Source organism: Rathayibacter sp. AY1B5 (assembly GCF_002932795.1).
GTDB lineage: Bacteria > Actinomycetota > Actinomycetes > Actinomycetales > Microbacteriaceae > Rathayibacter.
Genome location: NZ_PSWM01000027.1, coordinates 1 through 54,036, shown reverse-complemented (window position 1 = coordinate 54,036; position 54,036 = coordinate 1). Strand labels below are relative to the sequence as shown.

Sequence of the window (54,036 nt, the reverse complement as noted above, 5' to 3'; positions counted from 1 at the left end):
GACGCGGCTCACGGCGCGCGGCTCACGCAACGCGACTCACGGCACGTGGATCACGGGACGCGGCTCACAGGACGCGGCCCCCGCCGACGGCTCCGGCCCTGCCGGCCGCGCCCCGCAGGCGCCCTCCGAGAGCACCGCTCCCGACACCGAGGACGCCCCCACCGGAAGCTAGTTCCCCGCCACCGGCGAGGGAACCCCGGACCGTCGAGGGAACCAGATGCATCTGGCTCCCTCGACGGGTCGGGGTTCCCTCGATGGCGGGACGCGTCAGCGCGTGTCAGCGCGCGTCGCGGCGGCGGCGCGTCACTCCGAGCGCGAGCGCTCCACCGGCGAGCAGGGCGAGGGCCGCCGCGGCGGTCCAGCCCGTCTCGACGCCGGTGCTCGCGAGTCCCGAGCCGGTCCGCGGAGGAACGGCGCCGGCCGGAGCGGGAGCCGGCGTGCGGGTCGGCTCGGCCGAGGGCTGAGCAGTCGGCTGCGCGGTCGGCTGAGCGGTCGGCTGAGCGGTGGGCTCAGCAGTGGGTGCGACCGTGGGTGCGACAGTGGGCTGCGCGGTCGGCGCCACCGTCGGCCCAGCAGTCGGCGCCACCGTCGGCGCAGGAGTCGGCACCGTCCCCGCCCCGAACAGGGACTCCGCGGAGCCGAGCGAGGCGAGCACCGTCTCGCCGTTAGCGTCGTCCACGCCGTCGTTGTCGGTCACCGCGAACACCTCGCCGGAGCCGGTGATCCCGAGGCCCTCGAGCTTCTCCTGGGTCCAGCCGTTCCCGGCCTGCAGTGCGGGCAGCACGTCGACCGCGAGGGTCTTCTCGAGCATCGGCAGCGTCTCGCCGACCGCCGCGCCGGCGCCCGTTGGCAGCGGCACCGTGTAGACGGCCTTGAGCGCGGCGTCCGGCCCGTTGAGCTTGTCGCGCTCGATCACCGCGAGCGTGCCCGCGGGGGTCAGCGTGATCTCCGAGAGCCCGTTCCAGTCGCCGTCCGCACCGGACACGGCCTCCAGCGGGTAGCCGAAGAAGCTCCAGGTCCCGGCGGCGACGTCGTAGCGCCCGATCCGGACCACGCCCTCGGCGTCGATCGAGGCCTCGCGCTGCAGCGCCGTCCAGACGATCTCGCCGTCGGCGCCGTCCTCGACGGCCACTCCCTCGAAGCCCTGCTTGCCCAGTGCGGAGGCGAGCTCCGCGGGGAGGACGATCTGCTCGGTCACCGCGGCGTCCGCGTCGAGTCGCAGGAGCGCGTTGCCGTTGCCGGTCGCGCCCTCCGTCACGGCCCAGAAGCCTCCGTCGGCGCGCGCGGCGATCCCCTCCAGGTCCAGAGCGGCGGGCTCGCCGCCCTCGGTCACCGTGAGCGTCGTGTCGAGCAGCGCCGGCGAGACGGAGGTGTCGATGGAGTGGAGGGTGCTCGGCGCGTACGCGCTGTCGCTCACCGCGTACAGGCGCTCGGAGTCGGCCGGGTCGGTCGAGAGGCCCGAGAGCGCACCCCAGGGCAGCGGCGATCCGTCGACGTCGGCCGACAGCACGGTCGGGAACGCGAGGGCGGAGGCGCCGAGCGCGTAGAGCTGCACGCTCGCGCGGACGGCGGCCTCGGCGTCGTCGGTCTCGCTCGAGACGACCAGCAGATCGCGCTCGGGCAGGGCGAGCAGCCCCTCCGGGCCGGGAGTCGACGGCAGCGCCTGCACGAAGCGCGGGGCGGTCGGATCCGAGACGTCGTAGACGGCCACGAAGTTCGCCCGCTCGGCCCCGACGAACACGTAGGGCACGCCGTCGAAGGTCGCCGAGAGCAGACCCTCGGGCTCGGAGCCCTTGGCGTCGGAGCGCTTGTCCGGGTAGAGCCCGAGGCGCACCGCGAGGTGGTCGAAGGAGTTGCCGGCGTCCCACTGCACGGCCCCGGTCGCGGCGTCGAGGATCGACCAGCCGCGCGTGCCGCCCTTCCAGTCGCCCTCGTTCGCGATCGCGACGTGGTCGTCGCCGACCCAGCCGATCGCGTCGGGCTCGCGCGGGACGTCGGTGATCGAGCCGGTCAGCGAGATCGAGTCGTCGTCGAGCGTGTCGATGCCGCTGACGGAGGCGGTGCCCGCGGTGTAGGAGGCGGTGACGGAGCGCGTGGCCAGGTCGACGATCGCGACGGCGTTGTTCTCCTGCAGCGTCACGGCGACGGCCGTGTCGGCCGGGTTGATCGAGACGTACTCGGGCTCGGGGTCGGACGGGGTGTCGAGGCCGGCGAGACCGGTCAGGTCGACGTGCTCCGGCACCCAGCCGGCGGGATCGCCCGCGAGGTCCATCACCACGAGCTCCCCGGCGGGCGCCTGCGGGAGGTCGCCCTCCTCGCCGCCCTCGGGGGCGAGGTCCTCGTCGCGCTGGTTCTCGATCGCGATCACCGCGGTCGAGCCGTCGGTGGTGACGTCGATGGAGTCGGGCTGGCCGCCGAGCTCGATGCTCGCGACGGGCGCGAGGTCGTCGGCGTGCAGGACGCTGACGTGGCCGGAGGGGTTCGCGAAGTCGCCGTCGCTCGTGTCCACCACCGCGAGCACGTACTCGCCGGTCGCGTAGACCGAGGTCGGCTCGCCGCCTACGCCGACGCCGCCGAGCGGCTCCGGGGAGTCGGGGTCCGAGATGTCGAGGACGTTGATGCGCTGCCCGGCGGAGTCCGTCGAGTAGACCAGGCGACCGTCGGGCGACGCGCTCGAGATCTCGGCGACCGCGGCATCGACGGCAGGGTCGGCCGCGTTCAGGGAGGCCGGCACCGTGGCGATGCGGGTGAAGAAGGAGTCGCCCGCGGCGGAGGCGGGCAGGGCCGCGGCTCCGAGTGTGCAGCCGGCGAGGGTCACGGTGAGAGCGAGGGCGGCGGTGCGGGTGCGGGTACGGCGAGAGGACACGGGTCTCCTGAGCGGCTTCGAAGGAACCCGCTCACGCTGACCGCCTCCGGTGAACGCTCCGCCGACCGCAGGTGTCCGCCCGGCGAACGCGCGGTGGCGGAGCCGCGACGCCGCCGGGCGGCGTCGTCAGCGCGCGAGGCCCGCCGCGGCCGAGCCCCAGGAGGCGAGGGCCGCGCGGACGCGCTCGTCGCGAGCGAGCGTCAGCGCCTCCGCGTACCCCTCCTCCAGCACCTCGTCGAGCCGCACCCGTGAGCCCGTCTCGGAGGAGCGGACCGCCGCCTCCACCATCGCGAGGCTCCGCACGTTCGAGTGCACCTCGCCCGAGGGCACCGCCCCCGAGCCCAGCACCCGCACGAACTCCGCGAGCGAGCCCGCGATCTCCTCGGGCACCGGCTGGAGCGTGGCGGTCCGCACCGCCTCCGACTCGCGCGACTGCCACTCCGGGGCGCCGTCGCCGTCCCAGTGCGCGGTGCCGCCGGCTCCGTTCACGCGCCAGTCGCCGTTCCACGAGGTCTCGAGGCCGTCGGCGCACCAGCTGCCGGTGTAGCTGAAGCGCACTCCGCCGGCGAACTCGAACACGGCGCTCGCCGCGGCTCCGTCGGCGTACCAGCTCCAGCCCGGGTTGTACTCCTCGCAGTAGACCGCGACCGGGTCGCTGTCGAGCAGGTACCGCGCCGCGTCGAAGGCGTGGATCGCCATGTCGACCAGGAGCACGTGGTCCATCTCGTCGCGGAAGCCGCCGAAGCGGGGCGCCTTCGCGAAGTGCACGGAGGCGGTGCCCAGCTGCCCGAGTCCCGCGATCTGCTCGCGGAAGGCGGTGATCGCCGCGTAGTAGCGGCGCGACTGGCTGGTCATCAGGAGTCGGCCGGAGGCCTCGGCCGTCGCCGCGAGCACCAGCGCCTCGGCGATGGTCGGCGCGATCGGCTTCTCCGAGAGCACGGGCAGCCCGGCGAACAGCGCCTCCGAGCTGACGGGCAGGTGGGCCCGCGGCACGGTCACGTTGACCACGGCGTCGGCGCCGGAGCGCGCGGCGACCTCGGCGACGGAGGTGCCGACCGCGACCGGGCCGACCCCCTCCTCCTCCGCCGCCGCCGTGGCGAGGTCGACGTCGAGGTCGACCAGGCCGACGAGCTCGGCGTCCGGGGAGTCGCGGATGGTGCGGATCCAGGCGCGACCCATCGCGCCGGCGCCGACCTGGACGAGGCGGACCGTCATCGGACGAGCGCTCCCTCGTAGTCCTGGCCGTTGTGGAAGTCCTCGGTCTCGTAGCGCTGCAGCACCGGGAGGCGGCGCTCGGGGCGCGAGGAGCGCACCCACTCGACGCCGTTCGCGATCACGCGGCGCACCTCGGCCTGGTGGTAGACGGGGTAGTCCTGGTCGCCGGGGGAGAAGAAGAAGATGCGCCCGTGGCCGCGCTTCCAGGTCATGCCGGAGCGGAAGACCTCACCGCCTGTGAAGGTCGAGAGGAACACGAGCTCGTCGGGCGCCGGCACGTCGAAGAACTCGCCGTACATCTCCTGCTGGGGGATCACGAAGGGGTGCGGGATCCCCTGGGCGATGGGGTGCGTGGGGTCGATGGTCCAGACCAGCTCGCGGTCCTCCTCCGAGCGCCAGCGCAGCGTGCAGGTGGTGCCCATGAGCTTGCCGAAGATCTTCGACCAGTGGCCGGAGTGCAGGACGACGAGGCCCATGCCCGAGAGGACGTGGCGCTGGACGCGCTCGACGATCTCGTCGGAGACGTCGCCGTGGGCCATGTGGCCCCACCAGACCAGCACGTCGGTGGCGTCGAGGACGTCCTCGGTGAGGCCGTGCTCGGGCTCGTCGAGCGTGGTGGTGGAGACGGTGGCGCGCTCGCCGAGGTTCTCGCGGATGCCGTCGGCGATCGTGCTGTGCATGCCGTCGGGGTAGATCGCGCGGACCTTCTCCTCGATCTGCTCATGGCGGTTCTCGCCCCAGACGAGGACGCGGACGGGGGAGGAGGGTGTGGTCACGGTGTTCCTTCTTCGACGGTGGAGACGGTGCGGCAGTGGGGCGGCCCGACACGGGGTTAACCGCTTTACCGGCCGCGTCTCCTAGGATGCGGGAGACGTCCGCCCCGCGTCAACCACGGCCGGGCGGCGCGAGCGGAGGAGGCGCGGTGGCCACGATGAGGGACGTCGCGCGCCTCGCGGGGGTCTCGATCGCGACCGTGTCGTTCGTGGTCAACGACACCAAGCCCGTCTCGCCCGAGACCCGCGAGCGGGTGCGGGCGGCGATGCGCGAGCTCGGCTTCCGGCCGCACGCCCTGGCCCGCGCCCTCGCGCGGCGCCGCTCCGGGATCGTCGCGGTCGTCTATCCGCTCGTGTCGAGCCGGCCGCTCAACACCGCCACCTCGTTCCTGCTCGGAGCGGCCGAGGCCGCGGCGGAGCAGGACCACTCGATCGTCCTCTGGCCGACGGTCGGCGGATCCGACCGCCTCGCCGACCTGCGCGCCGACGGCCTGATCGACGGCGTCGTGCTGATGCAGGTCACCAGCGAGGACGAGCGCGTGCCGATTCTGCGCGACTCCGGCACCCCCTTCGCCCTGATCGGCCGCACCCGCGACCCGTCGGCCCTCGACTGGGTCGACATCGACTTCGAGGGGATGGTCGAGGAGGCGCTCGGCCGGCTCGCCGGTCTCGGGCACGCCCGGGTGGCGCTCGTGCTCGGCCCGGACCGCGACGCCGCGGCCGACTTCGGCCCCTACGCCCGCACGCAGGAGGCGTTCGCGCTCGCCTGCGCCGCCCGCGGCGTCGAGGGCGTGCTGCTGCGCTGCGAGGAGTCGCCCGCCGGCGGCCGCGCGCTCGCCCGCTCGTTCGACCCCGGCTCCGCGACCGCCGCGGTGATCGTCAACGGAGGCGCCGCCGTCGGGTTCGCGCACGAGGTGCGGCACCGCGGCCTGCGGGTGCCCGAGGACGTCTCGATCGTGCTGCTCGCCTCCGACCCCGACGTCGCCGACCTGGCCGACCCCGCGCTCGACCTGCTCGTCGCGCCCGGCCGCGAGCTCGGCCGCCGCGGAGTGGAGGCGCTGCTCGCCCGCCTCGCCGACCCCGCCGCGCCGCTCCTCCAGGAGCGCATCGGCGGCCCGTGGCGCCCCGGCGGCTCGGTCGCCCCTCCGCGCTGACGGCCGACGCCGGGAGACGCACCGGCAGCGGGCGCTACGGCACGATCGAGTCGATGTAGCCGCCGTCGACGCGCACGGCGGCGCCCGTGGTGGCCGAGGCGAGCGGGGAGGCGAGGTACGCCACCATGTGGGCGATCTCCTCCGGCTCGATGAGGCGCTTCAGCAGCGACTGCGGCCGGTGCAGGCGCATGAACTCGCGCTGCGCCTCCTCCCACGGCAGCTCGCGGTCGACCAGCTCGTAGACGAAGTCCTCGACGCCGCCCGTGTGGGTCGGCCCGGCGAGCACGCTGTTCACCGTCACCCCGGTGCCGGCGGCCGCCTTGGCGAAGCCGCGCGAGACGCCCAGCAGCGCCGTCTTCGACACTCCGTAGTGGATCATCTCGGCGGGCGTGACGACGGCGGAGTCGCTGCCGATGTAGAGGACACGGCCCCACGCGCGCTCCATCATCCCGGGGAGGTAGGCGCGGGTGAGGCGCACGCCGGTGAGCACGTTGACCTCGAAGTAGCGGCGCCACTCGTCGTCGTCGATGGAGAGCGCATCGGCGGAGCCGAAGATCCCGAGGTTGTTGACGAGCACGTCCACCTCGGCGGCCGCGCGCAGGAGGGAGGCCGTGCCCTTCTCCGTCGACACGTCGGCCGCGACCCCGCGCACCCTCGCCTCCGGCACCGCCGCGCTGACGGCCTCGATCGCCCGGCGGATCGACCGCTCGGAGCGGGCGTTCACGATCACCTCGGCGCCCGCCTCCGCGAGCGTCGTCGCGATGGCCAGCCCGATGCCCTGCCCCGACCCCGTGACGAGGGCCGTGCGCCCGGTGAGATCCAACCCGATCATGCTGCTCCGCTCCGCTCCGCTCCGCCGCCCGCCGGCCGCGCTCGGGGTCGAGCATGCCACCGAGCCCTGACATCCGGCCCACTCCCGGCTGAGGACGCCCGCGGGACGCCGCGGCGTCGCTCGGAACGGCGGAGACCGTTGCCAACCGGACACTCGTGCGTTACGGTCTAACCAATCGGCAATACGTATTACCCATGGGTAACGGGCCGATGATCCAGACTGTCGACGAGGACGAGGCGGACGCGTGACCCCGATGAAAGCAGATGTCGCCGTGATCGGCGGCGGTCTCGGAGGAGTGGCGGCGGCGATCGCCCTCGCCCGCAACGGCCTCTCGGTCGTGCTGACCGAGCAGTACCCGTGGCTGGGCGGCCAGCTCACCTCGCAGGGCGTCCCGCCGGACGAGCACACCTGGGTCGAGCAGTTCGGAGTCACCGCCGACTACCGGCGCCTCCGCGACGGCATCCGCGGCTACTACCGCCGCAACTACCCCCTCACCGCCGAGGCGATGCGCGACGAGCGCCTGAATCCCGGCCGCGGACTCGTGAGCCGGCTCTGCGCCGAGCCCCGCGTCGCCGTCGCCGTGCTCGACGAGATGCTCGCCCCCTATCGCTCGAGCGGAGCGATCCGCGTCGTCACCGGCGTCGTCCCCTTCGCCGTCGACGGCGGCCCGGGCAGGATCGAGCGCGTCCTGCTGCGCGACGCGGTCTCGGGCGAGGAGCTCGCCGTCTCCGGGCGGTACGTGGTCGACGCGACCGAGACGGGGGAGCTGCTCCCGCTCGCGGAGGTCGACTACGTCACGGGCTCCGAGTCGCGCGACGAGCACGGCGAGCCCAGCGCTCCCGCCGTCGCCGACCCGATGAACGTGCAGGCCGTCACCTGGTGCTTCGGCTTCGACAGCGCGGACGGCGACCACACCGTCGAGCGCCCGGCCGACTACGACTACTGGCACGAGTACGAGGTGCCCTTCTGGGGCGGGAAGCTGCTGTCCTTCACCGCGCCCAACCCGAGGACGCTGCGCCCCGAGACCCGCACGATGCACGTGAACGCCGTGGGCGACACCCGCACCGCGGACCAGCGCGCGCAGGGCGGGGACACCGACCTCTGGATGTTCCGCCGCATCCTCGCGACCGAGACCCTCCGGCCGGGCGCGCTCGACAGCGACATCGTGCTCGCGAACTGGCCGATGCTCGACTACCTCGACAGCTCGATCCTCGACGTGCCGGAGCCGGAGAAGCACCTCGCCGGCGCCCGCGCGCTCTCGCTGTCGTACTTCTACTGGCTCCAGACCGAGGCGCCCCGTCCCGACGGCGGCCGCGGCTGGCCCGGTCTCCGGCTCCGCGGCGACGTGATGGGCACCGCCGACGGCCTCGCGCAGGCCCCCTACATCCGCGAGTCCCGCCGGATCCGCGCGCTCACCACGGTGCGCGAGCAGGACGTCTCCGTCGCCGCCCGCGGGACGGGGAGCCCCGCGCGCTTCGACGACTCCGTGGGCGTGGGCATGTACCGGATCGACCTGCACCCGACCACCGGGGGCGACAACTACCTCGACGTGGAGTGCTCGCCGTTCGAGATCCCGCTCGGCGCCCTCGTCCCGCGCACCCCGACGAACCTGCTGCCCGGGGGCAAGAACATCGGGACGACGCACATCACCAACGGCGCGTACCGCCTCCACCCCGTGGAGTGGAACATCGGCGAGGCCGTCGGCGAGCTGGCGGCCCTCGCCCTCGCCGAGGACCTGTCGCCCCACGAGATCGCCGCCGACCCCGCCCTCGTCGCCCGCCTGCAGGCGAGGCTCGAGTCGCGCGGCGTAGAGACCCACTGGCCCGACGTCGTCGGGTACTGACCGGGAACACCGAGAAAACCATTGGAGAAAGAGAGACGATGAGACCAGCGAAGAAGCTGATGGCCTCGCTCGCCGCAGTCGGAGTGATCGCCGCCCTCTCGGGCTGCGGCGCCGCCGGCGGCGGGGACGACTCAGCACCCGTCGCTCTGAGGATGTCCGTCTGGACCTCCGACGAGAAGCAGCTCGCCCTGTTCGACTCGATGGCCGACGAGTACATCGCCGACCACCCCGAGATCGAGTCCGTGACCTTCGAGTCCCTCCCGTTCGCGGACTACAACTCGACGCTGACCACGCAGGCCGCGGGCGGCAACGCCCCCGACCTCGCCTGGGTGGGCGACATCGCGAAGGACCTGATCGACGCCGGAGCGCTCGCTCCGCTGACCGAGACCTTCGAGGGGACCGAGGGCTACGAGTACGACGACATCCTGCCCAGCGTGGCGCAGTCGTTCAGCCAGGACGGCGAGCTCTACGCGTACCCGTTCTCGAACTCGCCGTTCGCGCTGTACGTGAACCAGGACCTCATCGCGCAGGCCGGGCAGACCGTCGACCCCGCGACCCTCAGCTGGGAGGACGTCGACCGCATCGGCGCGGCCGTCAACGAGTCGACCGGCAAGGCCGGCTACATCATCCGCGACTTCGACTTCTCGGGCTGGCTGAGCCTCGCGAACCTCTGGGCGGGCTGGGGAGCCCAGCCGTGGAGCGACGACGGGACCCAGTGCACGATGGACTCGCCCGAGATGGTGGAGGCGTTCCAGTTCTTCCACGACTCGGTCTACGTCAGCGGCGCGACCCCCGGGCCCGGCGTGACGGCGGACTTCTTCGCCGGCGACGCCGCGTTCACGACCGCGCAGGTCTCGCGCGCGAGCCTGCTCGACGGCTCGTTCCCGTTCGAGATCTACCCGCTGCCCGTCGGCCCCGCCGGCGAGTACGGCAACATCGGCCAGGCAGGCATGGCCGCGCTCGCGGGCGGCGACCACGTGGAGGAGGCGACCGGCTTCCTCTCGTTCATGACCAATCCGGAGAACTCCGCCAAGCTCGCGCAGTTCTTCCCGCCGCCCCGCGAATCGCTGCTGTCCGGCGAGGAGCTGGCCAAGGTCAACACGAAGCTCAGCGCCGAGCAGCTCGACCGCGTCGTGGTCGACGAGCTGGCCGACGTGTCCGCCACCCCTCCGGTGACGAGCCCCGCCGAGATCACCTCGGTCGGCAAGACGGCGCTGGACCGCATGTGGTCGGCCGACGCTGACGTCGCCGAGGTGCTCGGAGGCGTCTGCGACGCCATCGCGCCCGTCCTCCAGGGGAAGTGATCCCGTGACCGCGACCTCGACGGACAGCCGCCGATCCGCTCCCACCGGCGCCTACTGGAACCTCCGGCGCCGCGACGCGCTCGCCGGCTGGCTCTTCATCGCGCCCCAGCTGCTCGGTGTGATCGTGTTCGTGCTGCTGCCCGTCGGGCTCGCGGTCTGGTTCAGCCTCAACGAGTGGAACGTCTTCACCGGCTCCATGACCTTCGTGGGCGGCGAGAACTACGAGCGGGCGATCAACGACCCGAGCATCGGCGCGGTCCTCGGCACGACCGCGGTCTTCTCCGGGGGAGTGGTGATCCTGAACCTCGCCCTCGGGCTGGGCCTGGCCGTGCTGCTCAACCGGAGGATCCCGGGCGGCGCCCTGTTCCGCACGCTCTTCTTCTCGCCCGTCGTCATCTCGGTGGTCGCCTGGACCCTCGTCTGGGGCTTCCTCCTCCAGGACAACGGCGCGATCAACGGCCTGCTCTCGCTGGTCGGCCTCGACGGGCCGAACTGGCTCCAGGAGGGGCCCACCGCGATGGCGAGCGTCATCGTCACGCAGGTCATCCGCAGCGTCGGCGTCAACATGGTGCTCTTCCTCGCCGCGCTGCAGGGAGTGCCGGGCGACCTCTACGAGGCGGCCCGCCTCGACGGCGCGAGCCCCCGCGCGATCTTCTTCCGGATCACGCTCCCGCTCATCTCGCCCACGCTGCTCCTCACCGCCATCCTCACGATCGTCGGCTCGCTGCAGGCGTTCGCGCAGGTCGCCGTCCTGACCGAGGGCGGGCCCGAGCTGTCGACGACAGTGCTCGTCTACTACGTGTTCCAACAGGCCTTCGAGTTCAGCGACATCGGCTACGGCGCGACGCTCTCGCTGATGCTGCTCCTCTTCGTCCTGATCCTCACGGTCGTGCAGTGGCAGCTGCGCAAGAAATGGGTCTTCTATGAGAACTGACGCCGTCGTCGAGCAGGGGACCCCGCTCACGCCACGCCTCGAAGCCGTCCCGGAGCCGCCGGTCAAGCGCCGCCGCGGCCGCAGCCCGCTCATGACCGCTCTGCTCGTCGTGACCCTGATCCTGCTCGTGCTGCCGTTCGCGGTGCCGACGTTCTGGATGATCGCCTCGTCGTTCAAGCCGGTGAACGAGATCTTCTCCAACCCGCCGACCCTGCTGCCGGACTCGCCGAGCCTGGCGGGCTACGCCGAGGCGTTCAGGTTCCAGCCGTTCGCGCTCCAGTACTGGAACAGCCTCTACATCGCGGTCACGGTCACCGTGGTGACGCTGCTGGTGTCGAGCCTGGCCGGCTACGCCTTCGCGCGGATCCCGTTCCCGGGACGCAACGCGGTGTTCCTCGTCGTCCTCACCGGCCTGCTGGTGCCGACGGAGGTGACGATCATCCCGCTGTTCCAGATCTTCCGGCAGCTCGGCTTCATCGACACCCACGTGCCGCTGCTGCTGGTGCCGATGGTCGGAGCGCCGGCGGTGCTGGGCACGTTCATCATGCGGCAGTACTTCATCGCGATGCCCGGCGAGCTGGAGGAGGCCGCGCGCCTGGACGGCCTCGGCCGCTTCGGGATCTGGCGGCGCATCTTCCTGCCGCTGTCCAAGCCCGCGCTGTCGGCCGTCGCCATCCTGACCTTCCTCGGGTCCTGGAACATGTACCTCGAGCCGACGGTCTACCTGACCTCGCCCGAGCTCTTCACCCTGCCCCAGGCGCTCACCCGCTTCACCGACGCCTACGGCGGGGAGATGTGGGACGTCCAGCTCGCCGCGGCGACAATGACGGTCGTGCCCGTGCTGGCCGTGTTCCTCCTCGCTCAGCGGCAGTTCGTGGAAGGGCTCGCGCACTCCGGTCTGAAAGGCTGACGCGGTGTTCACGGATCGCCCCCTCGCCGCTCTCCGCGAGTTCCGGGCGGAGGTCGCGGAGCCCGAGGACTTCGACGCCTTCTGGCGGGGCACCCTCGCGCTCGGGCGGGAGGGCGGCCCCGCCGTCAGCGCCGCTCCGGTGGACGCGGGCCTCCCGCTGGTCCGCGTCCGGGACGTGCGGTTCCCCGGCTTCGCGGGCGAGCCGATCGCCGCCTGGCTCGTGACCCCCGCGGTCGACCAGGGCGCTCCGCTCCCCGTGGTGATCGAGTACCCCGGCTACGGGAGTGGACGGGGCCGGCCGATCGAGCACCTCTGGGTCGCCGCCGCCGGGTTCGCGCACCTGGTCGTCGACGCGCGCGGCCAGGGAGCCGGCCGCCTCGCCCGCTCCGGAGCCACTCCCGACCCCCACGGCAGCGGACCAGCGTACCCCGGGGTCACCACCCGCGGCATCGAGTCGCCCGAGACGTACTACTACCGGCGCCTGATCGCGGACGCGGCGCTCGCCGTCGACGCCGTGGAGGCGCTCCCCGGGCTGGACCCGGATCGCGTGGCGGTCTTCGGCGGCAGCCAGGGCGGAGCGCTCGCGACCGCGGCGGCGGCGCTGCGACCCCGGGTCCGCGCGGCGATCGCCCTGGTGCCGTTCCTCTCCGACGTCCTGCGTGCCACGACCATCACGAACGAGGCGCCGTACGTGGAGATCGCGCGTTATCTGGCGACCCGCCCCGAGGACCTCGCCGCCGTCGAGCGGACCCTCTCCTACGTCGACGGCGTCCACTTCTCGCAGCGGCTGCGCTGCCGGGTGCACCGCTCGGTCGGCCTGATGGACCCGATCTGCCCGCCCTCGACGGTCTTCGCCGCCCACAACGTCTCGGGCGGCGAGATGTCGATCGACGTCTGGCCGTACAGCGGTCACGAGGGCGGCGGGACCGGCGACCGGGAGCGGGCACTGGAGGTGCTGCGCGAGGCACTGGGGTGACCGGTCGGGCGTGACCCCGCGTCTCAGGGCGCCGGCGCCTCCTCCATCCCCAGCCGCATCGCCAGCTCCATCGCGCGCAGGCGGGCCGGCGAGACGTCGTAGGGCAGGCTCCGGATGATCTCGCCGGCGCTCCGGGCGCGGGAGCCCCGTGCGGGATCGGGGGCCGGCGCGGGGTCCTCGGGCGGGTGCGCCTCGTCCCACGCGTCGAAGATCGCCTCGTCCTCCTCGAGCTGACCGGACTCCTCGACGACGCGCATCAGCCGGGCTTCGAAGGCGTGCCGCTCCTGCGCCACCTGCTCCACCCGGGGGTCGTCCTCGGCGACCGTGTCGTCGAGGGCCTCCTCGGCGGCGTCGACGCGGTCGGCCTCCGCCCGCAGCGCCGGATCGGCGGCGAGGACGACGAAGCGGCCGGCCTGGGAGACGGCGCCCAGCGGGCCGAACATCCGCTCGGTGACCAGCAGGGTGTCGAGGTCGGCCTGGCGCAGCGAGCCCTCGGGTGCGCCCTCGAGGCGGCGCGAGACGATGTCGTCGAGCAGCCCCAGCCGGCCGCCGAGGGTCCGCATGCGCCGGACCGAGGCCCGCTTCCGCTGCAGCTCCTCCTCCTGCGCGGCGAGCGCGTCGTCCAGCCGGGCGAGGACGCCCGCGACCTCGTCCTCGCGGTCGGCGCGCTTCTCGGCGCTGCCCGGGGCGCCGACGGCGAAGGCGTCCCGGATGTCCTCGAGCGCGACCCCGGCATCGGCCAGGCGGCGGATCCAGAGCAGCCGGATGATGTCGTCGTACCCGTAGCGCCGGCGGCCGTCGCCGCCCCGCTCGCGCTCGGCGAGCAGGCCGAGCCGGTGGTAGTGGCGGATCGCCCGCGGAGTGACGCCGGCGAACGCGGCGGCGTCGCCGATCTGCACTTCGCGGGGCGGGGCGGGGAACGGGTGCATGAGGGACCTCTCGGATCGGGACGGTGTGCCTCGAGCAGACCACATGACGCAGGGGCAGGAGCAAGCCGACCCGGCCTGCTCCCACCCCTGCGTCCGCCCCTGCGTCCGCGCTCAGCGCGCCAGGCGCACCGTCGCGATCTCGAACGGACGCAGCTCGAGCCGCACGTCGGCCGACTCCGCCTCGACGGAGCTCTCGATGCGGACCTGCTCGGTCGGGCGCTCCATCAGGTCGGTGCGGGTGACCGCGCGGACGGCGAAGGCGGCGCGGAGGGTCGCCGTGGCGCGTCGGCCGAGCGACTCGTAGATCCGCACGATCACATCGCCGCTGCCGTCGTCCGCCGCCTTCACGGCCTCGACGATCACCGAGGGGTCGTCGATCGACACCAGGGGAGCGACGGGCGAGGCGCCGGTGAGCCTGCGGACCGGGGTGTTCAGCGCGTAGCCGGCCTCGACGGCGTCGGGCAGCTCGGCGCCGACGACGAGCGAGACGGCGAGGCGGTGGCGGCCCTGGTCGGCGTCCGGGTCCGGGAACAGCGGCGCGCGCAGGAGCGAGAGCCGGACCGTGGTCGTCGGGGTGCCGGCCGCGGCGCGGTCGCGGGTGATGTCGTGCCCGTAGGTGGAGTCGTTGACGACGGCGACGCCGAAGCCCGGCTCGCCGACGTGCACCCAGCGGTGCGCGACGGTCTCGAAGCGGGCGGCGTCCCACGTCGTGTTCACGTGGGTCGGGCGGTGCACGTGGCCGAACTGGATCTCGGACGTCGCCCGGTCCGAGAGCAGGTCGAGCGGGAAGGCGAGCTTGAGCAGCTTGCGACGCTCGTGCCAGTCGATGTCGAGGTCGAGGTCGACGGCCGCCCGGCCGATCTGCAGCGAGACGGTCTGCGCGACCGTGGAGCCGCCGAACGAGCGCGTGATCACGACCGCCGGGACCTCGCGGCCGAGCGGGTCGCTCACGGTGCCGGCGCGGACCGAGTCGACGCCGACGAGGTCCTCCACCGTGCGGCGGTAGTTGTCGTCGAGGTCCCAGGCGTCCCACTTGTTCGGGGTGTCGCGGTGGAGCTGGAGGAGCCCCGCGGCGGCGCCGGCGGGCACGACCTCCCGGCCGCTCGCGAGGTCCACGACCGACTCGAGGAGCCCGGAGGCGCCGATCCGCACGCGGACGAGCCCGTTGTCGAGGACGTGCGCGTCACCGTCGGCGGAGAGCGTCGGAACGGCGGCCGACTCGGAGTCTCCGGCCGGTGCCGCACCGAGCGCGGGCGCGCCCCCGACGGCGAAGGGGGAGGAGTTCACCAGCAGCTCCGCGGAGCCCTCGCCGGCGACAGCCCGGACGGCCTCGGCGATCATCTCCTCGATCCGCTGCGCGATGCGGGCGTAGTTCTCCTCCGCCTCGCGGTGCACCCAGGCGATGGAGGTGCCGGGCAGGATGTCGTGGAACTGCTGCAGGAGGACCGTCCGCCACATCTCGCGCAACTCGTCGGCCGGGTACGGCACACCGGCGCGGACGAGGGCCGTGGTCGCCCACAGCTCGATCTCGCGGAGCAGGTGCTCGCTGCGCCGGTTGCCCTGCTTGGTGCGCGCCTGCGACGTGTAGGTGCCGCGGTGGAACTCGAGGTAGAGCTCGCCCGACCAGGTGGGCGCGTCCGGGTACTCGGCCTGCGCCTCCTCGAAGAAGCGGCGGGGCGTGGAGAGCTCGACGGTCGGCGAGCCCTCGAGGCTGCGCGTGCGGCGGGCGGCCGCGATCATCTCGCGGTTGGGGCCTCCTCCGCCGTCGCCGTAGCCGAAGGGCACGAGCGACATGGTGCCGCTGCCCTTCTCGGCGTACTGGCGCTCGGCGCGGGCGAGGTCCTCGCCGGAGAGGTCGGAGTTGTAGAGGTCGACGGGCGGGAAGTGCGTGAACACGCGGGTGCCGTCGATGCCCTCCCACCAGAAGGTGTGGTGGGGCATCGTGTTGGTCTCGTTCCACGAGATCTTCTGCGTGAGGAACCAGCGCCCGCCCGCCCCGGCGATGATCTGCGGCAGCGCGGCGGAGTAGCCGAAGGAGTCCGGGAGCCAGACCTCCTCCGTGTCGATCCCGAACTCGTCGAGGAAGAAGCGCTTGCCCTCGAGCAGCTGGCGCACGAGCGCCTCGCCGCCGGGCATGTTCGTGTCCGACTCGACCCACATCCCGCCGACCGGCACGAAGCGGCCCGCGAGCACATGGCCGCGGACGCGCTCGAACAGCTCCGGGTGGTCGCGCTTCAGCCACGCGTACTGCTGCGCGGAGGAGGCGGCGAAGACGAAGCCCTCCTCGCGCTCGATCAGGTCGCAGACGTTCGAGAACGTGCGGGCCACCTTGCGGGCGGTCTCGCGGGCGGGCCAGAGCCAGGCGGAGTCGATGTGGGCGTGGCCGACGGCGTGCAGGTGGTGCGCGCTGGCCGAGGCGGGGCGCTCGAGGACCGTCCGCAGCGCCTCCCGGCCGGCGGCGGCGGTGCCGGAGACGTCGTCCGGATCGAGGACGTCGACGGCGCGGTCGAGGGCGCGCACGATCTCGGCGCGGCGCTGGGAGGACTCGGACAGCTGCCCGATCAGCCCGACGAGCACGGCCATGTCCTGCTCCAGCTCCCAGACCTCCCGGTCGAGCAGACCGAGCTCGAGGCGGCGGAGGCGGTAGAGCGGGTCGGACGGCAGGGCGCCGTCGGCGGGGCGGCCGCCGAGCGCCGTGGGGGTGAAGGACCAGTCTCCGGTGATGTTCGGGTTGGCGGCGGCCTCGATGTAGAGCTCGACCGTGCGGTCACCCGCCTCGCGGCCGGGAAGCCGGTCGAGCGGGACCGACTGGTTGAACGGCTCGACCGCCTTCACGACCGTGCCGGTCGCGGAGAAGACGAGCCCCTCCGCCTCGAAGCCGGACTGGGCGCCGGTGTAGCCGAGGTCGACGACGAGCTCGGGCTCGCAGCCCTCGACGCCGACCCACGAGGCGGGGATCTCGCCGCGCACGTGGAACCAGACGGTGCCCCACGGGGCGCCCCACGGCTCCCCGATGCGGACGGGCGCGTAGGACGCGCCCCGCGCCTGGTCGAAGGGGACCGGCTCGCCCGGAGCGGTCCACGACTCGATCCCGAGCGGCTCGACCGCCCGGTGGACCGCCGGCCGGAGGCTCTCGGCGCGGAAGCGGGCGATGCGGGCTTCGATGCGGGTGCTGTCGTCATGCATGCGTTCTAGTGCTCGTTCCGTGTGCGGTGGGGGGAGGCGGCGGCGCGGAGGGCGCCGCCGCCTCGGGGTCAGGAGGCGATGACGACGCGGTGCCCGTCGGGGAAGACGGCCACCTTCCGCCAGGTGTCGCCGGAGCGCTCCCAGCCCTCGTTGACCTGTCCGGCCGGAGGGGTCGGGATGGTCTCGGGGGCGCGGGCGACCGTGGTGTAGCCGGCCGCGCGCTCCACCCGGCCGCGGCCGAGCTCGAACGAGGTCAGGCGCCCGTCGTCGACGATCAGCGAGCCCTCGTCCACTCCCGCGGCGCCGCGCTCGATGAACGGGTTCACGAGGCGCGTCTGCGAGGAGTCGCTGCCCAGCACGATGGCCTTCTGCTGCGGGAAGCGGCCGAGGCTGAGCCCGTAGAAGCCGCCGAGGACGGTGAGATTGCGCACCTCGAAGTCCGCTCCGCCGTTCGTCAGGCCGACGCCGAGGCAGTTCGCGCCCGAGGTCGGGAAGAAGTTCGGGTTCACGATCATGTGGCTCGTGCCCGCCTCGATCAGCACCTCCCAGCCGTCGCGGGAGCCCTCCGAGCGGAAGTTGATCAGGGTCAGGCCGGAGTTGACCGAGCGCCGGTTCTCGTTGCGGATCGACCGGAGGCCGACCGTGCCGCCGATGGCCTGGCAGTCGAGCAGCGTCATGTTCGTCGGCGCGAGGAGGAAGCCGCCGAGGCCGGGGCTGATCGCCTCGACGTTGGTCATCGAGCCGCCGATGGAGGCCTTGCCCGAGTCCTCCACGCCCCAGCGCGCGGGGGCGACGATCTTGATCTTGTTCCAGGAGTTGGCGTAGGAGTACTCGTCGTCGACGCCCGAGACGAAGGTGGCGCGCTCGCGGAAGACGCCCGACTTGCCGGTCTTCTGGATCCACAGGTTGCGGAACTCGCAGTTGACCAGCGAGCGCAGCGACATGCCGTGGCCGCCGGAGGGCGTGCCCGTCATCTCGAAGTCGGCGAGGACGACGCCGGTGGCCTTGTTGTTGTTGGCGGGACCGGCCGCGTCGCCGGTCTGGCCGGAGACGGTGAAGATGTCGCGGGTCGAGCCCTCGATCTGGACGATCCTCGTCTGGCGCATGCCGGCACCGACGATCTTCGGCCCGGCGTAGCCGTAGGGCGGCCCGTTCTCGGGCTGCACCGGGTAGCCGCGGTAGTCGACCGCGAGGCCGGTCACCCGGATCTCGCCGGCGGGCAGCGACACCTCGCCGCCCGGAGCGGTCATGGCCTTGTCGATGGCCGCCTGCACAGCACGGGTGTTGTCGGCGCCGGCGCGGTCGTCCCAGCGGAACTCCTTGTCGAGCGGCGAGATCGGCCCCTCGGTGACGCTCAGGCGCTTCTTCTGCCCGGGAGCGTCGGCCGGGGGCGCGGCGGCGGCCGGAGTGGCGGCGCCGACGGCCCCCGCTGCGCCGGCGAGGGCGGCGGCGCCCCCGGCGAGGAAGAGCCGGCGGGAGTTGTCGGGCCTGCGCTGCTGATCGGGGCTGTGCTGCTGATCGGAACGGTGCGGCTGATCGGGCCCCTGGGGGTCCGTGGTCTGGTTGTCTGGGTCTGCGGGATTCATCATCGTCGACGTTCCGCCCTCTCTCGCCCCGGATGGGCGTACGGCGATCCTTCGTCATGGTTAGCCTGAGGTCAAGACGTAATACCTATTACCAGGATGAAGCGGGGGTGTCCGGGTGCCGCGGATCACGCAGAAGGACATCGCGCGTCTCGCGGGAGTCAGCCAGACGACGGTGTCGTTCGTGCTCAACGACAAGGGTGAGCAGCTCGCGCGGGTCCCGGAGGCGACGCGCGCGCGGATCCTCAAGGCGATCCAGGAGACGGGGTACGTCGCCGACCCCATCGCGCGCCGCCTCAAGCAGGTCGGCACCGGCATGATCGGCGTCTACACCTACGAGAGCCTGTTCCCGCTCGACCGCGAGGACTTCTTCCACCCGTTCCTCGCCGGCATCGAGGAGGAGGCGCAGAACCGCGACATCGACCTCCTCCTGCTGACCAGCGGTCGCGTCGGCGGCCGCCGCGGCGGCCTCAGCGGCGGCACCACACGGCTGCGCCTGGCCGACTCCTGCATCCTCCTCGGGCAGCACATGCCCCGCGAGGAGCTCGAGTTCCTCAACGCCAGCGGCTTCTCCTTCGTCAGCATCGGCCGCCGCGACGACGCCGGCGGACCCGTGCCCTACGTGGCCGCCGACTACGCGTCGATCGTCCGCGAGCTGATCTCCTGCGCGCGCGCCCTCGGCCACACCCGCTTCGCCTACGCCGGTCACGGTGAGGGCGTCGAGTCGTACACCGACCGCATGGCCGGCGCGCGGGCCGAGCTCGGCGACGGCTTCCTCCACCTCGTCCCGGGGCCGGAGGCGTCGCCGCGGGAGTGGATCCGCCGGATCGCCGCCGAGGGCGTCACGGTCGTGCTCGCCGAGCAGGAGGAGCAGTTCGTCCTCCTGCAGGCGGCCGCCGAGGCCGAGGGGGTGGCGGTGCCGGTCGACCTGTCGCTGGTGTCGCTCTCGGGATCGGCCGACCGCACCGGCTGGCAGGCCGGCTTCGAGCTGCCCCGGCGCGACATGGGGCGCCGCGCGGTGCAGATCCTCATCGAGGGCGACCCCGCGAGGCGGGAGCAGCAGCTCCTCCGCTGCACGCTCGTCGACGGCGCCTCCCTGGCCGCGGCGCCGGCCTGACCGGCCGGGCTCAGCCCTGACCGCTCGGGATCAGCCGCGACCGGCCGGGCTCAGCCCGAGTGGTGGCGCCCGATCGGCAGCACCAGCGGAGTCCGCGAGACCGGGTCCTCGATCACGCGCGACTCCATCCCGAACACCGCGCGCACCGTCTCCGGCGTCACCACCTCGGCGGGCGTGCCCGAGGCGTACAAGGCGCCGTCGCGCACGGCGACGAGGTGGTCGGCGTAGCGGGCGGCCAGATTGAGGTCGTGCAGCACGATCACGATCGTCGTCCCGCGCGAGCGGTTGAGGTCGGTGAGCAGGTCGAGCACCTCGACCTGGTGCGACACGTCGAGGTAGGTCGTCGGCTCGTCCAGGAGGAGCACGTCGGTCCGCTGGGCGAGGGCCATCGCGATCCACACCCGCTGGCGCTGCCCGCCCGAGAGCTCGTCCACGGGGCGGTCGGCGAGCTCGAGCGTGCCGGTGTCGCGCAGCGCCTCCTCGACGATCGCGTCGTCGTCCGATCCGGAGCCGCGGCCGAACAGGCCCCGGTGCGGGTAGCGGCCGCGGGCGACCAGGTCCGAGACGGCGATCCCCTCCGGAGCGATCGGGGTCTGCGGGAGCAGCCCCACCTGCTGCGCGACCTCGCGCGTCGGGAGCCGGTGGATCGCGCGCCCGTCGAGCAGGACGCTCCCGGAGCGCGGGGTGATCAGCCGCGCCATGGCGCGCAGGAGCGTCGACTTGCCGCAGGCGTTCGCGCCGACGATCACCGTGATCTCTCCGGGCGGCACGGCGAGCGAGAGCCCGTCGACCACGACGCGCTCGTCGTAGGCGAGAGTGACCGCGTCGGCGACGAGGGTGGGCGGGGCGTCGGTCACAGGGAGCCTCCGGAGCGGTTGCGGCGGGCGAGGAGCCAGAGCAGGAAAGGGGCGCCGAGGGCGCCGGTGACGACGCCGACCGGGAAGCGCGCGCCCGAGAACAGCGCGCCGACGACGTACTGGGCGAGCAGGTCGGCGGCGAGCACCACGACCGCGCCGACCAGGGCGGAGGGGATCAGCAGCGTGCGTGCGCTCGGCAGGATCCGCCGCGCGATCGGCCCCGAGACGAAGGCGACGAACGCGATCGGGCCGGTGGCGGCGGTCGCGACGGCCACGAGGCCGACTCCGACCGCGAGCAGGGCCAGCCGGCTGCGCCGCACGTCGAGCCCGAGCGCGGTCGCCGTCTCGTCGCCGAGCTGGAGCACTCCGAGCCGGCCCGACAGCAGCAGCGCCAGCGGCACCAGCACGAGCATCGTCAGGGCGAGCGGCGGGACGGAGGGCCAGGCGGCCGAGTTGAGGCTGCCGGTCAGCCAGCGCAGCGACTCCTGGACGTCCTCGAAGTCGGCGCGGGTCTGCACGTAGGCGATCACGCTCTGGAACATCGCCGCGACGCCGATGCCGATGAGGATCAGCCGCGCCCCGATCACTCCGCCGCCTTCGGCCAGACCGGCGATGATCAGGGCCGTCGCGAGCCCGGCCGCGACCGCGATCACCGAGACCGCGCCTCCCGAGAGGCCGAAGAACGCGATCGCGACGACGGCCGCCGCGCTCGCCCCCGAGGTGATGCCGATGATGTCGGGGCTGGCGAGGGCGTTGCGCAGCATCGTCTGGAAGATCACGCCGCCCATCCCGAAGCCCACGCCCACCAGGACGGCGGTGATCGTGCGCGGCAGCCGCAGCGTGCCCACGGTGAAGGAGGCGCCCGGGACGGTCTCGCCGAGGATCACGCGGACGACCTCCGGCACCGAGTAGACCGTGCTGCCGACCGTGAGCGAGACGATGACGAGCGCCAGCGCGAGCACCGCGAGGACCGCGCAGCCGAGGACCGTGCGGCGACGGCGGAGCGCGCGGCCGGCCGCGATGCCGGCCGCGACGGGCGCCTCCGCGGTCCTCACAGCGCCCGCACCTTCGAGCGGCGCACGATCGCGATGAGCACCGGGGCGCCGATCAGCGCGGTCACGATGCCCACCTCGACGTCGCTCGGCCGGGCGACCACGCGGCCGACCACGTCGGCGACGAGCAGCAGCAGGGCGCCGAGCAGAGCGGAGGAGGGCAGCAGCCAGGCGTGCGCGGGGCCGGTGACTCGGCGGGCGAGGTGCGGGACGACCAGTCCGATGAAGCCGATCGGTCCGGCGATCGCGGTCGTGGCGCCGCAGAGCAGCACGGCCGCGAGCCCCGCGACCAGGCGGATGCGCCCCACGCGCCGGCCGAGGCCGGTCGCCAGGTCGTCGCCGAGCGCCAGCGCGTCGAGCCCCCGCGCGCTGGAGAGGGCCAGCATCGCGCCGACCGCGAGGAACGGGAGGACCTGCAGGATGCTCGCGGTCTCGGCGCCGCCGACTCCGCCGACCTGCCAGAAGCGGAAGCGGTTCAGCGTGGTCTCCTGCGTGAGCAGGACGGCGCTGATGAGGGAGGTGAGCGCCGCGGCCGTCGCGGCTCCGGCGAGGGCGAGCTTGAGCGGAGTGGCGCCCTCGCGGCCGAGCGAGGCGACGGCGTAGACGAACGCCCCGGCGGCCGCGGCGCCGAGGAACGCGAGCCAGATGAACTGCGGCAGGCTCGTCGCGCCGACCCCGGCGATCCCGAGCACGACCGCGAGCGAGGCGCCGGAGTTGAGGCCGAGGATGCCCGGATCGGCGAGCGGGTTGCGGGTCAGGCCCTGCATCACGGCTCCGGCGAGCCCGAGCGCGGCGCCGACCAGGATCGCGAGGACCGTCCGCGGCACCCGCCCCTGCACGGCCGCGTCGACGATGGACGCCGGGTCGGGCGCGGTCAGCGCCGGCCAGACCTCGCCGAGCGGGATCTCGCGTGAGCCGTACACGAGCGAGAGGACCGACGCGACGGCGAGCGCGACGAGGGCGACCGCCAGAGCGGTCGCCCTCGTCCGGGTGGATGAGGTGCGGGTCACGACACCTTGTCGGCGGCCTCGGCGAGGCCGGCGGTGTATTCGTCGAGCACCCACGGGATGCTCAGCAGGTTGGGCGACGAGGTGGCCATGGCGGCGGAGGAGCCGTCCTTCAGCACGTAGACGGAGCCGCGCTCGACGGCCGGGATCTTCGAGAGCAGCGGGTCGGCCTGCAGCGCGGCGAGAGTCGTGTCGTCGCCGTAGACGACGAGCACGTCGGCGTCGAGCTGGTCGGCGTTCTCGGAGCTGATGGTGCCGCTGAACGCCTCCGAGTCGCCGGAGAGCTCGGTGATGCTGGGGGCGACGTCGAGCCCGAGGTCCTCGACGAACTTCACGCGCGCGTCGTTCGGCGTGTAGTAGGTGAAGGTGCTCGCGTCGGTCGGGTCGTACCAGCCGTACATGAAGGTGGTGCCCGCGAGCTGCGGGTACGACGCGGTGGTCTGCGTGATCTCGCTCTCGACCTCGCCGACCTTCGCGACGGCCTCGTCCTCGAGGCCCAGCGCGGCGCCGTCGAGCTTCGCGGAGTCCTGCCAGGTGGTGCCCCAGGGCAGGCCCGGGTAGGCGACGGTGGGGGCGATCTGGCTGAGGGTGTCGTAGTCCTGCTGCGTGATGCCGGAGTACGCGGAGAGGATCACGGTCGGGCTGAGGTCCGAGATCGCCTCGAAGGGCACGCCGTCGGTCTCGTCGAACAGGGTCGGCGTCGCGGCACCGGAGGCGTCGAGCGCCTCCTTCGTCCACGCCAGCAGGCCGTCGCCGTCCTCGTCGCCGTAGGAGGCGCGGGTGAAGCCGACCGGCGTCACGCCCAGCGCGAGCGCCACGTCCTGATTGGTCCAGCTCGTCGCGACGACGCGGTCGGCCGACTCGACGGTGGTGCTGCCGAAGGCGTGGTCGACGGTGACGGGGAAGCCCTCGCCGCTCGAGGCGGCGCTAATCTCGGACGTGCCCTCGGAGCCGGCGTCGGCTCCTCCCGAGCAGGCGGTGAGCAGCAGCGCGGCGAGGCCGAGCGAGGCGACGGCGGTCAGGCGGAGGGGGGTGCGAGTGGCGGGCACGGCGATCCTTCGAAGGGGGTGGTGGGGGTTGCGAAGGTTAACCTAACCTAACCGCCTGGACGGGGCCAGTGGCCGAGCGGATCAGCGCCCGGACGCGATCCGCCGCCGCCTCGATCCGTCGCCCGCGCCCCGTGCGCGCCCCCGGGACGGGCCGCCGCTGACGGATCGATCGCGGGTGCGGCCCAGCGGGAGCCTCGTTAGCGTGGAGGTCCGCGTCGATCGCCGGCGCCGAGGGGAGCCCCATGGACCAGACCGAGGAGATCGACGCCCGGGCGGAGGCCCTGCGCGCCGACCCCGAGAGCTTCGCCGCGATGGACGCGCTCTGGCGCAGCGTCTACGCCCTGCGGATGTGGTGCTTCATCGCGCGGGGGCCGGACGACGCGCCCACCCCCTTCGTCGGCGGCCTGGAGTCGGGGCCGATGGTCTTCGCCTTCACCACGGGGGAGCGCGCCCGCGCCGGGGCGCTGCACGCCGGCCTCTCCGACGAGGACGCGTCGCGGGTGCTGAAGGTGCCGATGCCCGCCGCGCTCGAGTGGATCGCGGCGATGGGATCCTCCGGAGTCGCAGGAGTGGTCTTCGACCTGCCCCGCTTCGGGTACTCCGCGCCCCTTCAGAACCTGCTGCCGATGCGCGACTTCATGGCGGCGAACCCGCCGGCCTGAGCCCGGCTGCTACAAGCAGATCCGCCGGTTGTCGCCGCCCCGAACTGGTCACTGGACGACACCCGAGGATGGTGGGCCGGAGGCGCTCCCGTCTTCCGAGGACGAGGCCGGGAGACGCCGATGGGGAAGCTGCACTACGACGGATCGGTCGAGATCGACGTCGAGGACCGGGTGCTCGCCCACCTGCAGATCGTCCTCATCGCGAAGCTGCGCCGGGGGGAGTCGTGCCTGGTCAGCTGGCGCGACGAGAGCGGGATGAGCGACGGCCGCAGCGCGATCTGGCCGCACCCCTCGCACACACTCCGCTACACCTACGCCGGCGGCCGCATGCCCCGCATCAACCCCGCCTGGATCGCGGCGCTCACCGACCTCGCGAACTCCGCCGGCGGCCTCCGATTCGTCCCCGAGCCGCCGGAGCCCGTGCGGCCCCCGGACGGGACCGCCCGCCGGTGACCCGCGTCGGGCTCGATACCCTGCCTCGAGTTCATCACCCGGCGTCCGTGTCGAGCGCCGCCGCGGTGCCGAGCGCGATCAGCGACTGATCCGTCGCGACCGCGACCCTCGGGAAGCCGAGCGCCCGCAGCAGTCGGGCGCGCTCGCGGTCGCCCGCGTAGGCTCCGGCACCCTTGCCCGCGCGCCGGGCCGCCGCGGCGATCCTCGGCAGCGGATCGTCGGGCCCGTCCGCGGCGAGCAGGTCGGCCAGGTCCCGGCCGAGGCCGATCGCGAGGTCGAACGGGCCGACGAAGACTCCGCTCACGCCCGGCACCGCGAGGATCCGATCGACGGCCTCGAGGCCGGCCTGCGTCTCGATCATGACCCAGAGCGCGGTGCGGGCCTCGGCGGCCGACGGGGGAGCGGCGCCCCAGAGATCGGTCATCGGCCCCCAGCTGCGGCGGCCGAGCGGCGGGTAGTGCGCGGCGCGGACGGCCGCGAGCGCCTCCTCGACCGTCTCGATCATCGGAACGACCACGATGTCCGCGCCGGCGTCGAGCGCCCTGGCGATCAGGGCGTCGGAGAGCCCGGCGACCCGGACGCCGACGGGCGGCCTCCCGCTCACCGCGCCGAGCGCGCGCAGGGAGGCGAGGACCGCGGCGTCGTCGAACGCGCCGTGCTGCGCGTCCAGGCACAGCCACGCGGGCCCGCCGCGCGCGATCTGCGCGACCGTCAGCGGCTCCCCGAGCCGGCACCACACCCCGTCGGCCCGACCGTCACCGAGAACCCGTTCCGCATGCACGGGTCCGATCCTCGCGCACGAGCGCCGCCTAGGCGAGGATCGCCAGGCCCGTCGACAGGATCCCGAGGACGACTCCCGCCCCGAGCAGGATCAGGCCGGTCAGGCGCAGCGCCCGCACCGCGTCGCTCCACCGGTGCAGGCGGATGCGGTGCGGATCCTCCTCGCGGTAGTACACCTCCCGCTGGTCCGACCGCGCCGGCGTCAGCGGATCCCCGGCGGAGAGCGGACGCGACCGGACCTCGCCGGCCCGGGTCACCCAGTGCAGCGCGAGCGGCGGACCCTCCTCGAGGTAGGCGGTCGTCGTCAGCCAGCGTCCGTCGACCAGCGCCGCGACGAACGCGGCGAGCAGGAACAGCACGCCGAGGGGGAGGGTGACCAGCGAGAGGGCCTCGGAGATCGTCTCCAGCATGCAGCGTCCCTCCGACCGGATCCGGTGCCGAGCGTACCGAGTCGGCGGCCGGCGCGTCCGCGGCGGGACGCGATCGGCCGCCGAGCCCGCGGGCCTCAGCCCCAGGCGACCTCGAGGTCGACGACGAACGTCACCCCGAAGCGGTCGCGGAGCATCCCGTAGAGGGGGGACCACGCCGCCGGGGCCAGGGGTGCGAGCACCGTCGCCCCCTCCGCGAGCGCGTCCCAGAGGCGGCGCAGCTCGTCGGCGTCGGAGCCGCGCAGCGACACGAACACCGGGATCGTGCCCGGGTCGTGGGCCGTGTGCGCGGGGACGTCGTAGGCCATGACGTGGAAGCCTGCCTCGGAGACGACCTGGCCCCACATCAGCTGGTCGGCCTCGTCGGGCGCGGTGACGGCGTCCGCGTCCGCGTAGGTCATCGCGTCGAGCCGGCCGCCCGTGACCGAGGCGTAGAACTCCAGCGCCTCCCGGGCCTGTCCGCGGAAGTTGAGGTGGGTCGTGGTGGTGATGCTCATGGTGCGCTCCTCGCAGTCGTGCCGGGTCGATCACCCGGTGCCCCGACGCTCGCAGGAGAAGAGGACGGATCCGGTCCTCTTCTCGAACTACCCTCGGGACGTGCCCACGACGACCGAGCGGCTCCTCCTGCTCCTCTCCCTCCTGCAGACCCGCCGCGACTGGCCGGGCGGAGTGCTCGCGGAGCGCCTGGGGATCGCGCCGCGCACGGTGCGCCGCGACGTCGACCGGCTCCGCACGATGGGCTACCGGATCGACGCGGCGAAGGGGCCCGACGGCGGGTACCGGCTCGAGGCCGGCGCCGAGCTCCCGCCGCTGCTCTTCGACGACGAGCAGGTGCTCGCCCTCACCGCCGCCCTGCGCGCGCCGGTCGCGGGGCTCGAGGAGGCGTCGGCCCGTGCGCTGGCGACGGTGCGGCAGGTCCTGCCCGCCCGGCTCCGGCCCCGAGCGGATGCGCTGCGCTTCACGGTCGCGGCGGCGCCGGGTCCCGCGGTCCCTCCGGAGCGGCTGGTCGCGGTCGCGGCGGCCGTCCGGGCCTGGGAGGTGCTGCGCTTCGAGTACGCGGATGCGGTGCGCCGCGTCGAGCCGCACCACCTGGTCGCACGCCGGGGCCGCTTGTACCTCATCGGCTTCGACCTCGACCGCGACGACTGGCGGGTGTTCCGCGTGGACCGGCTCGAGCCGCGCTCGCCCCGCGGAGCCCGCTTCCCTCGCCGGGCGCTGCCGGGCGGGAGTCCCGCCGAATTCCTGGAGGCGCGGTTCCGCGGCGGAGCGCCCGGGGAGGGGTGGCCGTGCCGCGGATCGGTGGTGCTGGCGGCGCCCGCCGCCGAGGTCCTGCCCTACGCGGGCGACGGCGAGGTGGAGGACCTCGGCGACGCGGGCTGCCGACTCGCCCTCGGCGCCTGGTCGTGGGAGGCGCTCGCCGCGTCGTTCGGCCGGTTCGACGCTCCGATGGCCGGGGCCCGGCCGCCCGAGCTGGCCGCCGCGTTCCGCGTGCTCGCGGAGCGGTACGCCGAGGCGGGAGCCTGACCGGAGCGCCTCGGCCGTCCGCCCCCGCTACTTCACCGAGTACCGGGCGCTCCCCGTGCTGCCGTCCGCCGTCGTGACCGTCAGCGTCCAGCAGGTGCCCGGCTTCGCGGGCACTGTCCACGCCTTCACGTAGCGGTTCGTCGCGGTGTCGTAGCGGAGGCGTCCGGTCAGCGTGGTCGTCGGCGCTCCGGTGAGGACGGCGCCGGCGGTGCAGGAGGTCTGCTTCTGCGTGACGCTGCGCACGTCGGCGAGGGCGGAGTGGCGGAACGTTCCCGCGGACGACGTGGACGTCACCTGGAACGTCATGCCGGTCGCGGCGCCGGCGGCCACGCTCTTCACCGAGGTGCTGAGCCCGCCGATCGTCCACGGGGTCACGGTGTACGACGCGGTGAGGGTCGAGACGTTGCCCGCCCGATCGGTCGCGGTCGCCCGGTACACGTGCGCTCCGACGGAGCGGCCGCCGCCCGTGATCACGCAGTCGCCGTCGAGGCCGGAGAGCGCGTCGTCCGCGAGGCAGCGCGCCACCGGGAACGCGGTGCCGGAGGGGTAGGACCCCTCGGGCTTCGACGTGAACGCGAGCTGCGGCTTCGTGGTGTCGACGTCGATGCCGCTGCGGGTCGTCGTGGCGCGGTTGCCCGCGTTGTCGACGGCGGTGCCGGTGACGCTCTGGCCGGGGCCCTCGCGCAGGATCCGCGCGGGGGTGCAGCTGCGGATCCCGGAGCCGCCCGCGTCGGCGCAGGAGAAGCCGACCGAGACGGGGGAGCGGAACCAGCCCGCGGCGTTGGGAGTCGTCGGCGTGGTCGTTGCGGCGATGGTGGGGACGCCGGTGTCGACGATCCGGTACGTCGCGGTGGTGGTCGTGCTCAGTCCGCCGGGGTCGGTCCAGGTGCAGGTCGCCGTGCGGGTGCCGAGGCCGTTCACGAGCGTGCCGGTGACGACGGCCTCCTCGCTGAAGGTCCCGCTCTCCGCATCCGTGATCGCGCAGGCGGCTCTCGGCTCCGAGCCCTTCTCGTAGGAGGCGCCGTCGGTGACGTGGGCGACCGTGACGACGGGCGGGGTGTTGGCGGGGACCACGGTGACCGTGTGCGGCGTGCCGGCCGTGGTGCCGTACGCGTTCCGCGCGCTCACCGTGAAGGTGGAGTCGCCGGCGGTGGTCGGCCTGCCCGAGACGGCGCCCTCCGGCGAGAGGGTCAGCCCCGCGGGAAGGGAGCCGGAGGAGACCTCGAAGGTCGCGGCCGGGCCGGACGCCGTGAAGGTCGCGGAGTAGCGGGTCCCGGTCTTGACGAGCGTCTCGGCGGTGTCGGCGGTGAGGGTCGGCAGCGGGCCGATCGCGAAGGCGTGGTTGAAGCCGACCGCGATGCCGGTGGCGCCGGTGATCCCGGCCGGGACGTCCAGCTCCGTGTCGCCCTCGGGGTGCAGGGAGACGACGGTGCCGTCGGACGTCAGCAGGACGCTGAAGCCGATGCCGGCGGCGATCGCGGTGATGCCGCGGAGGTCGGCGGGGACCCGCGGCAGGCCGGAGTCGTCGGGGTCGCCCCAGGTGACGACGGTGCCGTCCCGCTTCAGCGCGAGGCTGTGGGAGTAGCTGACCGCGACGGCGGTGACGTCGCGGAGCCCCGCCGGGGCCGTGTACGCGCCCCTGTCGTCGCCGCCCCACGCCACGACCGTCCCGTCGGCGCGCAGCGCGAGGCTGTTCCAGCCGCCCGCGGCGATCGCGACCACTCCGGAGAGACCCGCCGGCACGTCGGTCGCTCCGAACTGGTCCGAGCCCCAGGCCGCCACCGTCCCGTCGCCCCGCAGAGCGAGGGTGTGGTAGTTGCCCGCGGCGACGGCGGTCACGCCGTCGAGTCCGGCCGGGACATCGGTCTGGCCCTGGCGGTCGTCACCCCAGGCGACGACCGTTCCGTCCATCGTGAGGGCGATGCTGTGGAGGTAGCCGGTCGAGATCGCGGTCACCTCGCGGAGCCCGGCCGGCACGTCCCGCTCGCCCTCGAGGTCCGCGCCCCAGGCGACGACGGTCCCGTCGGTGTGGAGCGCGAGGGTGTGGCTGTAGCTGCTGGCGACGTCCGTGAGGTCGGACATGCCCGCCGGCACGTCCCACTCCCCGTTGAGGTATCGCCCCCAGGCGGCGACGCCGTTCGCGAGGTGGTCGTTCCCGACCGGCACCGGGTCCGGCTCGGCGGAGGCGAGGGGAGCCGCGGTGCCGGCGAGCAGCGCGACGGTCGCGGTCAGAGCGAGCAGAGTGCGGCGCAGGCCCGCGGCGGTGCGGGCGGGGCGCGGGGAAGCGGGGGTCACGGGCTCACGCTAGGGCTCGGCCCTCCTCTGCGGCGGGGGCGGGGGCGCCCTGTAGCGGACATGTCCTCTAGAGGGCGGAGCGTCACTCCACCAGGGCGGAGCCTGGCCCCTCGGGGCGCCCGGCGGAAGGGCTTGCCCGGATCCGCGGCGGGGGATTGGCTGGAGGGCAGGAGAGAGAGGTGTCACCATGACGCAGACCTTCCCCGCCTGGTTGCGGGATCAGCAGAAGAGGGACGACGAGGTCGGCCGCTTCGCGCAGGCCTTCGGCGGTCGCGACGACCTGCCCGAGCACGGCGGCCGCGCGATCTACGACGGCTACTTCGCCAGCGAGCCCGAGTCGGCGCAGGCCGATCTGGACCGCGCCTGGATGGAGTTCGAGGCGCACCCCGAGCCGTCCGCCACGTCCGACGAGCCGGAGGGACTCCGATGAGCGACCAGACCCCGATGAGCGACCAGACCCCGAGCCCCGTCGAGGACCCGGACGACCAGTCCGACAAGCCCTCGCAGGCCGAGGGCGAGGACGAGCGCGACACGCCGCACGAGGTCCTGCCCGCCGAGGGCAAGCCCTCGAAGGCCGAGGGCTGAGCCGACGCACTCCCGGAGGGGCGCATCCCGCAGCGGGTGCGCCCCTCCGTCGCGTCAGCGCTCGACGACCGCCAGCAGCTCCTGCGCCTCGGCGCTGTCCGGGTAGCGGAGGAGCACGCGCTCCAGATCGCGCCGGGCCGGGGCCGTCCGCCCGTCCGAGAGGAGCGTGCTCGCGCGCTCGAGCAGCGCCTCCGCCCGCAGCTCCACGGGCCGCGCGCTGGTGACGGTCGGGCGCACCACCCGGTCGAACGCCTTGAGGGCGCCCTCGATCAGGCCGAGCTCGCGCAGAGCGACGCCGCGGCGGATGAGCACCGCGGCGGAGGCGGCGTCCACGTTCTCGACGGGCGCCGAGAACTCGGCCACGTCGCTCCAGCGTCGGCGGGCGGAGTAGAGGGAGGCGAGCGTCGAGGCCGCGAGGGTCGACGGCTCCAGGGTCTCGACCGCCACGACCGCCGCGGCCGGATCCGTGAATGCCGCCAGCTCGGCGTAGAGCAGGCGCAGCGCCGGGGCGTCGAGCGGCACCTCCACGTCGAGGCCGCCGCTCAGCGGCAGGCGGACGGTCAGCGCGATCCCGTAGCGGCGGAGGAAGGAGTCGACCGACGGGTCGTATCGGATGCGCACCAGCCAGCCGGTGAGCCGCAGAGCGCGGTCGTCGTCGGAGGAGTGCAGGGCGTCGCGGACGAGCTCGACGACGGCCGCGAGGCGCGAGCCCTCGGGGGAGCCGGTGGTCGCCTCGTGCAGGTCCTCCGCCGGTGCTCCGGCGCGCACGAGCCGGAGCAGGGGCGCCTCCCACGCCGGAGCGAGGGCGGAGGGGCGCACGAGCCCCGGCCCGCCGGGCATGCTGAGCCAGCCGGACAGCCGGGAGCGGTGGTCCTCCAGGGAGAGCGGGTCGCCGACCGCCCGGAGCCGGGGGCGTGCAAGAGCACGGAGCTCACCGCTCCGTCGGAAGCCGACTGCCACGGCCGATCCCCCTCCGCGTGCGACGACGGCTGAGGACCGTCGATCCGCCGAGTCTACGGCGTCGCGCGCCGCGGTCACCCCCGAACGGGGAGCGACGCGGTGGCGGCGATCCCCCGCCTCCACCGCCTCATCCGCCGATCGATCCGGCCGTGCGCAGCGGCATCACGTCGGGCTTCTCGGCGGTGCTCTCGATCGTCACGACCGCCTTCTCCTCGTTCGAGCGGAGCACGGCGTCCATGATCTCGAGCACGTGCAGGGCCACGCGGCCGGAGGCGCGGTGCGGCCGGTCCTCCGCGATCGCCTCCGCGAGGTCGGCGAGTCCCACTCCGCGGCCGGTGTCGATCACGCCGGCGGAGTCGGGGACGACCCGCCAGTCCTCGTCGCGGACGGCGACCTCGACCGGGTCCGAGAACATGTTCGGGTCCGGGACCGAGATGGTGCCCTCGGTGCCGTAGACCTCGAACTTCGGGGCCCGGCTGCGCCAGACCTCGAAGCTCACGGTGACGGTCGTGGCGACTCCGCTCGCGTGCTCGAGCAGCGCGGTGATGTGCGTGTCGATCGTCACCTCGATCGGCGTGCCCGCCTTCGGTCCGGTCTCGATCGTGCGCGGGCGGTCGGAGCGGGTGGCCAGGCCCGTGACGCGGACGACCGGCCCGAAGAAGTGCACGAGCGCCGTCAGGTAGTACGGGCCCATGTCCAGCAGCGGGCCGCCGCCGGGCTGGTAGTAGAACTCGGGCGCCGGGTGCCAGCGCTCGTGGCCGGGCGCGGCCCAGTGCACCTGCGCGGCGATCGGCGTGCCGATCGCTCCGGAGTCGAGGGTGAGGCGCGCGGTCTGCACGCCGGTCCCGAGCACCGTGTCCGGGGCGCTGGCGAAGCGCAGGCCCAGCTCGTCCGCGAGGTCGAGCATCGGCGCGGCCTCGGCCGGGTTCAGCCCGAGCGGCTTCTCGGCGAAGACGTGCTTGCCCGCCTTCAGGGCGCGGGTGCCGATCTCGACGTGCGCCGCGGGAATCGTGAGGTTCAGCACCGCGTCGATCTCCGGGTCGTCGATCAGCGCGTCGACGGACAGGGCGCGGACGCCCTGCTCGTCGGCGACCTGCTGCGCCCGCTCCTGGTTCAGGTCGGCGACCGCGACGAGGCGGAGGCCGGGGAAGGTCGGGAGGTTCGCGAGGTACTGCTCGCTGATCTTCCCGACTCCGATGATGCCGACTCTCAGCGGGACGCCCACAGCATTCCCCTCTCGATGATCGTGCGGACGTTCTCGTCCTGGAGGATCTCGACGCGGTGGCCCGGCGTGGAGACGAAGATGCGGCCCTCGCCCCAGAGGCGGGTCCAGATCGCGGGGGAGGTGATGGGGCGCTTCCACGGGTCCCACGGGCGGACGGCCTGCGTGGTCGTGGCGAGCACGTCGTTGTAGTCGTCGTGCAGCACCCAGTACTGCTCGGTGACCAGCTCGAAGTCCGAGACGCCCTGCGTGATGGGGTGGTCGGCGGCGAGGGCCGTCATCTCGATCGTGTGCGGCATGTAGTTGTCCGACTGCTCGCCGGTGCGCTCGTCCGGGTGCTTGCCGGGGTGCGAGGCGAACTGGCCGCCGATCAGCTGCAGGTAGTCGGAGTTGTCGCGGTAGGAGTCGGCGATCCCGCCGTGCCAGCCGGCGAGGCCGGTGCCGCGCTCGACCGCCGCGCGCAGGCCCAGGAACTCCTCCCACTGGATGGAGGTCATCGTGTTCGACTGCACGATCAGGTCGACCGTCCGCAGGTACGCCTCGTCGGCGTACACGGCGGTCGACTCCTCGACGCGCACGTCGTAGCCGTTGTCTCGGAGGAACGGCAGGAACAGCTCGGTCGCCTCGACCGGTTGGTGGCCGTCCCAGCCCCCTCGGACGACGAGGGCCGTCTTGCCGGGAGTGGTCGGGGAGTGGTCGGTCATCGTCGTCCTCACGTGCTGGCGGATCGCTCCGCGGTTCGTCGTCGAACAGGACTTGCGCAACTTCAGTGCGGGAGCCCCGGCGTTCGACCATCATGCACCGCGGTTCCCGGCGGGAGCAAGCCGTCCGCGCGCCGGTCTAGTTGCGAAAGTCGGTATCCGCTACGGTGAGCACATGCCCGACCACGACGACGTCTCCGGAGCGACCACCCGCCCGACCATGGCGCTGATCGCCGAGCGTGCCGGGACGAGCGTCCCCACCGTCTCGAAGGTGCTCAACGGCGGCACCGACGTCTCGGAGGCGACCCGTCTGCGCGTGATGGAGGCGGCGCACGCGCTCGGCTACCGCCGCCGTCCGCGCCTGCGCCCGCCGGTCGAGGACCCGCACTCCGCTCAGATCGTCGACGTCGTCGTCGGCCACATCGGCGGCACCTGGATCGGCCCGGTCCTCGAGGGGATCGAGGCCGAGGCCTCCGCCGCCGGAGTCGACCTGGTGCTCACCCGCGCCCGCGACGACGGCGCCTGGATCAGCCGCCTCCTCCGCCGCCCCTCGCTCGGCGCCATCGTGGTGCTGGTCAACGTCTCGGCCGCGCAGCTGCACCTGCTCACCACCGCCGAGCTGCCCGTGGTCGTCGTCGACCCCAGCACGCGGCCCCCGGCCGACGTCGCGAGCGTCGGCGCGACCAACTGGGACGGGGGCCGCATGGCCGCCGAGCACCTCCTCGCCGAGGGCCACACCCGCTTCGGCGTCCTCGGCGGCACCCGCACCCAGCTCTACAGCAGCGCCCGGATCGACGGCTTCACCACCGCGCTCCGCGCCGCCGGGGCCGAGGAGCCGCGCGTCGCCTACTGCGACTGGGATCGGGAGCTGGCCCGCGAGGCCGCCGGGCTGATGCTCGCCGAGCCGGACGCGCCGACCGCCTTCTTCGCCTGCTCCGACGTGATGGCGCTCGGCGTCTACGAGGCCGCCGACGACGCCGACCTGCGCATCCCGCGCGACCTCAGCGTCATCGGCTTCGACGACGTCGAGGAGTCGGCCTGGGCGACCCCGCCGATGACCACGATCCAGCAGCCCATCGGCGAGATGGGCGCCATCGCCTTCCGGATGCTGCACCAGGCGCACCGGTCCGCGACCCCGCTCGCCTCCGGGGCCTCCGCCACGCGCATGGAGCTCGAGACGCGCCTGATCCGCCGCGCGTCCGTCGCGCCGGTGCGCGTCTAGCGCCGCCCGCTCGCCCTCCCACCCCGCCCCCTCGGGATCGATGCGTCACGAACGGTCCCCATCCGGCGCCCGTGACGACCGTTCGTGACGCATCGACCCCGGCGGGCGCCGCGGTCGGTGGCGACCCGGGTCGCACCGCCTATGCTGCCCGGATGCGCAGCGCGACCGGGGGGATGGTGGTCGCGTCGTTCATCTCGCGGATCCTCGGGTTCGTCCGGCTGGCGCTCCTGATCGTGGCGGTCGGCGGCACGAGCGCGTCGGTCGGCGGGCAGGTGTTCGAGGTCGCGAACTCCGCGCCCACCTACCTGTACGGGCTCATCGCGGGCGGGGTGCTCGGCGCGGTGCTCGTGCCGCAGATGGTCCGGGCGCGGGCGGACGGACCGGAGGGCGTGCGGACCCTCGAGCGGCTGCTCACCGTGTGCCTCGGCGGAGCGGCGCTCCTCACGGCCGCCTGCACGCTCGCGGCGCCGCTGATCGTCGGGCTCTACGCCGGGGGCTGGTCGGCCGACTGGGCTCTGCTCGCCACCCAGATGGCCTACTGGTGCCTGCCGCAGATCTTCTTCTACATCGTCTTCGCCGTCTTCTCGCAGCTGCTCAACTCCGCCGAGAAGTACGGGCCGGGCGCGTGGGCGCCCGCCTGCGCGAACGTGGTCTCGGTGCTCGGGATCGCGGTGTTCCTCCTGATCCACCCCGAGGCGGCGTCGACGCCCGCCGACGAGTGGACGCCGGAGATGGTGGCGCTCCTGTGCGGCACTGCCACTGCGGCGATCGTGGTGCAGGGGGTGATCGCGGTCGCGTTCTCGCGGTCCGTCGGCGTCCGCCTGCGGCCGCGCTTCGGCGTCGCAGGGCTCGGCGGAGTGTCGCGGGACGCGGTCTGGGTGTTCCTCGGCGCCCTCGTCGCGGAGGTGTCGTACGTCGTCGTCTCGAACGCGGCGACGGCGGCCGGCCAGGCCATGAACCGCGCCGGCGTCGACGGGCCGAGCCTCAACTCCTTCTCGAGCGCGCAGCTGCTGCTCCTGCTGCCGCACGGCATCCTGGTCGTCTCCGTCGCCACGGCGATGTTCACGCCGCTCAGCCGGGACCTGCACCGCGGCGATCGGGCGGCCGCGGCGGTGAACCTCCGACGGACCGAGGACGCGGTGCTCGCCGTCACTCTGCTCGCGACGCTCCTGTTCGTCGCGGCGGCGCCACTGCTCACGCAGCTCGTCTTCGGCACACCGGTGATCGGCGGAGTCCTGCAGCTGCTCGCCCTGAGCCTGGTCGGCTTCAGCCAGACCTACGTCCTCAACCGGGCGATGTTCGCGCTGGGTCGGGCCCGCGACTCGCTGGCGACCCAGGTCGTCTCGGCCGTCGGCGTCGCGGTGGGGGCGCTCGTCGGCGGGCTCCTCCTGCCTGCCGAACTCGTCGTGCCGGCGATCGCGGGCGGCACCGCCCTCGGGACCACGGCCGCGTGGGCCCTCGCCCACTGGCTGGTCCGGCGCCGGATCGGCGTCGTGCCGCAGCCGACCCGGGACCGCCGCGCCGCTCTCGTCGCGGCGCTGGTCGCAGCCTGCGCGTCGGTGCCGCTCGGCCTGCTGCTCGCCGTGCCCGCCGACCGCCTCGCGGCCGGCGCCGTGCTGCTGCCGGTCGGTCTCGCGATCACCGCCCTGTTCGTGGTCGTGCACCGGATCGTCGGCGGGCGCTGGCTCTGGTCGCTGGTGCTCTCGCCGCTCTGAGGGGCTGCGCGTGCGGTCCCGCAGCCCCGACCCTCAGTGCCCGGCGCCGAGGTTCCCGGCGAGGCGGCCGTGCATCCGGGTGGAGGCGTCGTTCATGCCCTCGATCACGGCGCGGATGCCGTGGCGCTCGTACTTGGTGGTGACGGCGTCCAGCGCGGCGACGGTCGAGGCGTCCCAGACGTGGGAGCCGGAGAGGTCGATCACGACGTGCGCGGGGTCCTCCGCGTAGGAGAACTGCGTGGTCAGGTCGTTGCTGGAGGCGAAGAACAGCTCGCCGGTGACCGTGTAGCGGGCCGTCGATCCGTCGGCCGAGAGCGTGCGCTCGACGGTGGCGAAGCGGGCGACCCGGCGGGCGAAGACGACCATCGCGGCGAGGACGCCGACGGCGACTCCGATCGCCAGGTTGTGGGTGAGGACGACCACGACGACCGTGGCGATCATGACCACCGTCTCGCCGACGGGCATCCGCTTCAGGGTCGAGGGGCGGATGCTGTGCCAGTCGAACGTCGCCACCGAGACCATCACCATCACCGCGACCAGCGCGGCCATCGGGATGATCGCGACGAGGTCGCCGAGCGCGACGACGAGGATCAGCAGGAACACGCCGGCGAGGAAGGTCGAGATGCGGGTGCGGGCGCCGGACGCCTTCACGTTGATCATCGTCTGGCCGATCATCGCGCAGCCGCCCATGCCGCCGAACAGGCCGGAGAGCACGTTCGCGGCGCCCTGCCCGAGCGACTCGCGGGTCTTGCGGGAGGGGGTGTCGGTGATGTCGTCGACGAGCTTCGCGGTCATCAGCGACTCCAGCAGGCCGACGAGCGCCATCGCGAGGGCGTACGGCGCGATGGTCGTGAAGGTGTCCCAGGTCAGCGGCACGTCCGGGACGAACAGCTCGGGGAGGCTGCGGGGCAGCTCGCCCTGGTCGCCCACGGTCGGGACGGCGACGGCCGTGGCGACGACCGCCGCGGTGATCAGGACGATGGCGACGAGCGGAGCCGGAACGGCCTTCGTCAGGCGCGGCATCACGACCATGATCACGATGCCGACGGCGACCAGCGGGTAGACCAGCCAGGGCACGCCGATCAGGTTGGGGATCTGCGCCGAGAAGATCAGGATCGCCAGCGCGTTCACGAAGCCGACCATCACGCTGCGGGGGATGAAGCGCATGAGCTTCGCCACTCCGAGCAGCCCGAGCACGATCTGGAACACGCCCGCGAGGATCACCGTCGCGAGGAAGTAGTCCATCCCGTAGTCGCGGGCGACAGGGGCGATCACCAGGGCGACGGCGCCGGTCGCGGCGGTGATCATCGCGGGGCGCCCGCCGAGGAAGGCGATCGACACGGCCATCACGAACGACGAGAAGAGGCCGACCCGCGGATCCACGCCCGCGATGATCGAGAACGAGATCGCCTCGGGGATGAGCGCGAGCGCGACGACGAGGCCGGCGAGGACCTCGCGGGTCAGGATGCGGGGGGTGCGCAGGGCCGTCATCACCGTGGGCTCAGCGTGCGGGCGGGCAGGGGTCTTCGAGGCGAGGGCCATCGCGGCGGCTCCAGGGAGTGGGAGGGGTGCTCGACGAGGAGCGCGGAGGACTGCGGCGACGGGTCGGCGGAAGCGGGCGGGGATGCCAAGCTTGCAGAGGCGTGTCAGCAGCACGGGCAACCCTACCCTTACGTGAGGGTAGATCTGAAGGGGTGAGCAGGATCGGCACCATGCACATCGGCGAGCTCGCCGAGCGGACCGGCCTCTCGCTCCGGACCCTGCGGCACTACGACGAGATCGGCCTCGTGAAGGCGTCCGGCCGCACCGAGGGCGGCTTCCGCCTCTACACGTCCACCGACTACGACCGCCTGATCCTCATCCGCCGCATGAAGCCGCTCGGCTTCTCGCTGGAGGAGATGGCCGCGCTGCTGCGCGTGATCGACACCCTCGAGGCCGAGGGCGACGACGCGCCGGCCGACGTCCGCGCGCAGCTCGAGGGCTTCGTCGCGCAGGCCCGAGAGCGCCGGGAGGCGCTGAGCGCCCAGCTCGCGATGGCCGACGAGTTCGTCGAGCTGCTCACCAGCCGCTGAGCCGCGGCGGATCCCCGAACCGCTCCGGTCGCGCTCGCGTCCGGCAGCTGCTCCGGGCAGCGTCCGGACCCCGGCGATCCGGGCGCTCTCGGAGGCGGTCGCCCGCGCCGCGGGCCCCTTCGCCGCCGCGGATGACCGAGGCCGTCAGCCGCGCGGGCCACGGGCCAGCAGCGCGTGCAGGAGGGGCAGCACCGACGCGATCATCAGCACCGTCCCGAACCCGCTGTCGTCCGGGCGCACGACGGCGCCGGCGATCAGCAGGCCCGCGAACAGCACGGCCGAGATCACGCGGCGGACGGTGCCCTCGAGCCGGTTCAGCCGGCGCTCGATCGTGGGGACGGTGACCGCCAGCTCGCCGTCGTCGAGCGTCGTGACGAGTTCGTCGAGCCGGCGCGGCAGGCGCCAGATCAGGCCGAGCGTGTCGACGGCCTGCTTGCCGACGTCCTGCACGACCGAGCCGCGCTCCTCGCGGATCAGCTGCTGCGCGTAGGGCTCGACCGAGTCCCACAGGTTGAAGGCCGGGTCGAGCGCGCTGCAGACGCCCGAGGTCAGCGACATCGCGCGGATCACGAGCAGGAAGTTCTCGGGGAGCTGGAACGGCAGCGCGCGCACCACGTCGCCGAACTGCACGGCGAAGTCGCGGAACTCGCGCGGATCCACCTCCCGCAGCTCGGCGAAGCCCATCCCGCCGAACCGGGCGAAGAGCTGCGTGAGCGCCCGCTCCAGTTCACGGGAGTCGGCGGAGGGCAGGAGGACGCCGACCGCACGGGCCGCGTCGACGAGCCCCTTGCCGTCGCGGGAGGCGGCGGCGATGAGCATCCGGCGCAGGCCAGCGCGGGTGCTCGGCGGCACCTCGCCCATCATCCCGAAGTCGATGAAGGTGAGGCGCCAGGGCAGCTCGCCCCCGGGGGTCGGCGTGACGAAGACGTTGCCGGGGTGCGGGTCCGCGTGGAAGTAGCCGTGCGTGAAGAGCTGGTCGAACATCACGGCCGCGAAGACCGGAGCGACCTCCCGCGGGTCGATCCCGGCGGCCAGCAGTGCGGCGTGGTCGGTGATCTTGATCGCGGTGACGTCCTCGAGGGTGAGGACCTTGCGGGTCGAGCGCTCCCAGACCACGTCGGGGACGGCGACCCGGGCGTCGCCGTCGAAGTCGGCGGCGAAGCGGACGGAGTTGGCCGCCTCCTGCAGGTAGTCGATCTCCTCGAGGCTGGTGACCGCGAACTCCTCGACGAGCGCCGGGGCGTCGACACGGTCCGAGACCAGGCGCACGTGGCTGAGCCAGCCGCCGACGCGGCGCAGGGCCGCGAGGTCGACCTCGACGATCTGGTCGATCCCCGGCCGCTGCACCTTCATGATCGCGGCGGAGTAGCCGGTGTCCTCGGCGTCGACGGGGGAGAGCCGGGCGCGGTGGGCCTGGCCGAGGGAGGCGGCGGCGACCGGCGAGTCGTCGACTCCGGCGTACGCGCGCTCGAGCGGCAGCCCGAGCTCGGACTCGGCCAGCGCCCGGATCCGCGGGAACGGGACCGGCGGGACCTCGTCCTGCAGCCCCTCCAGCTCGCGCGTGATCTCGGGCGGCAGCACGTCCAGGCGCGACGACATGAACTGGCCGACCTTGATCATCAGGCCGCCGAGGTCGACCGCGAGCACGTGGAAGCTGCGGGCGAAGCGGCGCATCCGGCCGGGCCGGGTGCGCAGCGCGACGCGCGTGAGCCCCAGCCGCGGCAGGAGCAGGTCGAAGAACCACGTGACCGCGAGATGCCACGCGGCGAAGCGGAGGATCCGGCGGTAGCGCCGCCGGTCCTCCCGCTCTCGGTGGCCCGGGGCGGCAGGACCCGGGCTGACCGAGGCCACCCGGGTCAGTCCTGCGCGAGGATCGCGTACAGGCGGCGGCGCACGTCCTCGAGTTCGGCGACGGCCTTGCGGACCTGCTCGGGGGTGCCCGAGCGTCCGACCTGGGCCGCGGCCTGAGCGAGCTCGAGGCCCGCCTTGGGCAGGGCGCCGAAGTCGACGTGGTCGGAGTCGTTCCACGGGGTCGAGGTGCCGTGCTCGGCGACCGTCGCGCGCCCGGCGTCGGTCAGCGTGTAGGTCTTGCGGCCGTTCTGCTCGTCGGCCGTGATGAGGCCCTCGTCCGCGAGGAGCTGGAGGGTCGGGTAGACCGAGCCGGGGCTCGGCTTCCAGTCGCCTCCGCTGCGCTCCTCGATCTCGCGGATGATCTGATAGCCGTGCATGGGCTGCTCGGCGAGGAGCGCGAGCACCGCGGTGCGCACGTCCCCGCGGCCGACCCGGGAGCCGACGCGCTTCTCCATGCGGGAGCGGGCCTGCTCCATCGCGCGCCAGATGCTCTCGATGGGCGTGCCGGTGCCGAACGCGCCGGTCGATGACGATCCGTTCATGATGACCTCCTGTTTCTCCGAACGATACTCAGCGATATGGGTGGCGACTGTGAGCGACTGCCGCGTCGGCTCAGAGCTTCGCGAGCTTCGCCCGGGCCACGAGGAACAGCCCGTACATGACCAGTCCCGCGCTGACGAGGGTCAGGGCGATCGTGCCGTACGGAGGGACGTCGAGGAAGCGGACGGCCCCGTCGAGCCCGGTCGCCTGGCGGGCGTCGCCGGTCAGCGCCGCGACCACGAAGATCCCGCCGGCGAGGCCGAGAGCGAGCCCCTTCGTGATGTAGCCGGTCGCGCCGAGGATCAGCACGGCCGTCCCGGTCGGGCCCTCGGGGATGCGGACGAGCTTGCGGAACCCGCGGCGGATCCCGATCGCGACGAAGCCGATCCCGCTGCCCAGCACGATCCCGCCGACGATCACGAGGATCACGACGCCGACCGTGCTCGTCAGCAGCTCGGTGTTGATGCGGCGGATCGTGGCCGAGGAGCTCGTCGAACCGCCGAGGGCGAAGACGAGCGTGGTGCCCGCGAGGGTGAGCGAGGCGAAGCCCTTGCCGGATTCGACGATCCGGCGGCCCAGGCGGGCGAGCAGGCCCGGCGCGGAGGAGCGCCCGCCGAGGGAGAGCTGCCACAGTCCGAGCGCGACCAGTCCGACCAGCGCGGCCCAGACCACCACGAGGCCGACGGGGGAGTCGGCCATGCGCCCGATCGCTCCGGACGCGTCCGCCTCCCGCGAGGTCTCGTCGCTGACCGCGACGCGCAGGGCGAGGCCGCCGATCAGGAGGTGGATCAGTCCGTTCACGGCGAAGCCCGTGCGCGCGAGGCGCCGGAAGCGCCGGGTCCGGACTCCGGCGCGCGGCGACGGCACGCTCGCAGTGGACACCGCGCAACCCTCTCATCCCGGGCGGCCCCGGCGCCTCCTGACCCGCCGACACGTGCTCGGCGACCCTCCCCCCGGCCCGGGTGCCCGAGTCGTGGGATGGAGGAGCGGCGCCGTTCGCACCGCAGCAGGACGAGAGAAGGAACCCCATGCGTGGACGCCGACGTCGCGCGGGCGGTCGCCGAGGGCCGAGGCGGGGCGGACGTCCCGGACCGGTCCCGAACGCGGCGGATCCGCGTCGGGCTCCGCCGCGAGCGCGAGGAGCTGGAGCGCGGCGGAATCGGGTGCCGGCACGTCGTCGAGGCGCGGGCCGGCCGTCGGTGAGGGATGCCGGGACTCCGCCTGTCCTCGTCAGCAGCAGCCGCAGGCCTCGGAGTCCTCGCTCGTCAGCGCGGCGATCGGCGTCGTGCAGGACTCGCCGCGCCAGGCCTCCAGGCCCTCGCGGACGGCGACCGCGGCGATCACGAGTCCGGCGACGGGGTCGGCCCACGTCCATCCGAGCGTGCTGTTCAGCAGCAGGCCCACCAGGACGGCGGCGGAGAGGTACGAGCAGAGGAGCGTCTGCTTCGAGTCCGCGACGGCCGAGGCCGAGCCGAGCTCGCGGCCGGTCCGGCGCTCGAGCAGGGAGAACGCGGGCATCACCAGCAGGCTGACGGCGGCCAGCACGATGCCGACGGGGGAGTGCTGGGCCTCCGAGAATCCGAGCAGCGCCCGGACCGAGTCGACGGCGACGAACGCGGCCAGGCCGAGGAACGAGACGGCGATCACCCGCAGCGCGGTGCGCTCGCGCGCCTCCGGATCGCGCCCCGAGAACTGCCAGGCGACGGCCGCGGCGGAGAGCACCTCCACCACGGAGTCGAGGCCGAAGGCGACGAGGGCGGTGGACGACGCGACCGTCCCGGCTGCGAGGGCCACGATCGCCTCCACCACGTTGTAGGCGATGGTCGCGCCGACGATCCAGCGGATGCGCCTCTGCAGCACGCGGCGGCGGGCGGGGAGGAGCGGAGCGCGGAGGGCGGTCATGCGCAGCGGCAGTCGTCGCCGGAGCAGCAGTCCGGATCGACCACGAGGGCCAGGCGGAGCAGGTGGTCGAGCGCCCCGGCGATCCGGGTCTCGGCCAGCCGGTACCAGGTGTAGCGGCCGTCCTTCACGGCCTCCACCAGACCGCAGCCGCGGAGGCAGGCGAGCTGGTTCGACATCACCTGCCGGGACACTCCGAGCGCGTCGGCCAGGTCCGACGGGACCGCTGGCGCCTCGCGCAGGGCGAGCAGGATCCGCGACCGGGTCTCGTCGGCCAGGGCGGATCCTAGGCGCGCGAGTGCGGCGGAGTGGGTGAGGGTCGCGGTGGCGGGCACGGGGGAGACGATACACGGACGGCTGTATCGAGGGTGGAGGGCCGTGCCTACTTCTCATCGCTCCTGGTGAGGTCCTGTCCGACAGGCGTCGCGCTCGAGGCCTCAGCCCCGCCCCGCCTGCAGGCGCAGCCCCGCCAGGAGCAGGTCGAGGCCGGAGCGGAACACGTCGAGGTCGTCGTGGGTCGCCATCACGTCGGCCGCGTGGTGGCCGAAGGGGAACTCCTCGGGGTCGAGGGCGCGCCAGCGGTCGGCCAGGTGCTCCAGGAACTCGCCCCTCTCCATCCCGCTCTCGAGGAACTCGCGGGGCGGCGGCTGCGCGAGGTCGGCCGCGACTCCGACGACGTAGCTGACGATGGACGACACGGCGTGGAACCGCTGCCGGGGCGTCAGGTCGAGTGCCATGAGCTGCTGGCCGAGCCGCTCGTACATCGCCATCGAGTTCGGCTGCACCCCGGTCGTGCGGAGCATGTAGAGGCCGAACCAGGGTCGGCGGACGCACTCGTCGAAGAGGGCCAGTGCGACGGCGCGGACGTTGTCGATCGGGTCCGGCCCGTGGGTGAGCGGCTCGCTGTCGGCGAGGACCCGGCCCATGACCTCGTCGGTCGCTCGCTCCAGCAGCTCGTCGCGGCTTCCGACGTACCAGTAGATGCTCGCCACGCCGCCGCCGAGCCGGGCCGCGAGCGCGCGGAATGTGAGGGCCGACTCCCCGGACTCGTCGAGGATCGCGATCGCCTCGGCCAGCACGGTGTCGAGCGAGTGCGACGCTCGGCGGCGGCCCCGGGCGGGGGAGGGCGCGGCGGCGCCGGCGGTCTCCGTCGGGCGATCTGCAGGCATGGCTTGCATCTTACCGAACGGCGTTCCATACTATCGAACGCCGTACGAGAGTCGAACGGCGTTCGATAGAAAGGCGCCACCGTGTCCGCTCCGACGACCACCTCCGCCGAGTCCCGTGCTCACACCTCCCTCCGCTCCGCGGCGCTCCCGCTCGCCGCTCTCTGCCTCGCCTTCTTCGTCGAGATGGTCGACAACACGCTGCTCTCGATAGCCCTCCCCACGATCGGACGCTCGCTCGACGGCTCGACCGCCGGACTGCAGTGGGTGACCGGCGCCTACTCCCTGACCTTCGGCGGGCTGCTGCTGACCGCCGGGTCCGCCGCCGACCGGTTCGGCCGCCGCCGCGTGCTGCTCACCGGCCTCGCCGCGTTCGGGCTGATCAGCCTCGCCGTCGTCCTCGTCACCGACATCGGCCAGCTGATCGCCCTCCGTGCTGCGCTCGGCTGCGCCGCGGCCGCCATGGCGCCCGTCACGATGTCGCTGGTGTTCCGGCTCTTCGACGACGAGAGGCTCCGCATGCGGTCGATCACGATCGTGATGATCGTCGGGATGTCCGGCATGGTCCTCGGCCCCCTCCTGGGCGGCTCGATCCTCAGCACCGTCAGCTGGCAGTGGCTGCTCGTCGTCAACGCCCCGATCGCGCTGCTGGTCTGGATCGGCGTGCGCCTCGGAGTCCCCGCCGACCGGCGGGCCGACCTCACCTCGGAGCGGCTCGACCTGCCGGGGACGGTCCTCACCATCGCCGCGGTCGGGCTCGGCTGCTACACGCTCACCAGCGGAGTCGAGAACGGCTGGCTGTCGCTCGTCACGATCGCCTGCGCCGCGGGGACCGTCGCGGCCGTCGCGGGATTCGTCGTCCGCGAGCGCCGTGCCGCCTCGCCCATGATCGACCTCGCGATCTTCCGCGCCGGTGCCGCGCGGGGAGCGGCGCTCACGCAGCTCGGCGCCTCGGTCGCCTTCGCGAGCGTCCTGTTCGGCCTGATCCTGCACTTCCAGTACGCCTACGGCTGGAGCCCGGTGCGCGCCGGCCTCGCGAACCTGCCCGTCATCGTCACGATGCTCGCCGCCACTCCGATCACCGAACGCCTCGCCGCGAGGCTGGGGCACCGCGCGGCCTGCCTGATCGGCACCGGGCTCCTGGTCGGCGCACTGCTCGGGATGTCCTGGGCGGTGGACCGGGGCTACCTCGCGATCGCCGTGATGATGGTCGTGATGACGGTGGGCCTGCGGACGATCATGACCATCTGCGCCGTCGCCCTCGTCGAGGCGATGCCCGCGAACCGCACCTCGATCGGTGCGGCGCTCAACGACACGGCCCAGGAGATCGGCACCAGCATCGGCACGGCCGTCGTCGGCACGCTGATCGCCGCCCTGGTGGCGACCACCCTCCCGGCGGGCGCATGGAGCACGGACCTCGTCCGGAGCTTCTTCGCGGGCGAGCGGGTCGCCTACCTGGTCGTGGCGGTCCTCGTCGGCGTGATCGCGACGATCGGCTCGCTGTCCCTCAGCGACTCCCGCTCCACGGAGGAGCCGGCGGCGGCCTAGTCCATCGGGTCGCGCCGGGCGTCCTCGAGGTCGGCGATGTCCGTGTACTCGAGGAAGTCCAGTGGCGGGATGTCGGTCATCTCCTCGCTCCACGAGGGGCGGGCCGGCTGCATGCGGCGCGTCTCGAGCTCGATGTGGGCGATGACCTCCGCGTCGTCCGGCTCCTCCACCTCGCTGCTGTCGATCGGCACCGACCAGAGCTGGCTCGCCGGCCCGATCAGCAGGTGGGCGTAGGCGCGGCCGCCGCCCTCGGTCAGGACCGGCACCGAGACGACGTCCGACTTGCCGACGTCCGCGACGGCACGCGCGTAGCGGAGGACCGCCTTGCAGGTCAGGTCGCCGACGAGGAGGTGGCCGCTGGAGTAGTGCAGTTTCCGCATGCGTCCAGCCTCCGCGCGCCGCCCGCGGGGCCTCAAGAGGGTTGCCGCGGGGAGGCGGTTCCCCTAACGGACCGGGAGGTCCCGCCCGATCGGGATCACCGCTCGGGGTGTCCGGCGCTCTCGCGGAGCTCGCGGCCGTCGGCGACGTCCTCGGCGTGCTTCTGGGCCTTCTTCTCGCTCTGCCGGGTGTCGCGGGGCGGGAGCTGGATGTGCTCCTCGGCTTCGATGCCGGCCTGCAGCTGGCGGCCGCGTTCGAGCTCGGCGTCGAACTCCGCCCCGAAGAGCAGGGCGAGGTTCGTGATCCAGAGCCAGAGGAGGAAGACGATCACGCCGCCGAGCGCGCCGTAGGTCTTGTTGTAGTTGCTGAAGTTGGCGACGTAGAACGCGAAGCCGGCCGACGCCAGCGCCCAGACGACGAGGGCGAGGATCGAGCCCATGCTGGTCCAGCGGAACTTCGGCTGCCGCACGTTGGGCGACCAGTGGTAGAGGACCGCGACGATGACGACCATGATCGCGATCAGGACGGGCCACTTGGCGATGCTCCACACCGTCAGCGCGACCTCGCCGAGGCCGACGGCGTCGCCGATGGTCTGCGCGACGGGTCCGCTGAGCACGAGGATCAGCCCGGCGATCACGAGCAGGAGGACCGTCACGAGGGTGACGGCGAGCATCGTGGGGCGCAGCTTCCAGATCGGGCGGCCCTCGTCGATCTCGTAGACGCGGTTCATGCCGCGCCCGAAGGCGCCGACGTAGCCGGAGGCGGACCAGAGGGCGCCGAGGACACCGGTGACGAACGCCAGACCGGCGGCGGGGGCCGAGGTGAGCTCCTGCAGGGGGCCGCGGACGGTGTCGAGGACGTCGGTCGACACGAATCCGCCCAGCAGGTCGAGGACCGTCGATGTCGTGGTCTCGGCCTGCCCGAACAAGCCGAGGATGGACACGATCGCGAGCAGCCCCGGGAAGAGTGCGAGCACGGCGTAGTAGGTCAGCCCCGCAGCGATGTCCGTGCACTGGTCGGCGCCGAACTCGCGGAGCGTCTTCTTGAGGACGTAGCCCCAGGACCGCTTGCTGACCTCGGTCGGTCCGTCGGGCTTGCGGGAGTCGTCGGGGTCGGGCGCGGTGCGGTCGCGCTCGGTGCTGGTCTGGGCCACGGTCGTCCTCCGTCTCGAGCGTCTGCCGGTCGTCGGGGACGGAGGACCGCCTGCGATCGCTCCGAGCCCCGACGTCGCCGTGCTCGCCACCGACCGTAGGAGGGCCGGGCGCGCAGGGCAGGACGGTTGACAGCCGCCCGTCGGGTCCGGTGAGGCGGACGCTCCGGCGGCTCCGTGCGTCGGCCTCCGCGCTCAGAGCTGCGCGAGCAGCCTCTCGCACGCCTGCTCGCAGCGGCGGCAGGCCTCGGCGCAGATCCGGCAGTGCTCGTGCATCCCGGCGTGCTGCTCGCAGTCGTCGGCGCAGGCGCGGCAGGCCAGGAGGCAGGCCTCGACGAGGGCGCGGACGGCCGCGGATCCGACGACGCCGCGGCGGGAGAGCACGGCGCCGGTCGCGGCGCACACGTCGGCGCAGGCGAGGTCGGTGCGGATGCAGTGGACCAGCTCGGCGACCGACTCCTCGCCGAGGCAGGCGTCGGCGCAGGCGGTGCAGGTGAGTGCGCAGGCGCCGCACGCGTCGATGCACTCGGCCAGGACCTCCGGATCGACGCCGCGCAGCTCCTCGGGGTGGCTCCGGATCATGTCGCTCGTGCTGCTCATGGCGCGTCCTCTCGTCGTGACCCCGGCGGGTCGATCGGTCCGGGCGACGCTACGCGCCCGCCCGCCGCCGGGCGAGGGCCTGGCCAGGCACCGCGGCCGGTGATAGCCGGGCCGTCAGCCCCTCACGACGAAGGCGTCGTGGATCAGGTTGCCCCCGGTCGCCGCCGGATTCCGTGTGCTGCCGCGGGTGATCGTGACGGTGTGGGTGCCGGCGGGCAGGGTCCCGCTGGTCCAGACGGTCTGGGCGGAGCGGGTGGTGGCGCTGTAGCGGTCGACCGAGGCCACGAGGACGCCGTCGAGGCGGACCTCGTCGATCCCGGACGTGCTGGACCGGCGGCTCACCCACGAGACTCCGGTGCCGGTGAAGCGGAGGGTGGCGGAGGCGCCCCCTGTCGACGAGAAGGAGACGCCTCCGCCGCTGTCCGCGGAGGAGGAGGTCGTGGACCAGGTGCCCGTGACGGCGACGGCCGGCGAGCCGTTCTGGTGGGTGCCGGCCCCGGCGGCGGCGAGCGGAGTCGCGGTGGCGGTCGGCGTCGAGGTCGGCGCGGGGGTCGCGGTCGGCGTGGGCGTGGCCGTCGGCGCCGGAGTGGCGGCCCTCTTCGCGAGCACGATGGACGCCGTCGCTCCCTTCAGCCCGCTCGGCCGGAACGTGATCGTCGTCGCGGTGCTCGTCCTGCTCGTCACGCTCAGGGCGGCGCTCGAGGACACCGTGCCCGCGGTCGGCCGCGCGAGCGTCACGGTGAGCGCGCTCGTCGAGACCTGCGTCGGGTCGACGGTCGAGACGGTCACCGTGTCCGCGTCCTCCCGGATCGAGACCAGTCCGGCGCCGGTGATGCTCGCGACCCGGGTGCCTCCGACGAGGACGGGGCTCGTGGTCCCGGCCTTCCACGACACGGCGCTCACGGTGCCGGTCGAGCGGTCGCGGGCGGCGCTCAGCTGGGGTGTGTTGCTGAGCACGGTCACGTCCGGGTCCGCCGCGTACGCGGCGGTCGCCGCCTCGGAGGCGCCGGGGAGGACCGTGTACGCGTAGGAGGCGCCGGTCGGGTTCGTGCCGTGGCTCGTCGTGAGGGAGTAGTAGTGGCCGGTCACCGGCGCCGTCGGACCGGCGGCGCTCACGGCGCTCCAGGCTCCGGTGCGGGTCCGTCCCTGCGCGGTCAGGGCGATCGGCGACGGGAAGACGTAGCCCACCGACTCCGCGGAGCCGGTGATCGAGGCCCAGCGGGCGGTGCTCGTGGCGGTCGCCTCCGCACCGCGGAGGACGCCGTCGACGCGGAGCCTCGCATCGGGAGCGACGTCGCGGCGGTCGTCGATCACCGTCTCCGCGCGCCGGCGCGCCCCGTCCCAGCCGGTCCCGGACATGTCGGTCGCCGTGATCCCGGAGCCGAGCGCGAGGATCTCGTCGTCGAAGGTGAACCAGGCCTTCTTCGCGACCAGGCTCACCGACGCCGCGTCGAAGTCGAGCGCCGCGATCCCCGTCCGCCGCGACGGGCTCTCGAGGCTCCCGGTGAAGGTCGTCGTCGGGCGGGACGACGCGCCCTCGCCCGCGCTCCGGACGATCGTGTCCTCGGTGGTGCCGGGCATCCGGTACGGGTTCGCCGTGGCCCAGTAGCCGTCGTCGTACTGGCGCCCGCTGCCCAGGTGGAGCGAGGTCGCGCCGTCGCCGGTGTACCAGCCGCTGCGGTTCTCGCCGTTGAGCGACTCGTAGCGCGCGATCCGCGTGCTCGACAGGCCGACGGCGAAGCCCGAGGTCGCCGTGGTCCGCGTGAAGCGGTCCATCCCGGCGAAGGCCCGGACGCCCGAGCCGATCGGGGTCGCGATCAGGCCCGTGTCGGCGAGGACGAGCCGCGCGCGCACGACGTCGCTGACGGATCCGGCCGTCTCGATGCTCACGGGGCTGCCGGAGTTGCAGGCCAGCCAGCTCTTCGCCAGCGCGTTCGTCCGTGTCCTGGCCGAGGGAGGGGCGCTGTCGGCGAGGCGCAGCACCGCCGCCTGCAGCTGGACTCCGACGTCGCCGTCCTCCGACTCCGCCCGCGCGGTCTCGCGGCCGCGGACCGTCGACATCACGGCGCCGCACCAGGTGACGGGGGCGAAGGAGGAGGCGAGCCGGTCGTACACGCCGAGCCCCTCCGGGCTCGTGATCTCCCAGCGGGAGCCGTCGAGCAGCGCGTACAGGTCGTCGAGGGTGTCGAGCATCGAGAGCCCGTACCCGCCGCTGTAGGCGAAGACGCTGTGCTGCACGAAGGAGCCGTCGGCGTGGAAGCCGTCGCCGGACGCCACCGTCCGCAGCGCCGGGTCGATGCCGGCGGCCGCCTCCGCGATCTTCGCCGGCTGCTTCAGAAGCACTGCCCGCCCGGCGATGACCGCCGCCGTCCAGACGCGGTTGGCGCCGGTCCGGGTGACGGTGTCGGCGAAGCGCGTCGAGGCCGACAGGTAGGCCTGCACCTGCGCCGCCGAGAGGTCGGGGTAGAGGAGGGCGGTGATGCTGTTCAGCTCGAGCGGGATGCCGATCTGCTGCTCCCACCAGCGGGAGGTGCCGGTGGTGGAGCGGTTGTAGCGGTTCGCCGAGAGCCAGTCGGCGGTCGTGACGACGTCGCGGAGGAGCGCCGGGTCGCCGGTGAGGGCGGTCCCGGGGGTCTTCAGCGCGGTCGCGAGGACGGTGACCCGCTTGTAGGCGGCCCACACCTCCACCGCCGAGGTGCCCGTGACCAGGTCGGGCCAGGGCTCGCCGCCGTCGGTCTCGAGCGTCGACCAGTAGCCCTCGGCCTCGGCGACGAGGCGGCCCTTCGCCGCGGCGAGGCCGCCGACGCTCGCGCTGCCCGGGATCGTGCCCGTCAGGTCGGCGACGAGGCCGAGGCGCATCGCGTCGTACTCGTCGCCCGCCGAGTCGACGGCGGACGCGGTCGGCGCGGCGGCGAGCGGGAGGATCAGGGCGGTCACCAGCAGGAGCGCCGCAGCGAGCGGGCTCCCGCGCCGGGGCGCGTCGGATCGAGAGGGTCGGTTCGTCTCCGCGCGCGTTCGGCGGAGGGGACGCGGCTGGGTGGGCACGGGCGCTCCTGAGGCGACGCCCACGAGCCTGCGGGCTTCGGGTGCTCGCGGGTCGCCGGGGGAGCGTCGGGTGAAGAATAGGGGTCCGCTCCGTCCGGCGGCAAGGGACGGAGGCGAGGACGGCCGGGATCGGCCACCGCCGACGCTCCCGACCGCGCGATCTGCGACAGCCGTACCCCGTGAGGGGTACAGAGGCGCCGAAGGTCCCCCACCCGTCAGGCGGGGCGATACGGTCGGGGGTGCGTGTGCGCATCGGGGGTACCGGCGCGGCTCGCGGGGGAAGGGGCACAGATGATCGAGGCCGAGCAGGATCCGCGGCTGGTGGCGCTCGAGGCGCTCGAGATGATGGGGTCGGCTCCGGAGGAGCGCTTCGACCGGATCACGCGGATGGCCGAGGAGCTGTTCCGCGTGCCCGTGGCCGAGATCCACTTCCTCGACGACACCACGCTGTTCACGAAGTCCCCGCAGCATCCGGAGGCCGTGCTCGCCTACCCTCGCGCCGGCACCTTCTGCGACGCGACGCTCGAGAAGCGCACCACCTTCGTCGTGCCGGACCTCGGCGCCGACGAGGCGTGGGCCGGGCACGAGCACGTCGCGGGGCACCCGCACGTCCGCTTCTACGCCGGGCGGCCGCTGTCGGTCGAGGGCGACCTGCAGCTGGGCACGCTCTGCCTCATCGACTTCGTGCCCCGGAGCCTCACCCCGGACGAGCGGCAGCTGCTCGAGGAGTTCGGCGAGTGGGTCGAACGGGAGCTGCGCGACACGGCGGAGCGCGACCGCGCCGCCGACATGCAGACGCAGATGGCGCCCTCCTCCCTCCACCACCCCGCCGGCTACGAGCTCTCGGGGCTCTCGCTGCCGCGGTGGACGATCACCGGCGACTTCTACAGCTGGCGCGGCGACGACGAGACGGTCGACCTGACCCTCGTGGACGTGATGGGCAAGGGGACGGCGGCGGCGATCGTGGCCGCCTCGATCCGCTCCGCGTTCCGGGCGCGCCTCGGCGGCGACCCCGACGCGGTCGTCAGCGCGGTGAGCGCGCAGCTGCACGACGACTTCACGGCCACCGAGACCTTCGCGACGCTCTTCCACGGGCGCCTCGACACCGCGTCCGGCCGGATCGACTTCGTCGACGCGGGCCACGGGCTCACCGTCCTCCTCCGCGCCGACGGCTCGTTCCAGCGGCTCGCGGCACTGGGCCTCCCGCTGGGCATCGCGGAGGACGGCGGCTGGATCACCCAGACCGTGGAGCTCGAGGCGGGGGACTCGCTCCTCGCCTTCACCGACGGCGTCCTCGACCTGTACGACGGGACGCTGCAGTCCCTGGCGCGCGCGGTCGACCTCGCCCGCGACTCCGACAGCACCGCCGCGTTCCTGCAGGCGCTGAGGGCGCTCGCCGCCTCCGGCTCGGCGTCCGACGACATCACCGCCCTCGTGCTGACCCGCACGGGCGCCGACCGCTCCGCCGAGAAGGACTCCGCATGACGTTCACGACCGAGACGATCGCCCCCGACATCGCCGTGCTGCGGGGGGAGGGGCGGCTCAACGCGGCCTCGGCTCCGGAGCTGCGCGCGGCCGTCCGCCGGGCGATCGACGAGGGCGGCCCCCGCATCGTCGTCGAGCTCAGCGCGGTGACGTTCATGGACTCCTCCGGCCTCGGCGCCCTGGTCGGCGCCCTCAAGACCGCGCGGCAGGCGGGCGGCGACCTGCGGATCGCGGCGCCCAGCGAGCAGGTCGTGATGGTGCTGCAGCTGTCCAACCTCGACCGGGTGCTCACCCTCTTCGACACGGCCGGCGACGCGTACCGTGACTGAGCGCAGCGTCGGGTTCCGCACGCCCCCGGACGACACCGAGGTCGTCCACGAGCTGCTCGCGGGGCTCTGGAGCGAGCGCCCGGACCTGCCGGCCCGCGACCGCATGGCCGTCGAGACGGCGCTGGTCGAGCTGGTCGACAACGTCATCCAGCACGCGACGTCGACGACGACGATCGTCTGCCGCCTCGTCGTGCGCGTCGAGGGAGACGTGATCCGCGCGGAGCTGATCGACACCGCCGATCCGCCGGACATCGACACAGGGCCACGGGAGATGCCGGACGTCTTCGCGGAGTCGGGCCGCGGGCTCGCCCTCATCCAGGCGCTGACGACCACGTTCGAGCACGAGCGCTCCGAGGGGCGCAACGTCTGGACCCTGACGCGGGCGCTGGACTCCTAGCGACCGGCGCGGGTCAGCGGATCGTGTGCGCGGTGATGACCGCGGCGGCACGCGCCAGGTCGTCCGCCATGCCGTTCAGCCCGGGGGAGGCCTGGAGCACCTCCGCGCTGACGTCGTCGTAGCGCTCGTCCACCTGTGCGAGCAGCTGCTCACCGGAGGCGGTGAGGCGCAGCAGGACGCTCCGGCGGTCCTGCGGGTTGGCGAGCCGGTCGACGTGGCCGGCCGTGGCGAGCCGGTCGAGGAGCGCGGTCACGGCGCCCGTCGAGAGGGAGAGCTCGAGACCCAGCCACTTCGGCGTGAGGTCCGGCGACTCGCCGAGGACCTCGAGCGCCGTGAGCTCCGAGATGCCCACGCCCACGCCCGCGGCGATGCTCGCGCGGAGGTGCCGCTGCGCGTTCTCGAGCAGGCGGAGCGACTGCCGCAGCTGCACGGCGGGCGCGTCCTGATCGACGTCGCGCGGGGTCGGTTTCTCGGTGGTCATTCGTCCTTCTCGGGGTAGGGCTGGGGGTCATCGTACGGGTCGCTCTCGGGGGTTCCGACGTGTCCCCCGGACAGGGGGCTAAAGAACGATTGCAATGTATCTTGGTCATAAAGTAACTTAGCGGTCAATCGAGTTCGGCGGACCACCAGCCGGACCCTCCCCCTTCAGCACCAGCCCGCCCCATCCGATCAGGAGTCCTGCCATGTCGACCCACACCGCCAAGTCCAAGCGCGTCCGCTTCGCTCCCCTCGCCATCGCGACGAGCATCGCCGCCGCCGCCCTGCTCTCCGTCTCGATGTCCGGCACCCTGTCCGGCTTCGTCGCGAGCATCTCCAACACCGGCAACACCGCCGCGTCCGGCTCGCTCGTCATGGAGGAGAAGTCGACCGGCGCCAGCCCGATCACCTGCCTCAGCACCGACGGCGGCTCGATCAGCACCAACACCGCGACCTGCGCGACCATCAACAAGTTCGGCGGATCGACCACGATGGTCCCCGGCCAGACCGTCACCACCGCGATCACGCTGAAGAACACCGGCACCGTCGCCGCCAACACCTTCACGCTGACCCCCGGCGCCACCTGCTCGCAGAGCACCAACGTCGCGGCCGGCGCCTCCGGCTCCGCGACCGACTTCTGCGGCAAGCTCAACGTCGTGATCACCTCCGGCGGGACCACCGTCTTCACCGGCACCGCCGCGACCCTCGCCGGCTCGGCCGTCAAGACCCTCAACACCGCCCCGGTCACCCCCGGCACCTCCACCCCCTTCTCCATCGCCGTGACCCTCGACTCGTCGGCCACCAACGCCTACCAGGGCCTGTCCGCCTCGCTCCCGCTCACCTGGACCTTCGCGAGCTGATCCCCTCCCCACCCGGCCCGGAGCGACCCCGCGCGACGGGCCGGGGGAGGAGCGTCCCGCAGCGCTCCTCCTGCACGCCACCGCAAAACCCCAACCCCACCCCCA

Annotated in this window: 51 protein-coding genes; 21 read left to right on the top strand and 30 right to left on the bottom strand. The window is 73.4% G+C overall.

What is annotated here, in order from left to right; translation table 11 throughout:
* Positions 1-277: 277 nt before the first annotated feature.
* From C5D44_RS14910 to C5D44_RS14900, 3 genes are all read right to left on the bottom strand, one after another.
* Entirely contained in the window at positions 278-2,866 is a 2,589-nt protein-coding gene (locus tag C5D44_RS14910) for an esterase-like activity of phytase family protein (protein ID WP_181118527.1), read from the bottom strand.
* Positions 2,867-2,992: 126 nt separating this feature from the next.
* Positions 2,993-4,081 carry a Gfo/Idh/MocA family protein gene (locus C5D44_RS14905; protein ID WP_104282120.1) on the bottom strand — a complete coding sequence of 363 codons (1,089 nt, stop codon included), beginning with the start codon at positions 4,079-4,081 and terminating at the stop codon, positions 2,993-2,995.
* Complete coding sequence (locus C5D44_RS14900) at positions 4,078-4,857, bottom strand: ThuA domain-containing protein (RefSeq protein ID WP_104277535.1); 780 nt, start codon at positions 4,855-4,857, stop codon at positions 4,078-4,080. The genes C5D44_RS14905 and C5D44_RS14900 overlap by 4 nt, the downstream gene beginning before the upstream one ends.
* 155 nt (positions 4,858-5,012) lie before the next feature.
* On the opposite strand from C5D44_RS14900, the gene C5D44_RS14895 reads away from it, so the two are divergent.
* Entirely contained in the window at positions 5,013-6,008 is a 996-nt protein-coding gene (locus C5D44_RS14895) for a LacI family DNA-binding transcriptional regulator (RefSeq protein ID WP_258065274.1), read from the top strand.
* A 34-nt stretch (positions 6,009-6,042) separates the two neighbouring features.
* Here the strand turns inward: C5D44_RS14895 and C5D44_RS14890 are convergent, their stop codons facing one another.
* A complete protein-coding gene (locus C5D44_RS14890; protein WP_104277540.1) occupies positions 6,043-6,837 on the bottom strand; it encodes an SDR family NAD(P)-dependent oxidoreductase in 795 nt (264 codons plus the stop codon).
* A gap of 256 nt (positions 6,838-7,093) precedes the next feature.
* On the opposite strand from C5D44_RS14890, the gene C5D44_RS14885 reads away from it, so the two are divergent.
* The 5 genes from C5D44_RS14885 to C5D44_RS14865 are packed head-to-tail and all read left to right on the top strand — an operon-like array spanning position 7,094 to position 12,807.
* A complete protein-coding gene (locus tag C5D44_RS14885) occupies positions 7,094-8,683 on the top strand; it encodes an FAD-dependent oxidoreductase (protein ID WP_104282122.1) in 1,590 nt (529 codons plus the stop codon).
* 38 nt (positions 8,684-8,721) lie between these two features.
* Positions 8,722-9,987, top strand: a complete 1,266-nt coding sequence (locus C5D44_RS14880; protein WP_104277533.1) for a sugar ABC transporter substrate-binding protein — start codon at positions 8,722-8,724, stop codon at positions 9,985-9,987.
* A 4-nt stretch (positions 9,988-9,991) separates the two neighbouring features.
* On the top strand, positions 9,992-10,921 hold the full coding sequence (locus C5D44_RS14875) for a carbohydrate ABC transporter permease (protein WP_104282119.1): 930 nt from the start codon (positions 9,992-9,994) through the stop codon (positions 10,919-10,921).
* On the top strand, positions 10,911-11,831 hold the full coding sequence (locus C5D44_RS14870; RefSeq protein WP_244229554.1) for a carbohydrate ABC transporter permease: 921 nt from the start codon (positions 10,911-10,913) through the stop codon (positions 11,829-11,831). The genes C5D44_RS14875 and C5D44_RS14870 overlap by 11 nt, the downstream gene beginning before the upstream one ends.
* 4 nt (positions 11,832-11,835) lie before the next feature.
* Complete coding sequence (locus C5D44_RS14865; RefSeq protein WP_104282118.1) at positions 11,836-12,807, top strand: acetylxylan esterase; 972 nt, start codon at positions 11,836-11,838, stop codon at positions 12,805-12,807.
* Between the two features lie 23 nt (positions 12,808-12,830).
* Here C5D44_RS14865 and C5D44_RS14860 read toward each other — a convergent pair whose 3' ends face one another.
* The 3 genes from C5D44_RS14860 to C5D44_RS18170 all read right to left on the bottom strand — a co-directional run bounded on the left by C5D44_RS14860 (position 12,831) and on the right by C5D44_RS18170 (position 18,511).
* Positions 12,831-13,736: a MerR family transcriptional regulator gene (locus C5D44_RS14860; protein ID WP_104282117.1), complete on the bottom strand. Its 906-nt coding sequence runs from the start codon at positions 13,734-13,736 to the stop codon at positions 12,831-12,833.
* Positions 13,737-13,847: 111 nt separating this feature from the next.
* Positions 13,848-16,922, bottom strand: coding sequence for a glycoside hydrolase family 38 C-terminal domain-containing protein (locus tag C5D44_RS14855; RefSeq protein ID WP_104282116.1), 3,075 nt, complete (start codon positions 16,920-16,922; stop codon positions 13,848-13,850).
* 68 nt (positions 16,923-16,990) lie between these two features.
* Entirely contained in the window at positions 16,991-18,511 is a 1,521-nt protein-coding gene (locus C5D44_RS18170; protein ID WP_181118526.1) for a hypothetical protein, read from the bottom strand.
* 112 nt (positions 18,512-18,623) lie between these two features.
* Here C5D44_RS18170 and C5D44_RS14845 point away from each other — a divergent pair, with 112 nt between their 5' ends.
* Positions 18,624-19,622, top strand: coding sequence for a LacI family DNA-binding transcriptional regulator (locus tag C5D44_RS14845; RefSeq protein WP_104277527.1), 999 nt, complete (start codon positions 18,624-18,626; stop codon positions 19,620-19,622).
* 50 nt (positions 19,623-19,672) lie between these two features.
* Here C5D44_RS14845 and C5D44_RS14840 read toward each other — a convergent pair whose 3' ends face one another.
* Genes C5D44_RS14840 through C5D44_RS14825 form a run of 4 tightly spaced genes read right to left on the bottom strand, consistent with a single transcriptional unit; the run spans position 19,673 to position 23,587 of the window.
* Positions 19,673-20,479 carry an ABC transporter ATP-binding protein gene (locus C5D44_RS14840; protein WP_104277526.1) on the bottom strand — a complete coding sequence of 269 codons (807 nt, stop codon included), beginning with the start codon at positions 20,477-20,479 and terminating at the stop codon, positions 19,673-19,675.
* Complete coding sequence (locus tag C5D44_RS14835; protein WP_104277525.1) at positions 20,476-21,534, bottom strand: iron chelate uptake ABC transporter family permease subunit; 1,059 nt, start codon at positions 21,532-21,534, stop codon at positions 20,476-20,478. The genes C5D44_RS14840 and C5D44_RS14835 overlap by 4 nt, the downstream gene beginning before the upstream one ends.
* Complete coding sequence (locus tag C5D44_RS14830) at positions 21,531-22,541, bottom strand: iron ABC transporter permease (RefSeq protein WP_104282115.1); 1,011 nt, start codon at positions 22,539-22,541, stop codon at positions 21,531-21,533. Before C5D44_RS14830 ends, C5D44_RS14835 begins: the two co-directional genes overlap by 4 nt.
* Positions 22,538-23,587, bottom strand: a complete 1,050-nt coding sequence (locus C5D44_RS14825; RefSeq protein ID WP_181118525.1) for an iron-siderophore ABC transporter substrate-binding protein — start codon at positions 23,585-23,587, stop codon at positions 22,538-22,540. Before C5D44_RS14825 ends, C5D44_RS14830 begins: the two co-directional genes overlap by 4 nt.
* 242 nt (positions 23,588-23,829) lie before the next feature.
* Between C5D44_RS14825 and C5D44_RS14820 the strand changes: the two genes are divergently transcribed.
* Both C5D44_RS14820 and C5D44_RS14815 read left to right on the top strand, forming a co-directional pair.
* Positions 23,830-24,249 (top strand): hypothetical protein, encoded by a 420-nt coding sequence (locus C5D44_RS14820; protein WP_104282114.1) that lies wholly within the window; start codon positions 23,830-23,832, stop codon positions 24,247-24,249.
* Positions 24,250-24,369: 120 nt separating this feature from the next.
* Entirely contained in the window at positions 24,370-24,702 is a 333-nt protein-coding gene (locus C5D44_RS14815; RefSeq protein WP_104282113.1) for an ATP-dependent DNA ligase, read from the top strand.
* Positions 24,703-24,736: 34 nt separating this feature from the next.
* Here the strand turns inward: C5D44_RS14815 and C5D44_RS14810 are convergent, their stop codons facing one another.
* The 3 genes from C5D44_RS14810 to C5D44_RS14800 all read right to left on the bottom strand — a co-directional run bounded on the left by C5D44_RS14810 (position 24,737) and on the right by C5D44_RS14800 (position 26,407).
* A complete protein-coding gene (locus C5D44_RS14810; protein ID WP_181118524.1) occupies positions 24,737-25,483 on the bottom strand; it encodes an HpcH/HpaI aldolase/citrate lyase family protein in 747 nt (248 codons plus the stop codon).
* Between the two features lie 28 nt (positions 25,484-25,511).
* Complete coding sequence (locus C5D44_RS14805; RefSeq protein ID WP_104282111.1) at positions 25,512-25,892, bottom strand: hypothetical protein; 381 nt, start codon at positions 25,890-25,892, stop codon at positions 25,512-25,514.
* 95 nt (positions 25,893-25,987) lie between these two features.
* Positions 25,988-26,407 (bottom strand): VOC family protein, encoded by a 420-nt coding sequence (locus C5D44_RS14800; protein ID WP_104282110.1) that lies wholly within the window; start codon positions 26,405-26,407, stop codon positions 25,988-25,990.
* 100 nt (positions 26,408-26,507) lie between these two features.
* Between C5D44_RS14800 and C5D44_RS14795 the strand changes: the two genes are divergently transcribed.
* Positions 26,508-27,434, top strand: coding sequence for a YafY family protein (locus C5D44_RS14795; RefSeq protein ID WP_258068006.1), 927 nt, complete (start codon positions 26,508-26,510; stop codon positions 27,432-27,434).
* A 27-nt stretch (positions 27,435-27,461) separates the two neighbouring features.
* Here the strand turns inward: C5D44_RS14795 and C5D44_RS14790 are convergent, their stop codons facing one another.
* Positions 27,462-29,729: a putative Ig domain-containing protein gene (locus C5D44_RS14790; RefSeq protein WP_104282108.1), complete on the bottom strand. Its 2,268-nt coding sequence runs from the start codon at positions 29,727-29,729 to the stop codon at positions 27,462-27,464.
* A gap of 187 nt (positions 29,730-29,916) precedes the next feature.
* Here C5D44_RS14790 and C5D44_RS14785 point away from each other — a divergent pair, with 187 nt between their 5' ends.
* Together C5D44_RS14785 and C5D44_RS18165 are read left to right on the top strand one after the other, a co-directional pair.
* Positions 29,917-30,159: a hypothetical protein gene (locus tag C5D44_RS14785; protein ID WP_104227148.1), complete on the top strand. Its 243-nt coding sequence runs from the start codon at positions 29,917-29,919 to the stop codon at positions 30,157-30,159.
* Entirely contained in the window at positions 30,156-30,314 is a 159-nt protein-coding gene (locus C5D44_RS18165; protein WP_181110337.1) for a hypothetical protein, read from the top strand. The genes C5D44_RS14785 and C5D44_RS18165 overlap by 4 nt, the downstream gene beginning before the upstream one ends.
* 54 nt (positions 30,315-30,368) lie before the next feature.
* Here the strand turns inward: C5D44_RS18165 and C5D44_RS14780 are convergent, their stop codons facing one another.
* From C5D44_RS14780 to C5D44_RS14770, 3 genes are all read right to left on the bottom strand, one after another.
* Positions 30,369-31,274, bottom strand: a complete 906-nt coding sequence (locus tag C5D44_RS14780; protein WP_104282107.1) for a tol-pal system YbgF family protein — start codon at positions 31,272-31,274, stop codon at positions 30,369-30,371.
* 127 nt (positions 31,275-31,401) lie between these two features.
* Entirely contained in the window at positions 31,402-32,499 is a 1,098-nt protein-coding gene (locus C5D44_RS14775) for a Gfo/Idh/MocA family protein (protein ID WP_104282106.1), read from the bottom strand.
* Positions 32,484-33,200, bottom strand: a complete 717-nt coding sequence (locus tag C5D44_RS14770) for a ThuA domain-containing protein (RefSeq protein ID WP_104282105.1) — start codon at positions 33,198-33,200, stop codon at positions 32,484-32,486. Before C5D44_RS14770 ends, C5D44_RS14775 begins: the two co-directional genes overlap by 16 nt.
* A gap of 172 nt (positions 33,201-33,372) precedes the next feature.
* Between C5D44_RS14770 and C5D44_RS14765 the strand changes: the two genes are divergently transcribed.
* Both C5D44_RS14765 and murJ read left to right on the top strand, forming a co-directional pair.
* Entirely contained in the window at positions 33,373-34,419 is a 1,047-nt protein-coding gene (locus C5D44_RS14765; protein WP_104282104.1) for a LacI family DNA-binding transcriptional regulator, read from the top strand.
* A gap of 152 nt (positions 34,420-34,571) precedes the next feature.
* On the top strand, positions 34,572-36,134 hold the full coding sequence (murJ, locus tag C5D44_RS14760) for a murein biosynthesis integral membrane protein MurJ (RefSeq protein WP_104282103.1): 1,563 nt from the start codon (positions 34,572-34,574) through the stop codon (positions 36,132-36,134).
* A 33-nt stretch (positions 36,135-36,167) separates the two neighbouring features.
* On the opposite strand, the gene C5D44_RS14755 is transcribed toward murJ, so the two are convergent.
* Positions 36,168-37,676, bottom strand: coding sequence for a SulP family inorganic anion transporter (locus tag C5D44_RS14755; RefSeq protein WP_104282102.1), 1,509 nt, complete (start codon positions 37,674-37,676; stop codon positions 36,168-36,170).
* A gap of 170 nt (positions 37,677-37,846) precedes the next feature.
* Here C5D44_RS14755 and C5D44_RS14750 point away from each other — a divergent pair, with 170 nt between their 5' ends.
* Positions 37,847-38,206, top strand: a complete 360-nt coding sequence (locus C5D44_RS14750; protein ID WP_104277513.1) for a MerR family DNA-binding transcriptional regulator — start codon at positions 37,847-37,849, stop codon at positions 38,204-38,206.
* A gap of 144 nt (positions 38,207-38,350) precedes the next feature.
* Here the strand turns inward: C5D44_RS14750 and C5D44_RS14745 are convergent, their stop codons facing one another.
* From C5D44_RS14745 to C5D44_RS14735, 3 genes are all read right to left on the bottom strand, one after another.
* On the bottom strand, positions 38,351-40,057 hold the full coding sequence (locus C5D44_RS14745; protein WP_104282101.1) for an AarF/ABC1/UbiB kinase family protein: 1,707 nt from the start codon (positions 40,055-40,057) through the stop codon (positions 38,351-38,353).
* Between the two features lie 5 nt (positions 40,058-40,062).
* Positions 40,063-40,599, bottom strand: coding sequence for a PadR family transcriptional regulator (locus C5D44_RS14740; protein ID WP_104282100.1), 537 nt, complete (start codon positions 40,597-40,599; stop codon positions 40,063-40,065).
* Positions 40,600-40,669: 70 nt separating this feature from the next.
* The gene (locus C5D44_RS14735; protein ID WP_104282099.1) at positions 40,670-41,479 is read right to left on the bottom strand and encodes a DUF1206 domain-containing protein; all 810 of its coding nucleotides are present in this window, start codon (positions 41,477-41,479) and stop codon (positions 40,670-40,672) included.
* A gap of 150 nt (positions 41,480-41,629) precedes the next feature.
* Between C5D44_RS14735 and C5D44_RS18160 the strand changes: the two genes are divergently transcribed.
* Positions 41,630-41,800, top strand: a complete 171-nt coding sequence (locus tag C5D44_RS18160) for a hypothetical protein (RefSeq protein WP_181118523.1) — start codon at positions 41,630-41,632, stop codon at positions 41,798-41,800.
* Between the two features lie 27 nt (positions 41,801-41,827).
* On the opposite strand, the gene C5D44_RS14730 is transcribed toward C5D44_RS18160, so the two are convergent.
* The 3 genes from C5D44_RS14730 to C5D44_RS14720 form a co-directional block, all read right to left on the bottom strand.
* On the bottom strand, positions 41,828-42,499 hold the full coding sequence (locus tag C5D44_RS14730) for a cation diffusion facilitator family transporter (protein ID WP_104282098.1): 672 nt from the start codon (positions 42,497-42,499) through the stop codon (positions 41,828-41,830).
* The gene (locus tag C5D44_RS14725; protein WP_104234042.1) at positions 42,496-42,831 is read right to left on the bottom strand and encodes a helix-turn-helix transcriptional regulator; all 336 of its coding nucleotides are present in this window, start codon (positions 42,829-42,831) and stop codon (positions 42,496-42,498) included. Before C5D44_RS14725 ends, C5D44_RS14730 begins: the two co-directional genes overlap by 4 nt.
* Before the next feature lie 102 nt (positions 42,832-42,933).
* A complete protein-coding gene (locus C5D44_RS14720) occupies positions 42,934-43,665 on the bottom strand; it encodes a TetR/AcrR family transcriptional regulator (RefSeq protein WP_104277508.1) in 732 nt (243 codons plus the stop codon).
* Between the two features lie 81 nt (positions 43,666-43,746).
* On the opposite strand from C5D44_RS14720, the gene C5D44_RS14715 reads away from it, so the two are divergent.
* Positions 43,747-45,210 (top strand): MFS transporter, encoded by a 1,464-nt coding sequence (locus C5D44_RS14715; RefSeq protein ID WP_104277507.1) that lies wholly within the window; start codon positions 43,747-43,749, stop codon positions 45,208-45,210.
* Here C5D44_RS14715 and C5D44_RS14710 read toward each other — a convergent pair.
* From C5D44_RS14710 to C5D44_RS14695, 4 genes are all read right to left on the bottom strand, one after another.
* Positions 45,207-45,590, bottom strand: a complete 384-nt coding sequence (locus C5D44_RS14710) for a hypothetical protein (protein ID WP_104282097.1) — start codon at positions 45,588-45,590, stop codon at positions 45,207-45,209. The genes C5D44_RS14715 and C5D44_RS14710 overlap by 4 nt on opposite strands.
* 95 nt (positions 45,591-45,685) lie before the next feature.
* Entirely contained in the window at positions 45,686-46,741 is a 1,056-nt protein-coding gene (locus tag C5D44_RS14705; protein WP_104282096.1) for a YihY/virulence factor BrkB family protein, read from the bottom strand.
* A 192-nt stretch (positions 46,742-46,933) separates the two neighbouring features.
* Positions 46,934-47,338, bottom strand: coding sequence for a four-helix bundle copper-binding protein (locus tag C5D44_RS14700; RefSeq protein ID WP_104255963.1), 405 nt, complete (start codon positions 47,336-47,338; stop codon positions 46,934-46,936).
* A gap of 114 nt (positions 47,339-47,452) precedes the next feature.
* On the bottom strand, positions 47,453-50,275 hold the full coding sequence (locus C5D44_RS14695) for a polysaccharide lyase 8 family protein (RefSeq protein ID WP_181118522.1): 2,823 nt from the start codon (positions 50,273-50,275) through the stop codon (positions 47,453-47,455).
* 399 nt (positions 50,276-50,674) lie between these two features.
* Here C5D44_RS14695 and C5D44_RS14690 point away from each other — a divergent pair, with 399 nt between their 5' ends.
* Genes C5D44_RS14690 through C5D44_RS14680 form a run of 3 tightly spaced genes read left to right on the top strand, consistent with a single transcriptional unit; the run spans position 50,675 to position 52,594 of the window.
* A complete protein-coding gene (locus C5D44_RS14690; RefSeq protein WP_104282094.1) occupies positions 50,675-51,868 on the top strand; it encodes a PP2C family protein-serine/threonine phosphatase in 1,194 nt (397 codons plus the stop codon).
* Complete coding sequence (locus C5D44_RS14685) at positions 51,865-52,197, top strand: STAS domain-containing protein (RefSeq protein ID WP_104282093.1); 333 nt, start codon at positions 51,865-51,867, stop codon at positions 52,195-52,197. The genes C5D44_RS14690 and C5D44_RS14685 overlap by 4 nt, the downstream gene beginning before the upstream one ends.
* Complete coding sequence (locus tag C5D44_RS14680) at positions 52,190-52,594, top strand: ATP-binding protein (RefSeq protein WP_104277501.1); 405 nt, start codon at positions 52,190-52,192, stop codon at positions 52,592-52,594. Before C5D44_RS14685 ends, C5D44_RS14680 begins: the two co-directional genes overlap by 8 nt.
* Positions 52,595-52,607: 13 nt before the next feature.
* Here the strand turns inward: C5D44_RS14680 and C5D44_RS14675 are convergent, their stop codons facing one another.
* Positions 52,608-53,075 carry a MarR family winged helix-turn-helix transcriptional regulator gene (locus C5D44_RS14675; RefSeq protein WP_104277500.1) on the bottom strand — a complete coding sequence of 156 codons (468 nt, stop codon included), beginning with the start codon at positions 53,073-53,075 and terminating at the stop codon, positions 52,608-52,610.
* Positions 53,076-53,277: 202 nt separating this feature from the next.
* Here C5D44_RS14675 and C5D44_RS14670 point away from each other — a divergent pair, with 202 nt between their 5' ends.
* Complete coding sequence (locus tag C5D44_RS14670) at positions 53,278-53,931, top strand: hypothetical protein (protein ID WP_104277499.1); 654 nt, start codon at positions 53,278-53,280, stop codon at positions 53,929-53,931.
* The last annotated feature ends 105 nt before the right edge of the window (positions 53,932-54,036 follow it).

What these genes read in the sequence shown, in the direction of transcription:
- C5D44_RS14905 (WP_104282120.1), bottom strand. Translation starts at nt 4,081, where the DNA reads ATGACGGTCCGCCTCGTCCAGGTCGGCGCCGGCGCGATGGGTCGCGCC.
- C5D44_RS14895 (WP_258065274.1), top strand. Translation starts at nt 5,013, where the DNA reads ATGAGGGACGTCGCGCGCCTCGCGGGGGTCTCGATCGCGACCGTGTCG.
- C5D44_RS14885 (WP_104282122.1), top strand. Translation starts at nt 7,094, where the DNA reads ATGAAAGCAGATGTCGCCGTGATCGGCGGCGGTCTCGGAGGAGTGGCG.
- C5D44_RS14880 (WP_104277533.1), top strand. Translation starts at nt 8,722, where the DNA reads ATGAGACCAGCGAAGAAGCTGATGGCCTCGCTCGCCGCAGTCGGAGTG.
- C5D44_RS14870 (WP_244229554.1), top strand. Translation starts at nt 10,911, where the DNA reads ATGAGAACTGACGCCGTCGTCGAGCAGGGGACCCCGCTCACGCCACGC.
- C5D44_RS14860 (WP_104282117.1), bottom strand. Translation starts at nt 13,736, where the DNA reads ATGCACCCGTTCCCCGCCCCGCCCCGCGAAGTGCAGATCGGCGACGCC.
- C5D44_RS14855 (WP_104282116.1), bottom strand. Translation starts at nt 16,922, where the DNA reads ATGCATGACGACAGCACCCGCATCGAAGCCCGCATCGCCCGCTTCCGC.
- C5D44_RS18170 (WP_181118526.1), bottom strand. Translation starts at nt 18,511, where the DNA reads ATGATGAATCCCGCAGACCCAGACAACCAGACCACGGACCCCCAGGGG.
- C5D44_RS14820 (WP_104282114.1), top strand. Translation starts at nt 23,830, where the DNA reads ATGGACCAGACCGAGGAGATCGACGCCCGGGCGGAGGCCCTGCGCGCC.
- C5D44_RS14815 (WP_104282113.1), top strand. Translation starts at nt 24,370, where the DNA reads ATGGGGAAGCTGCACTACGACGGATCGGTCGAGATCGACGTCGAGGAC.
- C5D44_RS14805 (WP_104282111.1), bottom strand. Translation starts at nt 25,892, where the DNA reads ATGCTGGAGACGATCTCCGAGGCCCTCTCGCTGGTCACCCTCCCCCTC.
- C5D44_RS14800 (WP_104282110.1), bottom strand. Translation starts at nt 26,407, where the DNA reads ATGAGCATCACCACCACGACCCACCTCAACTTCCGCGGACAGGCCCGG.
- C5D44_RS14785 (WP_104227148.1), top strand. Translation starts at nt 29,917, where the DNA reads ATGACGCAGACCTTCCCCGCCTGGTTGCGGGATCAGCAGAAGAGGGAC.
- C5D44_RS18165 (WP_181110337.1), top strand. Translation starts at nt 30,156, where the DNA reads ATGAGCGACCAGACCCCGATGAGCGACCAGACCCCGAGCCCCGTCGAG.
- C5D44_RS14770 (WP_104282105.1), bottom strand. Translation starts at nt 33,200, where the DNA reads ATGACCGACCACTCCCCGACCACTCCCGGCAAGACGGCCCTCGTCGTC.
- C5D44_RS14765 (WP_104282104.1), top strand. Translation starts at nt 33,373, where the DNA reads ATGCCCGACCACGACGACGTCTCCGGAGCGACCACCCGCCCGACCATG.
- murJ (WP_104282103.1), top strand. Translation starts at nt 34,572, where the DNA reads ATGCGCAGCGCGACCGGGGGGATGGTGGTCGCGTCGTTCATCTCGCGG.
- C5D44_RS14755 (WP_104282102.1), bottom strand. Translation starts at nt 37,676, where the DNA reads ATGGCCCTCGCCTCGAAGACCCCTGCCCGCCCGCACGCTGAGCCCACG.
- C5D44_RS14750 (WP_104277513.1), top strand. Translation starts at nt 37,847, where the DNA reads ATGCACATCGGCGAGCTCGCCGAGCGGACCGGCCTCTCGCTCCGGACC.
- C5D44_RS14740 (WP_104282100.1), bottom strand. Translation starts at nt 40,599, where the DNA reads ATGAACGGATCGTCATCGACCGGCGCGTTCGGCACCGGCACGCCCATC.
- C5D44_RS14730 (WP_104282098.1), bottom strand. Translation starts at nt 42,499, where the DNA reads ATGACCGCCCTCCGCGCTCCGCTCCTCCCCGCCCGCCGCCGCGTGCTG.
- C5D44_RS14720 (WP_104277508.1), bottom strand. Translation starts at nt 43,665, where the DNA reads ATGCCTGCAGATCGCCCGACGGAGACCGCCGGCGCCGCCGCGCCCTCC.
- C5D44_RS14710 (WP_104282097.1), bottom strand. Translation starts at nt 45,590, where the DNA reads ATGCGGAAACTGCACTACTCCAGCGGCCACCTCCTCGTCGGCGACCTG.
- C5D44_RS14700 (WP_104255963.1), bottom strand. Translation starts at nt 47,338, where the DNA reads ATGAGCAGCACGAGCGACATGATCCGGAGCCACCCCGAGGAGCTGCGC.
- C5D44_RS14690 (WP_104282094.1), top strand. Translation starts at nt 50,675, where the DNA reads ATGATCGAGGCCGAGCAGGATCCGCGGCTGGTGGCGCTCGAGGCGCTC.
- C5D44_RS14685 (WP_104282093.1), top strand. Translation starts at nt 51,865, where the DNA reads ATGACGTTCACGACCGAGACGATCGCCCCCGACATCGCCGTGCTGCGG.
- C5D44_RS14675 (WP_104277500.1), bottom strand. Translation starts at nt 53,075, where the DNA reads ATGACCACCGAGAAACCGACCCCGCGCGACGTCGATCAGGACGCGCCC.
- C5D44_RS14670 (WP_104277499.1), top strand. Translation starts at nt 53,278, where the DNA reads ATGTCGACCCACACCGCCAAGTCCAAGCGCGTCCGCTTCGCTCCCCTC.